44 protein-coding genes and 3 pseudogenes are annotated in these 53,222 nt (G+C 56.9%); 35 read left to right on the top strand and 12 right to left on the bottom strand.

Going from position 1 to position 53,222, the window contains the following annotated elements:
• Window positions 1-238 precede the first annotated feature (238 nt).
• The gene (locus JO226_RS03790; protein WP_293493478.1) at window positions 239-661 is read right to left on the bottom strand and encodes a DoxX family protein; all 423 of its coding nucleotides are present in this window, start codon (window positions 659-661) and stop codon (window positions 239-241) included.
• A gap of 267 nt (window positions 662-928) precedes the next feature.
• Here JO226_RS03790 and JO226_RS03785 point away from each other — a divergent pair, with 267 nt between their 5' ends.
• On the top strand, window positions 929-1,423 hold the full coding sequence (locus JO226_RS03785; protein ID WP_293493475.1) for a DUF2569 domain-containing protein: 495 nt from the start codon (window positions 929-931) through the stop codon (window positions 1,421-1,423).
• A gap of 42 nt (window positions 1,424-1,465) precedes the next feature.
• On the opposite strand, the gene JO226_RS03780 is transcribed toward JO226_RS03785, so the two are convergent.
• The 7 genes from JO226_RS03780 to JO226_RS03750 all read right to left on the bottom strand — a co-directional run bounded on the left by JO226_RS03780 (window position 1,466) and on the right by JO226_RS03750 (window position 9,773).
• Entirely contained in the window at window positions 1,466-2,068 is a 603-nt protein-coding gene (locus JO226_RS03780; RefSeq protein WP_293493472.1) for an SIS domain-containing protein, read from the bottom strand.
• Complete coding sequence (locus tag JO226_RS03775) at window positions 2,065-3,702, bottom strand: FGGY-family carbohydrate kinase (protein ID WP_293493484.1); 1,638 nt, start codon at window positions 3,700-3,702, stop codon at window positions 2,065-2,067. The genes JO226_RS03780 and JO226_RS03775 overlap by 4 nt, the downstream gene beginning before the upstream one ends.
• Before the next feature lie 16 nt (window positions 3,703-3,718).
• Window positions 3,719-4,672, bottom strand: coding sequence for an ABC transporter permease (locus tag JO226_RS03770; RefSeq protein ID WP_293493469.1), 954 nt, complete (start codon window positions 4,670-4,672; stop codon window positions 3,719-3,721).
• Window position 4,673: 1 nt separating this feature from the next.
• Window positions 4,674-5,663, bottom strand: coding sequence for an ABC transporter permease (locus tag JO226_RS03765; protein ID WP_293493466.1), 990 nt, complete (start codon window positions 5,661-5,663; stop codon window positions 4,674-4,676).
• Window positions 5,656-7,155, bottom strand: coding sequence for a sugar ABC transporter ATP-binding protein (locus JO226_RS03760; protein ID WP_293493463.1), 1,500 nt, complete (start codon window positions 7,153-7,155; stop codon window positions 5,656-5,658). Before JO226_RS03760 ends, JO226_RS03765 begins: the two co-directional genes overlap by 8 nt.
• 105 nt (window positions 7,156-7,260) lie before the next feature.
• Entirely contained in the window at window positions 7,261-8,244 is a 984-nt protein-coding gene (locus tag JO226_RS03755) for an autoinducer 2 ABC transporter substrate-binding protein (RefSeq protein WP_293493460.1), read from the bottom strand.
• A gap of 335 nt (window positions 8,245-8,579) precedes the next feature.
• Window positions 8,580-9,773, bottom strand: coding sequence for an ROK family protein (locus tag JO226_RS03750; protein ID WP_293493457.1), 1,194 nt, complete (start codon window positions 9,771-9,773; stop codon window positions 8,580-8,582).
• Between the two features lie 116 nt (window positions 9,774-9,889).
• On the opposite strand from JO226_RS03750, the gene JO226_RS03745 reads away from it, so the two are divergent.
• The 9 genes and pseudogenes from JO226_RS03745 to JO226_RS03705 all read left to right on the top strand — a co-directional run bounded on the left by JO226_RS03745 (window position 9,890) and on the right by JO226_RS03705 (window position 21,914).
• Window positions 9,890-13,171, top strand: coding sequence for a DUF5107 domain-containing protein (locus tag JO226_RS03745; RefSeq protein ID WP_293493454.1), 3,282 nt, complete (start codon window positions 9,890-9,892; stop codon window positions 13,169-13,171).
• 142 nt (window positions 13,172-13,313) lie between these two features.
• Window positions 13,314-14,297, top strand: coding sequence for a substrate-binding domain-containing protein (locus JO226_RS03740; RefSeq protein WP_293493451.1), 984 nt, complete (start codon window positions 13,314-13,316; stop codon window positions 14,295-14,297).
• A 27-nt stretch (window positions 14,298-14,324) separates the two neighbouring features.
• A complete protein-coding gene (locus JO226_RS03735) occupies window positions 14,325-15,842 on the top strand; it encodes a sugar ABC transporter ATP-binding protein (RefSeq protein WP_293493448.1) in 1,518 nt (505 codons plus the stop codon).
• Window positions 15,843-15,868: 26 nt separating this feature from the next.
• Entirely contained in the window at window positions 15,869-16,867 is a 999-nt protein-coding gene (locus tag JO226_RS03730; protein WP_293493446.1) for an ABC transporter permease, read from the top strand.
• A gap of 67 nt (window positions 16,868-16,934) precedes the next feature.
• Window positions 16,935-17,996, top strand: coding sequence for a zinc-binding dehydrogenase (locus JO226_RS03725; protein ID WP_293493443.1), 1,062 nt, complete (start codon window positions 16,935-16,937; stop codon window positions 17,994-17,996).
• 11 nt (window positions 17,997-18,007) lie between these two features.
• A complete protein-coding gene (locus tag JO226_RS03720) occupies window positions 18,008-18,874 on the top strand; it encodes an aldose 1-epimerase (RefSeq protein ID WP_293493441.1) in 867 nt (288 codons plus the stop codon).
• 116 nt (window positions 18,875-18,990) lie between these two features.
• The gene (locus tag JO226_RS03715; RefSeq protein ID WP_293493438.1) at window positions 18,991-20,436 is read left to right on the top strand and encodes a sugar porter family MFS transporter; all 1,446 of its coding nucleotides are present in this window, start codon (window positions 18,991-18,993) and stop codon (window positions 20,434-20,436) included.
• Window positions 20,412-20,690 (top strand): annotated as a pseudogene (locus tag JO226_RS03710) (aldose 1-epimerase); the annotation flags it as partial. The gene JO226_RS03715 and the pseudogene JO226_RS03710, both read left to right, overlap by 25 nt.
• A gap of 72 nt (window positions 20,691-20,762) precedes the next feature.
• A complete protein-coding gene (locus JO226_RS03705; RefSeq protein ID WP_293493436.1) occupies window positions 20,763-21,914 on the top strand; it encodes a 3-phenylpropionate MFS transporter in 1,152 nt (383 codons plus the stop codon).
• Here JO226_RS03705 and csiE read toward each other — a convergent pair.
• Window positions 21,893-23,173, bottom strand: a complete 1,281-nt coding sequence (gene csiE / locus JO226_RS03700) for a stationary phase inducible protein CsiE (protein WP_293493434.1) — start codon at window positions 23,171-23,173, stop codon at window positions 21,893-21,895. The genes JO226_RS03705 and csiE overlap by 22 nt on opposite strands.
• Window positions 23,174-23,296: 123 nt before the next feature.
• On the opposite strand from csiE, the gene JO226_RS03695 reads away from it, so the two are divergent.
• Both JO226_RS03695 and JO226_RS03690 read left to right on the top strand, forming a co-directional pair.
• On the top strand, window positions 23,297-23,935 hold the full coding sequence (locus JO226_RS03695; RefSeq protein WP_293493433.1) for a DUF1007 family protein: 639 nt from the start codon (window positions 23,297-23,299) through the stop codon (window positions 23,933-23,935).
• Window positions 23,926-24,906, top strand: coding sequence for a nickel/cobalt transporter (locus JO226_RS03690; protein ID WP_293493431.1), 981 nt, complete (start codon window positions 23,926-23,928; stop codon window positions 24,904-24,906). The genes JO226_RS03695 and JO226_RS03690 overlap by 10 nt, the downstream gene beginning before the upstream one ends.
• Before the next feature lie 46 nt (window positions 24,907-24,952).
• Here the strand turns inward: JO226_RS03690 and suhB are convergent, their stop codons facing one another.
• On the bottom strand, window positions 24,953-25,756 hold the full coding sequence (suhB, locus tag JO226_RS03685; RefSeq protein WP_293493428.1) for an inositol-1-monophosphatase: 804 nt from the start codon (window positions 25,754-25,756) through the stop codon (window positions 24,953-24,955).
• Between the two features lie 118 nt (window positions 25,757-25,874).
• Between suhB and trmJ the strand changes: the two genes are divergently transcribed.
• The 11 genes from trmJ to sseB all read left to right on the top strand — a co-directional run bounded on the left by trmJ (window position 25,875) and on the right by sseB (window position 34,522).
• Window positions 25,875-26,606, top strand: coding sequence for a tRNA (cytosine(32)/uridine(32)-2'-O)-methyltransferase TrmJ (gene trmJ, locus JO226_RS03680; RefSeq protein ID WP_293493425.1), 732 nt, complete (start codon window positions 25,875-25,877; stop codon window positions 26,604-26,606).
• A gap of 161 nt (window positions 26,607-26,767) precedes the next feature.
• Window positions 26,768-27,259: a Fe-S cluster assembly transcriptional regulator IscR gene (iscR, locus tag JO226_RS03675; RefSeq protein WP_293493422.1), complete on the top strand. Its 492-nt coding sequence runs from the start codon at window positions 26,768-26,770 to the stop codon at window positions 27,257-27,259.
• 115 nt (window positions 27,260-27,374) lie between these two features.
• Window positions 27,375-28,589: an IscS subfamily cysteine desulfurase gene (locus tag JO226_RS03670; protein WP_293493420.1), complete on the top strand. Its 1,215-nt coding sequence runs from the start codon at window positions 27,375-27,377 to the stop codon at window positions 28,587-28,589.
• A 26-nt stretch (window positions 28,590-28,615) separates the two neighbouring features.
• Complete coding sequence (gene iscU / locus JO226_RS03665; RefSeq protein ID WP_013365234.1) at window positions 28,616-29,002, top strand: Fe-S cluster assembly scaffold IscU; 387 nt, start codon at window positions 28,616-28,618, stop codon at window positions 29,000-29,002.
• A 16-nt stretch (window positions 29,003-29,018) separates the two neighbouring features.
• Complete coding sequence (gene iscA, locus JO226_RS03660; protein ID WP_293493414.1) at window positions 29,019-29,342, top strand: iron-sulfur cluster assembly protein IscA; 324 nt, start codon at window positions 29,019-29,021, stop codon at window positions 29,340-29,342.
• Window positions 29,343-29,420: 78 nt separating this feature from the next.
• On the top strand, window positions 29,421-29,936 hold the full coding sequence (gene hscB, locus JO226_RS03655; protein WP_293493412.1) for a co-chaperone HscB: 516 nt from the start codon (window positions 29,421-29,423) through the stop codon (window positions 29,934-29,936).
• A gap of 14 nt (window positions 29,937-29,950) precedes the next feature.
• Window positions 29,951-31,801 (top strand): Fe-S protein assembly chaperone HscA, encoded by a 1,851-nt coding sequence (hscA, locus tag JO226_RS03650; protein WP_293493410.1) that lies wholly within the window; start codon window positions 29,951-29,953, stop codon window positions 31,799-31,801.
• Between the two features lies 1 nt (window position 31,802).
• Window positions 31,803-32,138, top strand: coding sequence for an ISC system 2Fe-2S type ferredoxin (gene fdx / locus JO226_RS03645; RefSeq protein WP_293493408.1), 336 nt, complete (start codon window positions 31,803-31,805; stop codon window positions 32,136-32,138).
• Between the two features lie 11 nt (window positions 32,139-32,149).
• A complete protein-coding gene (iscX, locus tag JO226_RS03640; protein ID WP_293493406.1) occupies window positions 32,150-32,350 on the top strand; it encodes a Fe-S cluster assembly protein IscX in 201 nt (66 codons plus the stop codon).
• A gap of 53 nt (window positions 32,351-32,403) precedes the next feature.
• Complete coding sequence (gene pepB, locus JO226_RS03635) at window positions 32,404-33,690, top strand: aminopeptidase PepB (protein ID WP_293493404.1); 1,287 nt, start codon at window positions 32,404-32,406, stop codon at window positions 33,688-33,690.
• Window positions 33,691-33,745: 55 nt separating this feature from the next.
• On the top strand, window positions 33,746-34,522 hold the full coding sequence (gene sseB, locus JO226_RS03630) for an enhanced serine sensitivity protein SseB (RefSeq protein WP_293493401.1): 777 nt from the start codon (window positions 33,746-33,748) through the stop codon (window positions 34,520-34,522).
• 35 nt (window positions 34,523-34,557) lie between these two features.
• Here the strand turns inward: sseB and sseA are convergent, their stop codons facing one another.
• Window positions 34,558-35,403 (bottom strand): 3-mercaptopyruvate sulfurtransferase, encoded by an 846-nt coding sequence (gene sseA / locus JO226_RS03625; RefSeq protein ID WP_293493398.1) that lies wholly within the window; start codon window positions 35,401-35,403, stop codon window positions 34,558-34,560.
• Window positions 35,404-35,583: 180 nt separating this feature from the next.
• Between sseA and JO226_RS03620 the strand changes: the two genes are divergently transcribed.
• From JO226_RS03620 to der, 10 genes are all read left to right on the top strand, one after another.
• On the top strand, window positions 35,584-40,536 hold the full coding sequence (locus JO226_RS03620) for an alpha-2-macroglobulin (protein ID WP_293493395.1): 4,953 nt from the start codon (window positions 35,584-35,586) through the stop codon (window positions 40,534-40,536).
• A complete protein-coding gene (gene pbpC / locus JO226_RS03615; protein WP_293493392.1) occupies window positions 40,537-42,861 on the top strand; it encodes a peptidoglycan glycosyltransferase PbpC in 2,325 nt (774 codons plus the stop codon).
• A 160-nt stretch (window positions 42,862-43,021) separates the two neighbouring features.
• On the top strand, window positions 43,022-43,453 hold the full coding sequence (gene ndk, locus JO226_RS03610; RefSeq protein ID WP_293493389.1) for a nucleoside-diphosphate kinase: 432 nt from the start codon (window positions 43,022-43,024) through the stop codon (window positions 43,451-43,453).
• Window positions 43,454-43,630: 177 nt separating this feature from the next.
• On the top strand, window positions 43,631-44,797 hold the full coding sequence (locus JO226_RS03605) for a bifunctional tRNA (adenosine(37)-C2)-methyltransferase TrmG/ribosomal RNA large subunit methyltransferase RlmN (RefSeq protein ID WP_293493387.1): 1,167 nt from the start codon (window positions 43,631-43,633) through the stop codon (window positions 44,795-44,797).
• 267 nt (window positions 44,798-45,064) lie between these two features.
• Window positions 45,065-46,090 (top strand): cytoskeleton protein RodZ, encoded by a 1,026-nt coding sequence (rodZ, locus tag JO226_RS03600; RefSeq protein ID WP_293493385.1) that lies wholly within the window; start codon window positions 45,065-45,067, stop codon window positions 46,088-46,090.
• 26 nt (window positions 46,091-46,116) lie between these two features.
• Window positions 46,117-47,238 (top strand): flavodoxin-dependent (E)-4-hydroxy-3-methylbut-2-enyl-diphosphate synthase, encoded by a 1,122-nt coding sequence (ispG, locus tag JO226_RS03595; RefSeq protein WP_293493383.1) that lies wholly within the window; start codon window positions 46,117-46,119, stop codon window positions 47,236-47,238.
• 94 nt (window positions 47,239-47,332) lie between these two features.
• Window positions 47,333-48,607 carry a histidine--tRNA ligase gene (hisS, locus tag JO226_RS03590; RefSeq protein WP_293493381.1) on the top strand — a complete coding sequence of 425 codons (1,275 nt, stop codon included), beginning with the start codon at window positions 47,333-47,335 and terminating at the stop codon, window positions 48,605-48,607.
• Between the two features lie 33 nt (window positions 48,608-48,640).
• Entirely contained in the window at window positions 48,641-49,261 is a 621-nt protein-coding gene (locus tag JO226_RS03585) for a YfgM family protein (protein WP_293493379.1), read from the top strand.
• Window positions 49,262-49,271: 10 nt separating this feature from the next.
• Complete coding sequence (gene bamB / locus JO226_RS03580) at window positions 49,272-50,450, top strand: outer membrane protein assembly factor BamB (protein ID WP_293493377.1); 1,179 nt, start codon at window positions 49,272-49,274, stop codon at window positions 50,448-50,450.
• An 85-nt stretch (window positions 50,451-50,535) separates the two neighbouring features.
• A complete protein-coding gene (gene der / locus JO226_RS03575; protein ID WP_293493375.1) occupies window positions 50,536-52,014 on the top strand; it encodes a ribosome biogenesis GTPase Der in 1,479 nt (492 codons plus the stop codon).
• Window positions 52,015-52,282: 268 nt separating this feature from the next.
• Here the strand turns inward: der and JO226_RS03570 are convergent.
• Window positions 52,283-52,581 (bottom strand): annotated as a pseudogene (locus JO226_RS03570) (integrase core domain-containing protein); the annotation flags it as partial.
• Between the two features lie 78 nt (window positions 52,582-52,659).
• Here JO226_RS03570 and JO226_RS03565 point away from each other — a divergent pair.
• Both JO226_RS03565 and JO226_RS03560 read left to right on the top strand, forming a co-directional pair.
• Window positions 52,660-53,120 (top strand): annotated as a pseudogene (locus JO226_RS03565) (transposase); the annotation flags it as partial.
• A 12-nt stretch (window positions 53,121-53,132) separates the two neighbouring features.
• A partial coding sequence (locus tag JO226_RS03560) for a hypothetical protein (RefSeq protein WP_367273504.1) occupies window positions 53,133-53,222 on the top strand: 90 nt, incomplete at its 3' end.

The raw sequence follows: 53,222 nt of genomic DNA, 5'->3' as shown, positions 1-53,222 counted from the left end.
CAACACCCGCGCCCCGTTCAGGCGAAGAAGAAGCCGGAGGAGCCGGGATTGTTAAGGGCGCGGCGGCGAGCGCCCTTAACACGTTCACCGCAGAGAAATGGACAGGAAGCGGAGGAGTAAAGTGAACGGAACGGTTCCACCCTTTTTTCAAAGGGGGCGCTTTAAAGCAAAATAATGAATAAAGATTCATTATTTTGCTTAACTGAGTTGCATTACGCGGAAGCGGCCTTTTTTATCGTTACCGTCGGTCGAGAGATATTGCACCGGGACCGGTCACCGCCAGCAGTATGAACCCGCCCGCAATACTGATGTTTTTGTAGAAGTTAATCATATTCGGGATCACGTCATTCCCGCTTAAGTGCCAGAACGCGTGGCCGATGAAGGCCGTCCCTAGGGTGTAGAACACAAAAATGACCGCCAGAGGGCGGGTAAAGAAACCGAGCACAATCAGGATAGCGACTGGCACCTCCATAATGACGGCGATGATCGCGGCGAGCATCGGCGCTGGCGCGCCAAGCGACGTCATATATTGCACTGTCCCGCTAAAGCCGGTTATTTTCGGAATCCCAAAAATAATAAACAGCACAACGATCGCAATACGCGCAATCAGCAGCATCAGATGGCGCGACTGCCCAAACTCGAAATAGCGGATAGCGTTCATAGCAGGCTCTTTTTGTGAGAAAGATAACCTAACGTTAATACACAATCCCCCGGCTCGCCATTTCTCTCCTCAACCGCGTATCAACAGTCTGAAGGCGCAGAAGTCTGCGTAAAAGATCACACGCAAAGATAAATTCTCTGTGGTTTATGCTGCTGGCGGCAGAGGCAACCTCCGGCGGCGAGAGAATATTTTTTTATTTCACGGCCCCCTGCATATGGAAGTGACGGTGTGTAAGATCGCTTCTTTTATATGGGCAAGGGAACAAATATGCAGTGTATTGATTGTCGGCAACAAGAGGCTAATAAAGAGTCCGGACTGTGCGACAGCTGTGAAACGCTCGATGAGCAGAAAATAAACGGTTTGCTCTATTTACCCGCGGCGGGGTTGATTATCAATATCCTCTGTACCCCGTACGGGTGTTATGCCTTCACTGGCGCCATTATTAACTACCTGCGGCAAACCGGGATGATTAGTGGGTATGCTATCGGCGGCGTCGCGGTCATGCTGATCGATGCGGCGATGACGCTGACCGCCAGTTGGTACTTCTTCCGGCGCAAGAAGGGCATTCGTAAGGTACTGGTCGCCTACTATCTGCTGGGCGTGGCCTATATGTTCTATTTTGCAGTGATTCCGGCGTGGTTGTATGGCGCATATTTCGATGGTAACGACATTCGCAACGCGTTGTTCCCGGTGATTGGCGCAGCAGTCTGGATCCCTTATTTCCTCTACTCCCGGCGAATTAATAAGGTATTTTGCCGTTAGATCAGGGCAATATAAAAAGGCTTTTGCAGAGAAGCCTTTTTATCATTCGGAGCGCGCTCGCAGCGTTAAGCCGACATCGCCGCCGGGATGCACCGACAGTAGGGTTTCTTTCGAATACCCGCTCTCGCTCATCAGACAGGCGCAGGCCGCATCAAAAATAGCCAGCGCCAGAATAATCGAGGTAGTCGCCAGCATGTTGAGCGGATCGGCTTCGCGCTGGACGCCAGTGGAGATGACAAGCCTCGACGCCTTCGCGATGGCTGAATCGGGGTTTTCGGTGACGCTGAGCAGCGCAACATTGCGCGCCGTCAGTCCCGGCAGCAGTCGGGTCAGCTCGTCCGAGTTGCCGCCGCGGGACAGCATAATCACCAGGTCGTCGGCGCGTAAGAAACCGAGATCGCCATGGGCGGCGTCGGTGGCGCTCAGGTAAATGGCCGGGCGTTCAACGCAGGCCAGCATATGGGCGATTTTGCGCGCCGCAATGCCGGAGGTACCCACGCCAGTGACCACTATCTTCCCCTTGCAGCCGCGCAGTTCCGCCATTAATGCCTGCCAGAGTGGCGCGTTCAGATGTCGCTCCAGACCGCTTAGCGCCTCGCTGTAAAGACGCCATGCACCGGTCGCCTGTTGCCAGCTGTCACTCATGCATCCTCCTGCATCAGTTGCCGGTACTTCATGTGATCCTGATACATTTCGTGGAACACCTGATATTTACGGTCATAGTACTGCTTGATGCGGTTGGTTTGCGGCGTCACCGTTTTACCGATGCGGCTCATCGCTGACATGGCTTCCGGGAAGGTGTCGAACACGCCCGCCGCGACGGTGCCCATCATCGCGCCGCCGAGCAGCATCGCCTCGCTCTCCTCCGGCAGTAGCATGGCGCAACCGGTGGCGTTGGCGTGCTCCTGGACAAAAATCGGGTTTTTGGTGCCGCCACCGCTCGCCATCACGGTATCGATGGTGTAGCCGCTCTGGTTCATGGTCTCAATAATATGCCGGGTGCCCAGCGCAATCGCCTGGATCGTCGTCAGATACTGCAGCGCCATATCTTCCGGGGTACGCGACAGCTTAAGGCCGGTTATCGCACCGGTCAGGGTCGGGTTAGCGCGCGGCGAACGGTTGCCGTGGAAGTAGGGGAGCATATGGATATCGCGGGTCAGGAAGGCGATATTCTCCGGCTCGCCGGCCATTTTGCGCAGCAGCGCGTTCAGCACTTCGTAGATGGTCTGTCCCTGGCTTTTCGCCTGCGTGAGCAGGGTTTCATAGCAGGGATGAGACTGAATGATATGGTCGATGAGCGCGCCGGTGGCCGACTGCCCGCCTTCGTTCAGCCAGTAGTCGGGCAGCACCGCCGAATAGTAGGGCCCCCAGACGCCACCGATAAAACGCGCCTGTTTTGAGATGGCCATATGCCCCGTCGAGGTGCCGCCGATGAGCGCGATGCGGCGGTCGAAATCCGCCACTTCGCCGGAGACGCCGCAGGCGCCCAGCGTGCCGAGGGTACCGGCATGGGCGTCGATAATCGATACGCTGACCGCGGTTCCCGGGATGAGCCCCATCTCGCTGGCGGCGCGCTGCGTCAGGCCGTGGCCGAGCGGTTCGCCCATGGTTTTAACATAGCGGCCGATTTTTTCCGCATCATGGTCGAGCAAATCCTCCAGCCCAATCTGGCGGAAGTAACTGGCATCCCATTTATCTTCGTGACCCATATAGGTCCACTTGCAGACGGTGGAACACAGCGAGCGGGTATCGTCGCCCGTGGCGCGCCAGGTAAGGAAATCCGGCAGGTCGAAATAGTAACCGGCGTTCGCCCAGGTGTTCGGCATGTGCTGTTTCAGCCACAGCAGTTTCGGTGTCTGCATTTCCGGGGAAATAATCCCGCCGACGTAGTCCAGCACCCGGTGGTGCAGGGCGTTGATGCGCTCGGCCTGCGTGATGGCGCGGTGATCCATCCACACAATGATGTTCTGCTCGCTGCGTCCGGACGGGCTGATGGTCAGCGGTTTACCCTCTTTATCCAGCACCACCAGCGAACAGGTGGCGTCAAAGCCCAATCCCTTCACCTGAATCGGGTTGATATCGGCCTGGTTGACCGCATCGCGTACGGCGTTACAAACCGCCTGCCAGATGTTGTCCGACGACTGCTCGACGAAATCGGCCTGCGGGCGGTAAATCTCAATCGCCCGGCTGGCCTGGCCGACCATTCTGCCGTTCAGATCAAACACGCCTGCTCGGGCGCTTCCGGTTCCTACATCCACACCAATGAAGTAACTCGCCATCATTTTTCTCCTGACATCAGGCTTTACGATTCTGTAATGCGATAAAAAGGAGCAGCACAGCGCCCCACAGCGCCATGGTCAAATAGCTGCTGATCCCCAGCAAATTAAAGCCGCTTTCCAGCATCTGCAGCACAATGAGCGCCAGCACCAGACCGATGATGCGCCCAAAGCCGCCGTCCGGGTTAATACCGCCGAGAACGGAGGCCAGAATGGTGACCAGCAGATACGACTCGCCGTATCCCGCTTTCGCCGAGTTGAATTTCGCCATCATCAGTATGGCCGCCACCCAGCCGAGCAGCGCGGAGATGACGTAGACGGAGATTTGCACCCGCACGGTATTGACGCCGCTGTAGCGGGTGGCCTGCTCATTCGAACCGACGAGATACAGGCTGCGCCCGAGTGTGGTGTGTTCAAGCAGCACCCACAGCAGTACCGCCACCAGCAAAAAAAGCAGCAGGGCGACCGGGATACCCGCTATCGTCGCGCTGCCGAGGTACTGAATCGCCGCCGGGAAACCGGAAATCACTGTGCCGTTAGAGAGCAAAATATTGAGGCCGGAAATCAGCGTCATGGTGCCGAGAGTGGCGAGGATCGGCGAGACGCCGACCCAGGCGATCAGCGCGCCGTTCAGCGTGCCGATAGCCACCGCCACCGCCGCGCCAGCCAACAGCGCCAGTAGCAAAAACAGCGGGTTCTCCGGATGGCTGACGATCACCGCCGCCATCACCAGCGAACAGGCGTTGGCGCCCGCGATAATCGACAGGTTAATGCCCCCGGTCAGCATGGTGATCCCCATGCCCAGCGCCAGCATGCCGAGGATTGGCAGCTGCGAACCGATGGACTGAACGTTGGCGACGCTGAAGAAACGGCTGCCCAGCAGCGCCGAAAAGACAACGGCCACCACGATAATCATCGCGCACTGCAGGCGGATGATGGCATCTCCGGGTAAGCGTTTTGTGAACGCGTTCATCTCAAAGCTCCCTTGCGAGTTTGCGTTTTTCGTTCCAGGCCGTGGCGCTGATGCTGACCAGGATAATGGCGCCGCTGAAGACGGTATGCCAGTAAGAGGAGACCCCGAGCAGCGTCAGGCCGTTTTGCAAAAAGGCCAGCAGCACAACGCCGAGCAGCGTGCCGATAAGCGTGCCGCGCCCGCCGCTCATACTGGTGCCGCCAAGCACCACCGCCGCCAGCACCGTCAGCTCAAAACCGAGCAGCGAGTTAGGGGCGACCGACTGGGTTATCTGTGCCTGCACCACGGCGGCGATACCGGCGAGAATGCCCATGTAGCCGTAGACGTAAAAATGCAGCTTCAGCAGGTTCAACCCCAGGCGCGATGCCGCATCGCGGTTGCCGCCCATGGCGTAAATCTGACGGCCAAGGCGGGTGCGGTTCATCAGTACGGCGGTAAAGAGGATGGTTCCCGCCAGGCACAGCAGAGGCAGGGTCAGGCCGTAATCGTAACCGTCGGCTGCGGTGAAGGAGAACCAGTTGATGCCGGTCATAAACCAGTCCGGAAAACCGTACAGCCAGGTGCCTTTGGTGGCGTACACCAGCAGCCCGTAGTAGACGTTGAGCGTGGCGATGGTGATGATAATTGCCGGTACGCGCAGCCAGTAAACCAGAAAACCGTTAAGCAGTCCGAGCAGCAGCCCGACGGCAATCGCGATAACCAGCGCCAGCGCGAAGTTGCCGCCGTGGGCGATGACCCAGCTCGCCATCACGTACTGGGCGATCGCCGTCATTGCCGGAAAGGAGATATCGATACCGCCGGAAATCAGCACCACAAACAGCCCGCAGGCGAGAATGCCGAGAATGGCATAGCTGGTGGCGACATCCGTCAGGTTGCCGAGCGAGAGAAATTCATTAGTTCCCACGCTCAGGCCAACCGCCAGCGCAACCACCAGCAGCCCCAGCCAGAATTCGTGTTGCCCGACTAACCGGGAGAGACGTTCGTTACTCATTGACCACCTCCGCAATCTCCGCTTCGCGACAGTGATGGGGAGTAAACTCCGCGACCAGCTCGCCGCGGCGCATCACCAGCACGCGGTGGCTGTTGTAATACGCCTCCGGGATTTCATCGCAGATCATCAGCACCGCCATTCCCTGTTCCGCGAGGCCGCGGGCTATCTGATAAATACCTTCTTTATTGGCGATATCGACGCCGACGGTGGGGGAGTCGAGAATGAGGATCCGCGGATGGGTTGCCACCCACTTGGCAATCGCAATACGTTGGGCGTTACCGCCGGACAGGGTTTTTACCGGTAGCTTGGGATCGGCGACCTTAATGTTCAGCTCGCGGATCAGCTCGTCGACCAGCGTTTGCGCTTTATTATGATCGAGCAGGCCGCTGCGGGTATGGAGCTTGTCGAACACCGTGACGATGGTGTTATCGTAAATGGACTGCTCCATGATAAGCCCCTGCGTCAGGCGATCTTCCGAGACGTAGCCGATGCCGTGCCGGATAGCGTCATGGTTATTGCGAAACGTAACCCGCTCGCCGCTAATGCGGATATCGCCGCTTTCCGGGCGCGTCATACCGAACAGGCTCAGGCACAGCTCGGTACGCCCGGCGCCCAGCAGACCGACGATTGAGACGATTTCTCCCCGACTAAGCGACAGGTTGATGTTGCGGTATTTTCCCCTGCGGCTGAGGTTACGCAGCTCCAGCAGCGGTGTGCTGTCGATTAGCGGTTTTTCGGGAAGCGGGCGGTAGTGAAAACGCTGCCCGGTCATCAGGAAGGCCAGCTCGTGGCTGTCGAGCGTCTGGGCCGGGTAGGTGCCGACTAATTTACCGTCGCGCATGACGCTGATGCGGTCCGCCACCTCCATCACCTCATCGAGGCGGTGGCTGACGAAGACAACGCAAATACCTGCGGCCTTCAGCTCGTTGACCACCCGTAGCAGGCCGTTCACCTCCTGGCGGGTCAGCGAGGCGGTCGGCTCATCCATAATCACCAGCCGGGCGTCCGCGGCGATAGCGCGGCAAATCGCGACCAGTTGGCGGTCGGCAATGGAGAGTTTTTCGACTTTTTTATCCGGATCGAGCGTCACGCCGATGCGCTTCATTGCTTTCAGCGACTGCTGCTTCATGGCGCCGCGGCGAACCCAGATATCCCCGCCCGGCAGATAGCGGTTGACGGCAATGTTTTCCGCCACGCTGAAGTTAGGAAATAGCGAGAGGTCCTGGTAGATAACCTGGATACCGTAATGGGCGCAGAGCGCTGGCGTCAGGTGGTGGAACAGTTTGCCATCGAGCTGAATCTGCGCCCCTTTTTCCGGCTGATAGACGCCGGAGATCACTTTGATAATGGTGCTTTTGCCGCAGCCGTTCTGCCCCGCCAGACAGTGAACTTCGCCTTTTTTTAACGTCAGGCTCACGTTATCCAGCGCCAGCACGCCCGGGAATTGCTTGCTGATATTCTCAAGAGTGATAAATGCGGTGGTGTCTGTCATGGACAATACCCCTGCGAGCGCCCCGAAGGGCGCGACTGTGCGTCTTTGCGATATTGCCGGCCAGACAGGCCGGCGTTGTGGTTCCCTGGTCGTTGGCTGAGGGCCTTAGAAACCGAGTGACTGTGCGTTATCTTTGGTGACTTCGAGGATCTTGTTAAAGCGGATCACTTTCTTATCCATGTCGACATCGGCTTTCCCTAAACCATCAATGGTCAGATCGGGCGTGACGGCTTTACCCTGCAGCAGTTGATCGGCGACCGTCACCAGCGCGTAGCCCGCATCTTTCGGATCCCACAGCAGCACTTTTTTGATATCGCCGCGCATCAGGTAAGGCGCTGACTGACCCGGCATGGCGATGCCGACGACGGCGACTTTATCTTTGGCGCGTTTTTTCTGTACCGCCTGGCCTGCGCCAATCGGGCCCAGAGAGCCGAAGCCGATGACCCCTTTCATTTGCGGATAGGTTTTCATCAGATCAAGCGTCGTTGCGTAGGACTTATCGATGCTTTCCGCCACCGGCAGACGCGAGGTGACTTCAAACATATCCGGGTACTTTTCTTTCTGGTATTTGATGGCGGCGTCAGCCCACGCGTTGTGCAGCGGCACGGTCAAGGAGCCGACATAAATGGCGTAGCCGCCTTTACCGCCCATTGCCTTCGCCAGCTCATCCACGTTGGCCTGCGCGTATTTTTCGCTATCGATGGTCTCGATATCCCACTGACCGATTTGCTGATCCGGGGATTCATGGGTCAGTACGACGATGCCTTTATCGCGCGCTTTTTTCAGCACCGGTTCCAGCACTTTCGCGTCGTTTGGCACCACGATAATCGCATTAACGTTCTTGGCGATCAGATCTTCGATAACTTTTACCTGCTGAGCAGGGTCTGGCGTGGAAGGACCCGTCTGGTAAGCGTTGACGTCGAGTTTTTTCGCCGCGTCGTTAACGCCAACTTCCATACGGTTGAACCAGGGAATACCGGTGACTTTCGCCACCACTGCGATTTCATACTTTTCCGCCGCAAAGGATGTACCGGACAACATGCATGCAGAAACCAGAGTTGCACTGAGTAATGCGAGTTTTAATTTCATCGTTGTACCTTTTGGGGAGACAGAGGCATGTCACGCAGGGGAGGTTATCAACGAAGGGAAGAGGGGAAGAATCGCAGTTTATCAAAATGTGATAAATGTCCGCTAGTGTAATAATTAGGATAACCATAAGTTAAATAACGGTTAATTTTTATTGTTGTTGTATTTTTTGTAAGGTCTTAAATGTTGCTAAATAAGAAATATGAAACCAAATATTAACATTTATGTATCATACTTCGGTTGCAGCGGCGGTATTTCTCGTCAATCAGGAACCCTTGCCGCTAAAAATGTTTCTATTTTGTGAACTGAATCGAGCAAGGCTAAATCGTTATCAGATGTCACAGGCTATTAAGTTGCGACTCGACATAGAGATAGCCAATACCCAGAATTTGCTGGGCGCGGCTGAGTTGTCCGAAGCCGATTTGTGTCGATTTAGCACTCGGTCCTTCGTCTCGGTCGAAGGGGTTAAAGCCAATTTGGCGAATAATGGTATTGAGCCACTTTTCACCGAAAGCGCAGCTGCGGCCATATAGCCATATCTGGTTTATATTGAGGATATTCAGGAAGTTGTACAGGCTTAGCCCAATGGCGTTTGCGGAGTTATCGACCCAGTTTTTTATCCACGGATCACCCATTTCCCAGGCATGAATAAGCTGCGTCGATGTTATTTTTTCCGGGTCCAGTACCGTAGAAGATGGTTGAGATTTTAGCCATATTCGCGCCTGTTTTTTCAATGCGCTCAGTGAGGCGATCGTTTCCAGGCAGCCATAGCGTCCACAGTCACAGGCTACCCCGTCCGGATTCACAATGGTATGGCCAATTTGCCCACTGCCGTACAGGCTGCCACGATAAATCTGGTCATTGATGACGAAAGAGGAGCCAATGCCATAATCAACGTTAATAACGCAGAAATCTCGACTCCGGCTATTGTTTTGCCATTTCTCAGCCAGAGCCAGCATGACACAGTCGTTATCTACCATGACGCGAATACCCAACTTCTCTTCCAGCAGATATTTTACTTCAACAGGGGCTTTCCACGGCGCTTGCGGCATTGTTTGCGATACACCGGTAATGGGGTCGACCTGGCCATGAATTGCCAGTGCCAGGTTTATTGTTCTCTCAGGCCATAATTTGCGATGACGATGCCAGCATTGTTCGATTTCTGCTAACAGTGCTTGTGGTGTAGGGACATTAATGGAAAAACGCTCGAACTCACCTTTTGGGCTAAGGCAGGTGTTTGCCAACTGGCACTCAATGCTGGTTGGTGTAACGTTAACACATAGCGTCCAGTCTCCCTCCGGCGCAATGAGCCAGACTCCGCTACTGTGACCTCGGGTCTGTTTTTCATCTTCAATATTTAGCACCCGCTTTTCGCTCTCCAGTTCTTCCAGAATATTGCTTACTGCTGGAATAGATATCTGTGCTAAGCGCGCCAGTGTCGATTTATTAGCGCGTTTTTCCCTGTACAGCAGCTCAAGGATGACGCCTTTGTTGTAGTGACGAATCTGTTGGTTATTAATGCAGGCTTTCATTTTACTAAACCAGGTTTACTTTATTGCGTGATTATCATACGAAAACATTGCCAGATTGTTCATTAGACTGCCATCAATCTTTTAATTCAGTATGTCTCGTTAATATTGAGGGCGATATGAACCCAGTAAAAGTTTGGCAAGAAAGTGTCAGTATCCCGACCTATGAGACCGGGCCGCAGGATATTCATCCTATGTTTTTGGAAAACCGCGTCTATCAGGGATCCTCTGGGGCGGTGTACCCCTACGGCGTAACGGACACGCTTAGTGAACAGAAGGTGTTAAAGCAGTGGCAGGCGGTATGGCTGGAAAATGACTACATCAAAGTCATGATCCTGCCGGAGTTGGGGGGGCGTGTACACCGGGCCTGGGATAAGGTGAAACATCGGGATTTTGTCTATCACAACGATGTGATTAAACCAGCCCTGGTAGGATTATTGGGACCGTGGATCTCTGGTGGCATTGAGTTCAACTGGCCACAACATCATCGTCCGACCACATTTATGCCGGTGGATTTTACGATTGAAGCGCATGACGATGGTGCGCAGACCGTGTGGGTCGGCGAAACCGAACCAATGCATGGTTTGCAGGTAATGACCGGATTTACCCTCAGTCCAGATCGCGCAGCGCTGGAAATTGGCAGTCGCGTCTATAACGGCAACGCCACCCCTCGGCATTTCCTGTGGTGGGCCAACCCGGCGGTGAAAGGCGGTGACGGTCATCAGAGCGTTTTCCCGCCGGATGTGACTGCCGTATTTGACCACGGTAAACGTGCAGTCTCCGCATTCCCTATAGCGACCGGAACCTACTACAAGGTGGATTATTCTGCGGGCGTAGATATCTCTCGCTATAAAAATGTACCGGTTCCAACCTCCTATATGGCGGAAAAATCGCAATATGATTTCGTCGGGGCATGGAACCATGATGAAGGCGGTGGTCTGCTACATGTGGCAAATCATCATATTGCGCCAGGGAAAAAGCAGTGGAGCTGGGGATATAGCGAGTTCGGCCAGGCGTGGGACAAGAATCTTACGGATGAAAACGGTCCTTACATTGAGCTGATGACAGGTATTTATGCCGATAACCAGCCAGATTTTACGTGGATTGACGCCTTCGAAGAGAAACGCTTTGAGCAGTATTTCCTGCCTTACCATACGTTGGGGATGGTACAGAATGCGTCCCGTGACGCCGTGCTAAAACTGCAACGTACAGAAGAGGGAGTCGAATGGGGTCTGTATGCTATCGCGCCGTTGGCAGGATATCGTCTGGCTGTTCGTGAAGCGGGTAAGCATGAAACGTTGCTGGATGAAGCAGTCTCGTTGACGCCAGCCTCAGTGATGCATGGGCTCCTGAAAGGCATTGAACCGGGCAGAATGACCATCGAGCTAACGGACAGCACCGGCAATCAAGTTCTTCACTATAAGGAGCATCAGCCTGAGGAAGTACCGCTGCCAGCAGTGGCAAAAGCGCCATTGGCCGCGCGTGAGATAACCAGCACTGACGATGCCTGGTTTATTGGTCAACATCTTGAGCAATATCATCACGCCAGTCGTTCTCCATTCGATTACTACCTGCAAGGGGTGGCGATCGATCCGCTTGACTATCGCTGCAACCTGTCGCTGGCGATGCTGGAGTATAACCGTGCCGATTACCTTCAGGCGGTAACTTACGCATCACAGGCGCTGAAACGCGCTCACGCGCTGAATAAAAACCCGCAGTGTGGCCAGGCTAGCCTGATCAGGGGAAACGCCAATGAGCGGCTGGCGAAATGGCCGGATGCCGAAGAGGACTTCTGGCGCGCAGTCTGGAGCGGTAACAGTAAGGCTGGTGGCTATTACGGTCTGGCGCGTCTTGCCGCTCGAAACGGTGAATATGAGGCCGGACTCGATTTTTGTCATCAGAGCTTGCGCGCTTGCCCGACCAACCAGGAGGTATTATGCCTGCAAAATCTGTTGATGCAGCTAAGCGGACGAGAGGAGAACGCTCGCCTGCAGCGCGAAAAATTGCTGCATGACTATCCGCTGAATCCGACTCTGTGGTGGCTCAACTGGTTTGCCGAACGCACCGAGGCCTGCCTGGCGCAATGGCGGGGAATGTGCCGTGGTCGTGACGTCAACGCGATGCTTACCGCAGGGCAACTTATCAACTGGGGGATGCCATCGCTGGCTTCTGACATGCTGGCAGCGCTTGGCTGTCAGCGCACGCTACCGCTTTACCTACAGGCCAGTTTGTTGCCACAGGCGGAGCGAGAGGGGCTGGTCGCGCGCGCGCGCGCCGTGTTCCCTGAATTTGTTCGCTTTCCCAATACCCTGGATGAGGTCGCCGCGCTGGAAAGTATCGACGAGTGCTGGTTCGCCCGTCATTTATTGGCTTGCTTCTTCTACAGCAAACGCAGTTATGGAAAGGCTACCGCCCTGTGGCAGCGCTGCGTAGAGATGGCGCCGGAGTTTGCTGATGGCTGGCGGGGACTGGCGATCCACGCATGGAACAAACGGCATGACGCCGAACTGGCCGCTTGCTGTCTGGATACCGCGTGTCGCTTGTCGCCGCAGGATGCTCGTCTACTGTTCGAGCGCGATCTGCTCGATAAGCTGAATGGCGCCGCACCGGCAAAACGGCTTGCCCGGATGGAGGCCAACCTTGAATGCGCGCTGAAACGCGACGACATGACCGCTGAGTTGCTAAACCTTTGGAATTTTATGGGGGAGACGCAGAAAGCGGCACAGTGTCTGGCGACGCGTAAATTCCACCCCTGGGAGGGAGGAGAGGGGAAAGTGACGGGACAGTTTATCCTCAATCATCTGCTGCGCGCCTGGCGGTCCATTGAGCAAAAGCAGCCGCAGGTAGCGGCAGAGCAGTTGCGGGCGGCGCTGCATTATCCCGAAAACCTCAGCGAAGGACGGCTACCGGGGCAGACGGATAATGATATCTGGTTCGGGCTTGCCATTTGTGCACGGGAGTCGGGAGATTCGGCAGAGGCGATGCGCTGTTTGCGCCTTGCCGCTTCAGGTGACCGCACCATCAACATTCACAGCTACTACAACGATCAGCCCGTGGATTATCTCTTCTGGCAGGGGATAGCGCTGAAAATGCTTGGCGAACAACAGGCATCCGCTCAGCTATTCACCCAGATGAAACAATGGGCGCAGCAGATGGCGACGAGCAGCATAGACGCAGATTTCTTCGCTGTTTCCCAACCGGATTTACTGTCGCTTTATGCCGACCTACAGCTTCAACACCAGGAGAAATGCCTGACCGTCGAGGCGCTTGCCGCAGCAGGGCTTGGCGATAGTCGTGCATACGATAGTGCCTGCGCCTTGCTGGATAATATTAACCCGGCATGGCCGAAAGCTGCACTGTTCCGTCAGGTAATGCCCTATGTCCTGACTTTCGTTCACTAAGGGTCGTTAACTGTATTCTTTGAGCGGCATGACCCGCCGCTCTGTTTCAGATGTTTAGAATATCTAGCAATTTGGTTTCTGAATAATCGGCTGAGCCCATTGCCGTTAATTAAAAAATGCCTTAACCCTACAGGAGGCACCTATGTGCGGAAACATCAAAACATCTTTTGCGCCATTTTTATTGTTAATACTATTTAGTTTGTCTTTTCCCTCTGTCTCCGCGGAGAAACAAGCCACTATTGGCGCTATCTATCTTGATACGCAAGGGTATTACGCTGGAGTGCGTCAGGGGATTCAGGACTCGGCAAAATCCTCTGGAGTCAAGGTTCAGCTTATTGAAACCAACGCCCAAGGGGATATTTCGAAAGAGAGTACCTTTGTCGATACTCTTGTGGCGAGAAATGTTGACGCCATTATCCTCTCTGCTGTATCTGAAAATGGCAGTAGCCGCACCGTTCGTCGCGCCAGTGAGGCCGGTATTCCAGTGATTTGCTACAACACCTGTATTAACCAAACAGGAGTTGATAAATATATTGCCGCTTATCTGGTAGGCGATCCGCTGGAATTTGGGAGAAAGCTGGGTAATGCTGCCGCCGATTATTTTGTTGCCAACAAAATAGATGAGCCGAAGATAGCAGTCATTAACTGTGAAGCATTCGAAGTTTGCGTCCAGCGCCGTAAAGGGTTCGAGGAGGCACTGAAAGCACGCCTGCCTGACGCGAAAATCGTGGCTAATCAGGAAGGAACTGTCTTAGATAAGGCAATTTCCGTCGGAGAAAAACTGATTATCTCTACACCTGGCCTGAACGCCATTATGGGCGAGTCGGGCGGTGCGACCTTGGGTGCGGTTAAGGCGGTACGTAATCAAAATCAGAGCGGGAAAATTGTCGTCTTTGGTTCTGATATGACGACAGAAATTGCCCAGGAGTTAGAAAGCAATCAGGTGCTGAAAGCGGTAGTCGATATTTCCGGTAAGAAAATGGGTAACGCTGTTTTTGCTCAGACGTTAAGTGTCATTGATAAAAAACCGCCAACGGAAAAGGTGATTCAGGTTCCTATCGATCTCTACACCAAAACGGAAGACGGTAAACAGTGGCTGGCAACGCATGTCGATGGTTTGCCTTAATCGCAGCAATAAATGGTTGAGGTTCCTATGTTGACGGCAATGCAAACAGAGGCTGTAGCAGTAGCAAAAGTGGTGGGTGGAAATAAACGTTATCCTGGTGTCGTTGCGTTGGATAACGTGAATTTCACGCTCAACAGAGGCGAAGTGCGCGCACTGCTTGGTAAAAACGGAGCGGGTAAATCAACGCTGATACGCCTGCTTACCGGAAGCGAACGTCCCGATGGCGGCGAGGTCTGGCTCGGTGATACCCGGTTGAATGGCGATGACGCCACGCTAACCCGTCGTGCAGCTGAACTTGGCGTGCGTGCGGTATATCAGGAATTAAGCCTGGTGGAAGGGTTATCGGTGGCGGAAAACCTTTGTCTTGGGCACTGGCCACGCCATGGCGGCATGATTGATTACCCGCAGATGTACAAAGAGGCACAGTTAAGCCTGCAGGCATTAGGGGTTGAGGTCGATCCTGACCAGTTGGTTTCCACCCTTAGTCCGGCACAAAAACAGCTGGTTGAGATCGCGAGGGTCATGAAAGGAGAGCCGAAAGTCGTGATCCTGGATGAACCGACCAGCTCGCTTGCCAGCGCAGAAGTGGAACTGGTGATTAGCGCAGTGAAGAAAATGTCCGCGCTGGGTGTAGCGGTCATTTATGTCAGCCATCGTATGGAAGAGATTCGCCGCATCGCCTCCTGCGCCACCATTATGCGTGATGGTCAGGTGGCGGGGGATGTGGCACTGGATAGTACCTCAACTCACCATATCGTTTCATTGATGCTTGGCCGCGTTCATGCGGATATTTCACCCGTCGAGAGCGTGGGGCTGCATGGCGAGCTGGTGCTCGAAGTCAGAGGACTGCAACAGGCACCAAAACTCAAGAATATCAGCTTTACCCTTCGGCGCGGGGAAGTGCTTGGTATTGCCGGTCTGCTTGGTGCAGGACGCAGCGAGCTATTGAAAGCCATTGTTGGGCTGGAGCCTTTCGATGGTGGGGAGATTGTACTTAACGGTGAGACCGTCAGACGTCCCGACTATGCCGATATGCTCAAACGCGGTATCGGTTATACCCCAGAAAATCGTAAAGAGGCTGGGATCATCCCCTGGCTTGGGGTTGATGAAAATACCGTGTTGACTAATCGCAGTAAGGTGAGTGTTCGGGGGATGTTGCAATGGGACACCATCCGGCGTGTAACGGAAGTGATGATGCAACGAATGACAGTGAAAGCCGCCAGTGCTGAAACGGCCATCGGTACACTCTCCGGCGGTAATCAGCAAAAAGTTGTGATTGGCCGCTGGGTTTATGCCGCCAGCCAAATTTTGCTGCTTGATGAACCGACGCGCGGCGTGGATATCGAAGCGAAACAGCAAATTTACCGCATCGTGCGTGAACTTGCTGCCGAAGGGAGGAGTGTGATGTTTATCTCCAGCGAGGTTGAGGAACTACCGCTGGTCTGTGACCGCATTCTGTTGCTTCAACACGGTACTTTCACCGGGGAATATCTTGCTCCCGTCAGTGTGGATGAGCTGATGTCCGCCATTCTGTCCGTGCACTGATGAAAATTTTACTGAGGAATTCGAAAATGTCCGCGTCGTCATTACCGTTGCCGCAAGGCAAGAACGTATCTCTCAAGCAATTTTTCAGTCGCCACATTAACGAGATTGGCCTGTTAGTGGTGATTGCTATCCTCTACCTGGTGTTTTCGCTAAATGCGCCAGGTTTTATCTCCCTGAATAACCAAATGAACGTGCTGCGCGATGCCGCCACTATCGGGATTGCCGCCTGGGCCATGACGCTGATTATTATCTCCGGTGAAATCGATGTCAGCGTTGGGCCCATGGTGGCCTTTGTTTCGGTATGTCTGGCGTTTTTACTGCAGTATCAGGTGCCGCTTAGCGTTGCCTGTTTACTGGTGCTGCTGCTCGGCGCGCTGATGGGCACGCTTGCTGGAGTGCTGCGGGGCGTATTTAACGTGCCCAGCTTTGTTGCCACGCTGGGGTTGTGGAGTGCGCTGCGTGGGATGGGGCTGTTTATGACCAATGCATTACCAGTACCGATTGATGAAAACGATGTACTGGACTGGTTGGGCGGTCAACTCCTCGGTATACCGGTGTCGGCGTTGATCATGATGATTCTGTTCGCTCTGTTTGTCTTTATCAGCCGCAAAACCGCTTTTGGTCGCTCGGTGTTCGCTGTGGGCGGTAATGCTACCGCAGCCCAGCTGTGCGGAATTAATGTCCGGCGCGTACGTATTCTGATCTTCACGTTGTCAGGAGTATTGGCAGCTGTCACCGGTATTTTGTTGGCTGCGCGTCTCGGCTCCGGCAATGCCGGAGCGGCGAATGGTCTGGAGTTTGATGTTATCGCCGCCGTTGTGGTGGGCGGGACGGCGCTTTCCGGTGGACGAGGATCGCTGTTCGGCACTTTACTGGGGGTGCTGGTCATTACGCTTATCGGCAACGGTTTGGTGCTGCTTGGCATCAACTCCTTTTTCCAGCAGGTGGTACGCGGCGTCATTATTGTGGCGGCGGTGCTGGCGAATATCATGCTGACGCAGCGCAGCGGTAAAGCAAAACACTGAATAATTCCATTACCCTGGCGCGGGCGCGGCAGGGATAAAGATTCATCGTATTGATAATGAGGGACTTATGAAAACTATGCTGGCTGCTTATTTACCGGGTAATTCCACCGTCGATCTGCGAGAAGTCTCGGTACCTACGCCGGGTATTAACCAGGTATTAATCAAAATGAAATCCTCTGGTATTTGTGGTAGCGACGTTCACTACATTTATCACCAGCACCGCGCAACGGCGGCGGCGCCGGATAAACCGCTGTATCAGGGGTTTATCAACGGCCATGAACCCTGCGGACAGATTGTGGCGTTAGGGCAGGGATGTCGCCACTTTAGCGAAGGTGACCGTGTGTTGGTTTATCACATTTCCGGTTGCGGTTTTTGTCCGAATTGCCGTCGTGGATTTCCCATTTCCTGTACTGGCAACGGAAAAGCGGCTTATGGCTGGCAGCGCGATGGTGGTCATGCGGAGTACCTGCTGGCAGAAGAAAAAGATCTGATTCTACTCCCTGATGCGCTCAGTTATGAGGACGGCGCATTCATCAGCTGTGGTGTCGGTACTGCCTATGAGGGGATTCTGCGTGGTGAGGTGTCCGGCAGCGATAATGTGCTGGTGGTTGGGCTTGGCCCCGTAGGAATGATGGCGATGATGTTGGCCCGTGGGCGTGGAGCTAAACGGGTCATCGGCGTTGATATGCTGCCGGAGCGACTGGCGATGGCAAAACAGTTAGGGGTGATGGATAACGGTTATCTCGCTACCACTGAGCGTCTGCCTGAACTGATCTCGGAAATTACTCATGGTGGTGCCGATGTGGCGCTTGACTGTTCAGGCAACGCGACAGGACGTTTGCTGGCACTTCAGTCGACTGCCGATTGGGGGCGTGTGGTTTATATCGGGGAAACCGGCAAGGTAGAGTTTGAAGTCAGCGCCGATCTCATGCATCACCAACGGCGGATCATTGGTTCCTGGGTTACCAGCCTTTTTCATATGGAAAAATGCGCTCACGACTTAACCGACTGGAAGCTTTGGCCGCGCAATGCCATCACGCATCGCTTTTCTCTGGAGCAGGCGGGAGAGGCTTATGCGCTGATGGCAAGTGGCAAATGCGGCAAAGTGGTGATTAACTTTCCGGATTAAGGAGATAAGGGATGACGTTATTTACCTTAACTAAAGGGGCATTACGGCTTGAGGTTTCTGACCGTGGCGGCGTAATTGAAGGATTCTGGCGGCAGGAAACACCGTTATTGCGCTCGGGTAAAAAAAATGGTGTCGCAACAGACTCATCCTGCTTTCCGCTGGTACCGTTCGGCAATCGCGTTAGCGGCAACCGTTTTGCCTGGCAGGGGAAGGAATACCATTTTGTACCAAACGTGACGTGGGATGAGCACTATTTACATGGAGATGGCTGGCTCGGCGAGTGGTGCTGCGAATCGCAGACAGACGATACGCTGCGGCTGGAGTATCGGCAGCGCACTGGGGTTTATCGCTACCGGGTGGCTCAGGTATTTCAGCTGGCAACAGACCGCCTGACAATGACGCTGTCGGTTGTCAATGAGGGTGCAGAGGCACTACCGTTTGGATTGGGTTGGCATCCGTTTTTTCCATTGGCACCCCAAACGACGGTACAGGCGAAAGCGAACGGGTACTGGCTGGAGCGGGAACAGTGGCTTGCCGGAGCGTTTAGCGAACAACTGCCGGGAGAGCTTGATTTTAATCTCCCATCGCCGTTGCCGCGGCATTGGCTCAACAACGGGTTTTCCGGTTGGGATGGTGTAGCGCAGATCTCGCAGCCGCAGGCGGGATACCAGCTTTTTATGGAAACCGAACCATCCGCGCCGTGTTACTTCATGTTCGTCTCCGACCCCGTTTTTAACCCAGGTTACGCGTTCGACTTTTTCTGTCTTGAACCGATGAGTCATGCACCGGATGATCATCATCGACCCCATGGAGGTGACCTTGTTGAGCTTACTCCTGGAGAGTCAATGTCGCTGCGTATGGTACTAAGAGTTGTATAAGGTATCATTTTTCACTGAACTTTCTTAAGTTTATAGCGTGCGAGTAACGTCTGTTTGCTCGCACGCTTCTATTTAGACTCATCCTCTCTTATGCAGCGACCAGAGGAACTGAGTGAATGAATAACGCGCAGACACATCTCAAAATGGGCTACGTCTGGACGATTTGTCTGGTAGCAGCCTGCGGCGGTTTATTGTTTGGTTACGACTGGGTGGTGATTGGCGGCGCGAAGCCGTTTTATGAAGCGTATTTCTCTATTACCGATCCGGCGCAATCCGGCTGGGCGATGAGCTCCGCACTGGCGGGCTGCGTGTTCGGCGCTCTGATTTCCGGCTGGTGCGCCGACCGATTAGGGCGCAAGCTGCCCTTGATCCTCTCCGCTATTTTATTCAGCGCCTCGGCATGGGGGACGGCGCTTGCCAGTAGTTTTGATCTGTTTGTGGTCTACCGCATTGTAGGCGGCGTGGGGATTGGTCTGGCATCGGCGTTAAGCCCGCTGTATATCGCGGAAGTGAGTCCGGCGGAAAAGCGCGGTCGCTTTGTTGCGGTAAACCAGCTGACTATCGTTATCGGCGTGCTGGCGGCGCAATTGGTTAACCTGATGATCGCCGACCCGGTGCCCGGCGGCGCGACGCAGCAGATGATTCTTGATACCTGGAACGGTCAAACGGGCTGGCGCTGGATGTTTGGCGCCGAACTGGTGCCTGCGCTGGCGTTCCTTGTACTGATGTTCTTTGTCCCGGAATCCCCTCGCTGGCTGATGAAGGCTGGAAAGCCAGAACGTGCCCGCGCGACGCTTGAACGGGTGGGTTCTACCACCTACGCGGAGCATACCCTACAGGAAATCGCCCAGACGCTGGAGAAAGACAACCATAAGGTGTCGTACTCCACGCTGCTGGCACCGCAGGTTAAACCGATTGTTATTATCGGCATGGTGCTGGCGGTGTTCCAGCAGTGGTGCGGGATCAACGTCATTTTCAACTATGCGCAGGAAATCTTCGCCTCTGCCGGGTTTGATATCAACGGGACGCTCAAATCCATCGTGGCGACCGGCATTATCAACCTGGTCTTTACGATTGCCGCACTGCCGCTGGTAGATAAACTGGGGCGTCGCAAGCTGATGCTGCTTGGCGCTTTTGGCCTGACGATTATCTATGTGCTGATCGCCGGAGCCTATGCGTTGGGTATCATGGGCTGGCCGGTACTGCTGCTGGTGCTGGCGGCTATCGCCATCTATGCGCTGACGCTGGCGCCGGTGACCTGGGTGCTGCTTTCTGAGATTTTCCCCAACCGGGTGCGCGGCCTGGCGATGTCGCTGGGAACGCTGGCGCTGTGGATCGCCTGTTTCCTGCTGACCTACACCTTCCCGCTGCTTAACGCCGGGCTGGGCGCGGCAGGGAGCTTCCTGCTGTATGGTGTTATCTGCGCGGCCGGGTATGTCTATATTCTGCGCAATGTCCCGGAAACCAAAGGCGTTACGCTGGAGGCGCTGGAAGCGCAGCTGGCGCAACAGCATACCGGGCCGCACGAAGCGCCGGGCAATACGGGCGCGACGAATGGCTGAACGTCTGTTACTCAGGGTGGAGTGGTCGCGCATGGGTACGAAATAATGAGATAGAAATCACACTTTTATCGCAAGCTCAGTGGTTAATGCTTTTCAGAATGTGCGGTCAGTCATTCCTGTGTCTGGAGCCGCAGAGTCACCCGGTAAACGCCCACCGTATGCCGGGGCAGCCGGGGCTGGTGTTGTTGCAGCAGGGGGAGGAAACGAGCCTGTCGATGTCGATTGTGGTCAATTCTGTAGCAAATCCGTGTTAATACCTTGTAAACAGGCCACTTGCGCCAGCCGGGGTTTGTCGCCAGACTATCGCCACCATTTGGGAGGATGTCATGGTCTTGTTCTCGACGCGCTGGCTGGCGCTCAGTTATTTCACTTATTTCTTTAGCTACGGCATTTTCTTGCCTTTCTGGAGCGTCTGGCTCAAAGGGCTCGGGCTGACGCCGGAGACGATCGGCATCCTGCTGGGGGCGGGGCTGGTGGCGCGTTTTCTGGGCAGCCTGCTGATTGCGCCGCGGGTCAGCGACCCTTCCCGGTTGATTAGCGCGCTGCGGGTGCTGGCGCTGTTGACGCTGCTGTTTATCCTCGCCTTCTGGGCCGGGACGTCGGTTGCCTGGCTGATGGTGGTGATGGTGGGTTTCAACCTGTTCTTCTCGCCGCTGGTGCCGTTGACCGATGCGCTGGCCAACACCTGGCAAAAACAAATCACCATGGACTATGGCCGGGTGCGGTTGTGGGGATCGATTGCCTTTGTGATCGGCTCCGCGCTGACGGGGAAACTGGTCAGCCTGTTTGATTATCACGTGATATTGCTTCTCCTGAGTCTCGGCGTGGCGTCGATGCTGCTCGGCATGTTGCTGCGTCCGTCAGTGATGCCGCAGGGAGAGTCCCGCCAGCAGGCGTCGACGGGCTGGCAGTCCTGGGCGACGCTGGTACGGCAAAGCTGGCGTTTTCTGGCCTGCGTCAGCCTGCTGCAGGGGGCGCATGCCGCCTATTATGGCTTCAGCGCTATTTACTGGCAGGGAGTGGGGTATTCGGCGTCGGCGGTAGGTTACCTGTGGTCGCTTGGCGTGGTGGCGGAAGTCATTATCTTTGCCGCCAGCAAAAAGGTGTTTCGTCGCTTCAGCGCCAGGGACCTGCTGCTGCTGTCCGCCGTCTGCGGCGTCGTTCGCTGGGGAATTATGGGGTGGACCACGGCGTTGCCGTGGCTTATCGTGGCGCAGATCCTGCACTGCGGCACCTTCACCGTCTGTCATCTGGCGGCAATGCGCTATATCGCCGCGCGCCAGGGCAGCGAGGTTATCCGCCTGCAGGCGGTGTACTCTGCGGTCGCCATGGGCGGCAGCATCGCGGTGATGACGGTGTTTGCCGGTTTCCTTTACCAGCACCTGGGGCACGGCGTGTTCTGGGTGATGGCGCTGGTGGCGCTGCCCGCGATGGTGCTGCGCCCGAAGGTGGCCGCTCAGCCCGCTTCCAGCATCTGACAAATGTGCTGACACTGGTTGTCGCTCAGTCGCTCCCCGGCGTGAATAATCGGCGGGGAGAACAGCGGCAGCGAGGTCGAGTAGGGCGTGACGACCAGCGATACGCCCTTCGGCGCGCCATTCTGTTGAAACTCGCGCAGCGTCTGGTATTTGATGCTAATCGGCAGTAGCGTCAGCTCACGCAACTGCTGCTCTATCTCCTGCTCATGAGCGGGGTCGTCTCCCGTAAGCAGCACCACCTGTTTCTCATGCAGGGAGTCTTCCTGCATCAGCCAGGCGCCGAAAATCACCGCAATGAGTCCTATCTCCTCCATCGAAAAACGCAGCGCATGGTCGACTTCGAACCCGGCTATCGCGTCCTGCGTGGTGCGCATTAACCGCGGGTACAGACGATGGATTTCATCCGGCAGGGTGTTGTCTATCCCGACGCCGTAAAGGCTGCGGTTCATGGCCTGCGCCAGGTGCACGTACAGCTGGTTGCGCAGACCCTGTCGGTCGGTGAACTGGCGGCCGGAAAGCAGCTGAAAGCGATCAATCAACTGGTTGATGGTGCGCGTCAGGCGAATATCCTGGGTATGCTGATCGCGATGCGGGTCCGGCACTTTTAGCATCATAAACAGCAGCGCAAGGAACAGATGCTCGTCCGGGTGCGGCGTTTGCAGCGTGCGTCGCTGCCAGTGGCGTACGATATCGGCCACCACCTGAAACTCGGCGCTGGCCTGCGCCCAGCGGCGCTGCAGTACTGTAAACTGAGGTGCGTTTTGCGGGGTCTGCTGCAACAGACAATATTGCAGATAGAGCCGCAGGAAGGCGACGTCCCGGCTGTCGAACTGCCGGTGAAGACTGCGCGCGCAGCGGTTAACGAGCGCATACAGGTTGGTGTCGTCATACAGTATCCGCGAAATGGAGGACTGTTTAAGCTGCGTTTTAAGCACCGGGGTAAACTGGTGCGCAATAAACTGTGGACACAGACGCAGGGCGCGACGCAGCCAGTGCAGCAGGCATAGACGCTTATCAAGTATTGTGCCTTCAATCCTGTAGCTGCCGTCTGTCTGCTTCACGATGTTGAGTCGGTGATAGCGCTGTACCTCGTGGCGTGTCTCGGCAATATCCATCTGGGCAATCTCATCATCGACGTGATTGACCCGAGCAATGTATTCTTGCGTCACGGACTGCCCTGGCAGAAACAGCATCAGCAGGATCTGACAGCGGCGCTGTGGACTGGAAAGCACAGATGGCGGTTCACTCAGGGTCATCATCTGTCAGAGTCCAGTGGCGTTTTTCGATAAGAATAGCCAAAGGTCGACGATGCGAAAGCGGGTGAGGTCACCTTTGCGTAAGGAATGCTGGAGAAGGTCACAGAATTTTTCACTGAGGAAGCGATGAAGAGAGTGAAACTGAGCGCGACGGCGGCTTTTTGCATGGTTTTATCGTGGAACGCGGCGGCGCATCCGCACAGTTTCATCACCCTGCAGAGCCAACTGGTGGCTGAAAACGGTAAGCTTACGGCCATCAATATGCGCTGGACGATGGATGAAATTACCTCGGCCGATCTGCTGTACGACGCCGGAAACGCAAAGCCAGGCGATGAGGTATGGAAGAAACTGGCGGCGGAAGTCATGGCGAACGTGCTTGGCCAGCACTACTTCACCGAATTCTGGCACGGCAAAGAGAAGGTCAAATTCGACAACCTGCCCCCTGCCTATGGGCTTTCCCGCGACGGTCATCAGGCGGTGTTGACCTTTACGCTGCCGCTGGCGACGCCGTTACCGCTGGCCGGGCAGCACTATCAGTTCGCGACCTTCGACCCGAGCTATTTTGTCGATATGCATTATGACAAGGATGCCGACGTTTCCCTCGCAAAGGGGATGCCCGCCGGGTGTCAGGTCAAGGTGCATACGCCGAAACCGAACCAGGATCTGACGGCCTACGCGCTGTCGCTGGATAAAGCCGATGCGCCGCCGGAGGATATGGATCTCGGAAAACAATTCGCACAACAGGTGACGTTGCAATGTCCTTAATGACCCCGGCGTCTCGCCGTTCGCCGCGCTGGGTTCACCTTTGGCCGCTGGCGCTGTTTTTGCTGGCCATGCTGACGGGCGGCGTGTGGCTGTGGCATCTGTGGCCGCAGGTGATGCTGAAAAGCATTCTCTGGCAGCGAGAGGTGAATCAGCAGATGAGCGGTCTGCTGCAGGCGGTGGCGGAAAACCCAACTAAAGCGGGTGGTTCTCTGCTTCTCTTTAGCTTCGTTTACGGCGTGTTGCACGCCTTAGGGCCGGGGCACGGCAAAGTGGTGATCGCCACCTGGCTTGCGACCCATCCCTCAAAACTTAAGGCAAGCATAGGGCTGACGCTTGCCGCCTCCTTGCTGCAAGGGCTGGTGGCTGTTGGCCTGACCGTCATCGTTCTGAGCCTGCTGGCATTGCCTGCGCGGGAACTGCATCTTAGCAGCTTCTGGCTGGAGAAAGGCAGCTATGCGCTGGTGGGCGTGCTGGGGTTGATGCTCTGCTGGCGGGCGTTGAAAAATTTGCGTCGCTTGCTGCGTAAGCCCGCCTTTACTGCTTTCACGCCTCATCATGTACACCATGCCAACTGCGGTTGCGGGCATCAGCATATGCCGGATCCTCAACAGATGGCGCAGGATGGCGACTGGCGCGCCAGGCTGATGATTATTCTGTCGATGGGGATGCGCCCGTGCTCCGGCGCCGTTATGGTGCTGCTGTTCAGTAAGGTGATCGGCGTTTTTGCCTGGGGCGTTGCGTCGGCGCTGGCGATGGCGGCAGGCACTTCCCTGACGATTTCATCGCTGGCGTTGCTGGTGCACAGTTTTCGTCAGATAGCGGTACGGATGAGCGGCAATAAAGCGCCGGTGCTGTGGCGGCAGATTGGCTGGACCACGCTGGCGATGGCTGGCGGTATTGTACTGTTGACGGCAGCGGTGGTGATGTGGGTGAGCGCGGTGCCGGTGGGAAGGGGATTGCGGCCATTTTAAGCGCAAGGGAAGAAACCCTCTCCCCGGTGGAGAGAGGGTAAAAACATTAACGCTTCAGCGCTTCGCTCAGTTCGTCACGCATGTTCGCCAGCATGGCTTTCACGACGCGCGGGTTACCGGCAACGAGGTTGCCCGTCATCATATAATTGTGACCGCCGGTGAAATCGCAGACCAGCGCGCCTGCTTCGCGGGCGATCAGCTCGCCTGCGGCGAAATCCCACGGCTTCAGGCCAATCTCAAAGTAACCGTCAACGCGGCCAGCGGCAACGTAGGCCAGATCCAGCGCAGCAGAGCCGGTGCGGCGGAAGTCAGCGCACTCGGTATACATTTTGCCGAGGATATTCATGTAGGAGGTGGCGTGCTGCTTGGCTTTGAACGGGAAGCCGGTCGCCAGAATGGTGCCGTCCAGATCGCGGGCATTGCTGCCGCGCAGACGGTAGCCGTTGAGCTGTGCGCCCTGACCGCGGGTTGCGGTGAACAGTTCGTTGCGCATGGGATCGTAAACCACAGCGACTTCAGTACGACCTTTAATGCGTACGGCGATGGATACGGAGAAGTGCGGCAGACGTTTTACGAAGTTGGTGGTGCCATCCAGTGGATCGATAACCCATTGAACATCCTGATCTTCACCTGCGTGTTCACCGCTTTCTTCGGTGATGATGGTGTGCTGCGGGTAAGATTTGCGAATGGTGTCGATAATAACGGCTTCTGCGGCTTTATCGACGTTGGTCACAAAATCATTGCTGCCTTTCTGGCTGGTTTCTACGGTGTCTGGCGTTTCGTAGTGCTTGGCAATTAAATTACCCGCCTTGCGCGCTGCGCGCACGGCGATGTTCAGCATCGGATGCATCGGTCTCTCTCACTGGATGTTAAAGAACGGGAAAACGGCGCAGAGTATAGCAGTGGGATCGGAATCTGTCTTCCGTTTATGGTAATATGGCCGAATATTCTTCAGACACAGAAAAACTATGCTGCAAAATATTCGAATCGTGCTGGTCGAAACTTCGCATACCGGCAATATGGGCTCTGTTGCCCGCGCAATGAAAACCATGGGCTTAACCAATCTGTGGCTGGTGAATCCGCTGGTGAAACCGGACTCGCAGGCTATCGCGCTCGCGGCAGGCGCCAGCGACGTTATCGGCAACGCGCGGATCGTCGACACCCTGGATGACGCGCTGGCGGGCTGTAGCCTGGTCGTTGGCACCAGCGCCCGTTCGCGCACCCTGCCGTGGCCAATGCTCGACCCGCGCGAGTGTGGGCTGAAAAGCGTCGCAGAAGCCGAACATGCCCCGGTGGCGCTGGTCTTTGGCCGCGAGCGCGTCGGCCTGACCAACGATGAGCTGCAAAAGTGCAACTATCACGTGGCGATTGCCGCAAACCCGGAGTACAGCTCGCTGAACCTGGCAATGGCGGTGCAGGTTATCGCCTATGAGGTGCGTATGGCGTGGCTGGCGGCGCAGGAGCGCGGCGAGAAAGTAGAACACGAAGAGACGCCGTATCCGCTGGTGGACGACCTCGAGCGTTTTTACGGCCATCTGGAGCAGACGCTGCTCGCCACTGGTTTTATCCGCGCCAACCATCCCGGTCAGGTGATGAACAAGCTGCGTCGTCTGTTCACCCGCGCCCGGCCGGAAAGCCAGGAGCTGAACATTCTGCGCGGTATTCTGGCGTCGATTGAGCAGAAGAATAAAGAAGAGTGATGCGTTTGATGATGAGCGCACAGAAGGTTAAATACCTGACTAAAACAGTCAAGTAAATAGTTGACCAATTTAGTCAGGAATGTCAGACTTGCCCCTGCTATGCAATACCCCCCATTTTAATAACAACCCCGGGCAGGGGCGAGTTTGAGGTTAAGTAAGACATGAGACTGACATCTAAAGGGCGTTATGCCGTGACCGCGATGCTGGACGTTGCGCTCAACTCCGAAGCGGGCCCGGTTCCGTTGGCAGATATTTCAGAACGTCAGGGGATTTCTCTTTCCTATCTGGAACAGCTGTTCTCTCGACTTCGCAAAAATGGCCTGGTTTCCAGCGTACGCGGCCCGGGCGGCGGCTACCTGCTGGGCAAAGATGCGGGCAGCATCGCCGTTGGCGAAGTCATCAGCGCGGTAGACGAATCCGTTGACGCCACCCGTTGTCAGGGTAAAGGCGGTTGTCAGGGCGGCGATAAGTGCCTGACGCATGCGCTGTGGCGCGATCTGAGCGACCGTCTGACCGGCTTTTTGAACAATATCACCCTGGGTGAACTGGTCAATAACCAGGAAGTGCTGGATGTCTCTGGTCGTCAGCACGCGCATGATTCGCATCGCAGCACCCGTTCGCAGGACGCCATCGACGTCAAACTGCGGGCGTAATAACGATAAAGATTTCAGAATCAGGCCGGGATGCTCCGATATCCCGTGACTCGGTCGTACATCAAGCCGGTTGCCTGATTCATTGCATTGAGTGATGTACGGAGTTTAAAGAGCAATGAAATTACCAGTCTATCTCGATTACTCCGCAACCACGCCGGTGGATCCGCGTGTTGCCGAGAAAATGATGCAGTGTCTGACCCTGGACGGAAATTTTGGTAACCCAGCTTCCCGTTCACACCGTTTTGGCTGGCATGCTGAAGAAGCGGTAGATATCGCTCGTAATCAGATTGCCGAGCTGGTCGGTGCCGATCCGCGCGAAATCGTCTTTACCTCTGGCGCGACCGAATCTGATAACCTGGCGATTAAAGGTGCCGCCAACTTTTATCAGAAAAAAGGCAAGCACATCATCACCTGTAAAACCGAACACAAAGCGGTGCTGGATACCTGCCGTCAACTGGAGCGCGAAGGGTATGAAGTGACCTACCTGGCGCCGCAGTCCAATGGCATTATCGATCTCAAAGAGCTCGAAGCGGCGATGCGTGACGACACCATCCTGGTTTCCATCATGCATGTGAACAACGAAATCGGCGTGGTGCAGGATATCGCGACCATCGGCGAAATGTGCCGTGCGCGCGGCATTATCTATCACGTTGACGCCACCCAGAGCGTGGGCAAACTGCCTATCGACCTGAGCCAACTGAAAGTGGATCTGATGTCCTTCTCCGGCCACAAAATTTATGGTCCGAAAGGGATCGGCGCGCTGTATGTGCGTCGTAAACCGCGTATCCGTATCGAAGCGCAGATGCACGGCGGCGGTCACGAGCGCGGCATGCGTTCCGGCACCCTGCCTGTGCACCAGATCGTCGGCATGGGCGAAGCCTACCGTATCGCTAAAGAAGAGATGGACACCGAGATGGCGCGTCTGCGCGCTCTGCGTAACCGTCTGTGGAACGGCGTGAAAGATATGGAAGAGGTGTACCTGAATGGCGACCTCGAGCAGGGCGCGCCGAACATCCTCAACGTCAGCTTTAACTATGTTGAAGGCGAATCGCTGATCATGGCGCTGAAAGACCTGGCCGTTTCTTCCGGTTCCGCCTGTACCTCTGCAAGCCTGGAGCCGTCTTACGTGCTGCGCGCGCTGGGGATGAATGACGAGCTGGCGCATAGCTCTATCCGTTTCTCTTTAGGTCGTTTTACTACCGAAGAAGAGATTGATTACACCATCGCACTGGTGCAGAAATCCATCGGTCGTCTGCGTGAACTCTCTCCGCTGTGGGACATGTTCAAGCAGGGCGTGGATCTGAACACCATCGAATGGTCACATCACTAATCGGTACCCAATAAGGAGAATTCACCATGGCATACAGCGAAAAAGTTATCGATCATTACGAGAATCCGCGCAACGTCGGTTCGTTTGACAACAGCGACGAAAACGTCGGCAGCGGAATGGTCGGTGCGCCGGCATGTGGCGACGTCATGAAGTTGCAGATTAAAGTCAACAATGAGGGTATCATTGAAGACGCGCGCTTTAAGACCTACGGCTGCGGTTCCGCTATCGCCTCCAGCTCCCTGGTCACTGAATGGGTGAAAGGTAAATCGCTGGACGAAGCGCAGGCTATCAAGAACACTGATATTGCTGAAGAACTCGAACTGCCGCCGGTGAAGATTCACTGCTCTATCCTGGCAGAAGACGCGATCAAAGCCGCCATTGCGGACTACAAAAGCAAACGTGAAGCAAAATAATTAAGTTGAGGTTGTTATGTCGATTACCCTTAGCGACAGCGCTGCCGCGCGAGTAAGCACCTTCCTGACCAACCGCGGTAAAGGTTTTGGTCTGCGTTTAGGCGTGCGTACCTCCGGCTGTTCTGGTATGGCCTACGTACTGGAGTTTGTTGACGAGCCGGCTGCCGAAGACACCGTGTTCGAAGACAAAGGCGTGAAGGTGGTGGTCGATGGCAAAAGCCTGCAGTTCCTCAACGGCACTCAGTTGGACTTCGTAAAAGAAGGCCTGAACGAAGGGTTCAAATTTACCAACCCGAACGTTAAAGATGAGTGCGGCTGCGGCGAAAGCTTCAACGTTTAATCGCGTATCACCTAAGAGACCCCACCGCAGATAAGCTGTGCGTGGGGTTTGCTTTAACAGGCTATCCCTGGAATTGTTATGGATTACTTCACCCTCTTTGGGTTACCTGCCCATTACCCGATTGATACCCAGGCTCTGGCGGCCCGTTTCCAGGATCTGCAACGGCAATTCCACCCGGACAGATTCGCCAGCGGCACGCAGGCGGAACAGCTGGCCGCGGTACAGCAATCAGCGACTATCAACCAAGCGTGGCAGACGTTGCGCCATCCGCTTACCCGCGCCGAATACTTACTGTCGCTGCATGGTTTTGACCTGGCAAGCGAGCAACACACAGTACGCGACACCGCATTTCTGATGGAACAGCTGGAGTTGCGTGAAGAGCTCGACGACATCGGCAAAGCGAAAGACGAGGCGCGTCTTACCGCCTTTATCCAACGCGTGAAAATGATGTTTGACGCGCGCCATCAACGGATGGTCGAACAATTGAATAACGAGACGTGGGACGTGGCGGCGGATACCGTGCGTAAACTGCGTTTTCTCGATAAACTGCGTAGCTCTGCAGAACAACTCGAAGAAAAGCTGCTCGATTTTTAATTTCGGAAGCAATTATGGCCTTATTACAAATTAGTGAGCCTGGCATGAGTGCCGCGCCGCATCAGCGCCGTCTGGCCGCAGGCATTGATTTAGGCACCACCAATTCTCTGGTCGCGACCGTGCGTAGCGGTCAGGCCGAAACGCTGCCTGATTATCAGGGGCGCCATCTGTTGCCATCCGTGGTTCATTATCAGCCCCAGGGCCACAGCGTGGGCTACGACGCGCGCGCCAACGCCGCGCAGGATCCGGTTAACACTATCAGCTCCGTGAAGCGGCTGATGGGCCGCTCGTTGGCGGATGTCACGGCGCGCTACCCGCATCTGCCGTACCAGCTGCAGGAAAGCGTTAACGGCCTGCCGATGCTGGCGACCGCCGCGGGTCTGCTTAACCCGGTACGCATCTCCGCCGATATCCTGAAAGCCCTGGCCGCCCGCGCGACCGAAGCGCTGGCGGGCGATCTCGACGGCGTGGTGATCACCGTTCCGGCCTATTTTGACGATGCTCAGCGTCAGGGCACTAAAGATGCGGCGCGTCTGGCGGGGCTGCACGTGTTGCGCCTGCTTAACGAGCCGACGGCGGCAGCGATTGCCTACGGCCTTGACTCCGGGCAGGAAGGCGTGATTGCCGTTTACGATCTCGGCGGCGGCACCTTCGATATCTCTATTTTGCGCCTCAGCCGCGGCGTGTTCGAGGTGTTGGCGACCGGCGGCGACTCCGCGCTCGGCGGCGATGATTTTGACCACCTGCTGGCGGATTATGTTCGCGAACAGGCAGGGATCACGGACCGCAGCGACGCGCGTTTGCAGCGTGAACTGCTCGATGCCGCCATCGCGGCGAAAATCGCGTTGAGCGATGCCGGGGCGGTGACGATGGATATCGCGGGCTGGCAAGGCGAGATTACCCGTCATCAGTTCGACGAACTTATTGCACCGTTGGTGAAACGCACGCTGCTCTCCTGTCGTCGCGCGCTGAAAGACGCGGGCGTTGAGGCCGACGAGGTGATCGACGTGGTGATGGTCGGCGGCTCCACGCGCGTACCGCTGGTACGCGAGCGCGTCGGCGAATTCTTTGGCCGTACGCCGCTGACCGCTATCGACCCGGACAAAGTGGTGGCTATCGGCGCGGCGATTCAGGCGGATATCCTGGTCGGTAACAAGCCGGACAGCGAAATGCTGCTGCTCGACGTTATCCCGCTCTCTCTGGGGCTGGAAACCATGGGCGGCCTGGTGGAGAAGGTCATTCCACGCAACACCACCATTCCGGTGGCGCGCGCGCAGGAGTTCACCACCTTTAAAGACGGTCAGACCGCAATGTCCATCCATGTGATGCAGGGCGAGCGCGAACTGGTGCAGGACTGCCGCTCGCTGGCGCGTTTTGCGCTGCGCGGTATTCCGGCGATGCCTGCGGGCGGGGCGCATATTCGCGTCACCTTCCAGGTGGATGCCGACGGTCTGCTGAGCGTGACGGCGATGGAAAAATCCACCGGCGTTGAAGCGTCGATTCAGGTGAAGCCATCCTATGGCCTGACCGATGGCGAAATCGCCAGCATGATTCAGGACTCGATGAGCTACGCCGAGCAGGACGTACAGGCGCGTATGCTGGCCGAGCAGAAAGTGGAAGCGGCGCGCGTGCTGGAAAGCCTGCACGGCGCGCTGGCGGCAGATGCTGCGCTCCTCAACGCCGACGAACGTCAGGCGATTGATGATGCGGCGGCACACCTGCAGGCTGTCGCCGCGGGGAATGACCCGGAAGCCATTAAAGAAGCGATTAAAAATATCGACACACAAACCCAGGACTTTGCCGCACGCCGAATGGACCAGTCCGTTCGTATGGCGCTGAAAGGCCAGTCCGTGGACGAGGTTTAATATGCCAAAGATTGTTTTTCTGCCTCATCAGGACCTGTGTCCGGATGGCGCTGTTCTGGACGCGAATACCGGTGAAACTATCCTCGACGTTGCGCTGCGTAACGGCATCGAGATAGAGCACGCCTGCGAGAAATCCTGCGCCTGCACCACCTGCCACTGCATCGTGCGCGAAGGGTTTGACTCTCTGGCGGAAAGCTCTGAAGACGAAGACGACATGCTGGACAAAGCGTGGGGTCTGGAACCGGAAAGTCGTTTGGGTTGCCAGGCGCGCGTGACCGACGAAGATCTGGTAGTCGAAATCCCGCGTTACACAATCAACCATGCACGCGAACATTAACAGAGGTTAGTATGGGACTGAAGTGGACTGACAGCAGGGAAATCGGCGAGGCGCTGTATGACGCTTTTCCGGATCTCGATCCTAAGACCGTGCGATTCACCGATATGCATCAGTGGATTTGCTCCCTCGAGGATTTTGAGGACGATCCAAACGCATCCAATGAAAAAATTCTGGAGGCGATTCTGTTAGTCTGGTTAGATGAAGCAGAGTAAATCACTTAGCGGGCTGCCTTCAGGCGGCCCGTTTGCTAATAAGGATAAATAAAATGACCGAAGCGATGAAGATTACGCTCTCTACCGAGCCTGCCGATGCGCGCTGGGGCGAAAAAGCTACCTGGAGCGTGAATACCGACGGCATCACCCTGCACCTGAACGGGAAAGACGACCTGGGGCTGATTCAGCGCGCTGCGCGCAAAGTCGACGGCCTGGGGATTAAGCATGTCTCTTTGAGCGGCGAAGGCTGGGATACCGATCGCAGTTGGGCGTTCTGGGCAGGCTACAAAGGCCCGAAAGGCACCCGTAAAGTCGACTGGGCTGACCTGGACGCGGCACAGCAAAAAGAGCTGGAAAACCGCCTTGCCATCATCGACTGGGTGCGCGACACCATCAACGCACCTGCCGAAGAACTGGGGCCGGAACAGCTGGCGCAGCGCGCGGTCGACCTGCTGTGCGGCGTCGCCTGCGACAATGTTCGTTACCGCATCACCAAAGGCGAAGACCTGCGCGAGCAGAACTATCTCGGCATTCACACCGTGGGCCGTGGTTCAGAACGTCCGCCAGTGCTGCTGGCGCTCGACTTCAACCCAACGGGCGATGATAATGCACCGGTATACGCCTGCCTGGTGGGCAAAGGCATCACCTTTGACTCCGGCGGTTACAGCCTCAAGCAGAGCGCGTTCATGGACTCCATGAAGTCCGACATGGGCGGCGCGGCGCTGGTGACCGGCGCGCTGGCGTTTGCCATTACCCGCGGCCTCAATAAACGCGTCAAGATGTACCTCTGCTGCGCCGACAACATGGTCAGCGGCAACGCCTTCAAGCTTGGCGACATCATCCGCTACCGTAACGGCAAGAACGTCGAGGTGATGAACACCGACGCGGAAGGCCGCCTGGTGTTGGCCGATGGCCTGATCGACGCCTCTGCGCAGAAACCGCAGTTCATCATCGATGCAGCAACCCTGACCGGTGCGGCGAAAACCGCGCTCGGCAACGACTACCACGCGCTGTTCAGTTTTGACGATGCGCTGGCGTCCCGCCTGATGGCGAGCGCGTCCGCGGAAAACGAGCCGTTCTGGCGTCTGCCGCTGGCTGAATTCCACCGTAACCAGCTGCCGTCGAATTTCGCTGAACTGAACAACACCGCCAGCGCCGCCTTCCCGGCAGGCGCCAGCACTGCGGCTGGGTTCCTTTCTCACTTCGTTGAGAACTATCAGGAAGGCTGGCTGCACATTGACTGCTCTGCGGCCTACCGCAAAGCGGCGGTTGAGCAGTGGGCCGCCGGTGCAACCGGGCTTGGCGTACGCACCATCGCTAACCTGCTGACCGCAGAGTAATCGTCTTTGCCCGGCGGCGCCGCGCCGCCGGGCTTTATGTTGAAGTAGACAAACTATGTCCGAAACCAAAAACGAATTAGAAACGCTGCTGGAAAAGGCTGCGACAGAACCCGCGCACCGTCCGGCATTTTTCCGCACGCTGCTGGAGTCTACCGTCTGGGTACCGGGAACCGCGGCTGAAGGCGAGCAGGTTGTCGACGACAGCGCGCTGGATCTACAGCACTGGGAAAAAGACGACGGCACCTCGGTTATCCCGTTTTTTACCTCGCTGGCGGCATTGCAGGAGGCGGTAGAAGACGAACAGGCGTTCGTGGTGATGCCGGTGCGTACCTTGTTTGAAATGACGCTGGGCGAGACGCTGTTCCTCAACGCCAAACTGCCGACGGGCAAAGAATTTACGCCGCGCGAAATCAGCCATCTGATTGGCGATGAAGGCAATCCGCTCAGTACGCAAGAGGTGCTGGAAGGCGGCGAGACGCTGCTGCTGTCTGAAGTGGCGCAACCGCCCGCGCAGATGATTGACTCTCTGACCACGCTTTTTAAAACCATCAAGCCGGTGAAACGCGCTTTCCTGTGCTCCATCAAAGAGAGCAAAGAGGAGACGCCGGTTCTGCTGATCGGCATTGAGGCGGACGGCGAGATTGAGGAGATAATCCAGGCGGCGGGCAGCGTTGCTACCGACACGTTGCCGGGCGATGAACCGATTGATATCTGCCGGGTCGTGAAGGGAGAGAAGGGCATCAGCCACTTTATTACCGAGCATATCACGCCGTTTTACGAGCGCCGCTGGGGCGGCTTCCTGCGCGATTTCAAAACTAACCGCATCATTTAAACAACAGGGGCGACAGAATGTCGCCCCTGTTCGCATCAGGCCGGTTCAATGGGGAGATCGCTGCGGGCGCCCCATTCGCTCCATGAGCCGTCGTACAGCGTCACATCCTCTGCGTCCAGCGTGGCAAGCGCCAGCGCCACGACCGACGCGGTCACTCCGGAACCGCAGCTGACGATAATCGGTTTATCCAGCGCCACGCCCTGCTGCTGGAAAATGGCCTCCAGCTCATCGGTGGTTTTTAGCTCGCCGTTAATGACCAGGTCGGTCCACGGGACGTTACGGGCGCCGGGAATATGGCCGCGTTTAAGCCCCGGACGCGGCTCGTCGGCTTCGGCGTTAAAACGCGCCGCCGGACGGGCATCGACCAGCTGCGCGCTGCCTTCGTGACTGACGACCAGCACGTCGGTCAGCCGCCGGATGGCGTCCGCGTTGAATTTCACCTCGAAATCCCCTTCAGCCAGAGTGACGTCCCCCTGCTGTAGCGGCAGCTCGTCGCGCTTCCAACCCGCCAGTCCGCCCGCCAGGATAGAGACGTTTTCCACGCCGAACGTGCGCAGCATCCACCAGGCGCGTGGGGCGGAGAACAGGTTGCCCTCGTCATACACCACCAGGTGCCGGTCATGGCTGATGCCGAGCTCGCGCATGGCGACGGCGAAGGCCTCCGGGCGCGGCATCATATGCGGCAACGGGGTGGTGTGATCGGATAAGGCCTCAATATCGAAAAATACCGCATCGGGAAGGTGCCCGTCGCGATATTCCGCGGCCATATTGCGAAGGTGCTCCTGCCCGGCTGGCGCCATACGTGCATCGATAATCTGAATTTCCGGGTCATCAAGATGTTCCGCCAGCCAGTCGGCGGCGACAAAATAAGCGGTGGTCATGGTTGCCTCCCTTTACCTGTTGTGAATCGGATTGTCGGCGTTTTTGCCTGAGGGGACAAGGTGTCCTCGTTCAGAGTTGCAATCAAAATCAGACTTTTAAGTATGTTGGTAAAATAAGACTTTCAGCATAATACTGTGTTGACGCAAATAGCAGGCTCACTGGGCCCAGGGGTTATAAGGATGAAACCGTTCCGTTTAGCGGCGCTGACGCTGGCGCTGGTCACCATATTCTCGCTCGTCGGCTGTGATAATAATGATAAACCACAGGTCGCCGGAGAGTCGGCTTCGGCCGCCTCTTCCCAAAGCGCCGCGCCAGCGAAGCCCGACAGCGCGCAACTGGAGAAGCTGGCGCAGCAAAGTCAGGGAAAAGCGCTGACGCTGCTGGACGCCTCTGAGGTGCAGCTTGACGGCGCGGCTACGCTGGTGCTCACCTTCTCCATTCCGCTTGACCCGAATCAGGACTTCTCGCGCCGCGTCCATCTGGTGGATAAACAGAGCGGCAAAGTCGATGGCGCCTGGGAGATTGCCCCGAACCTGAAAGAGCTACGCCTGCGCCACCTTGAACCGAAGCGTAACCTGGTGCTCACCGTCGACCCGGAGCTGGCGGCGCTGAATAAAGCCGTGTTCGGTCAGAGCGTTGAAAAGACCCTCACCACCCGTGATATTGCGCCAAGCGTTGGGTTTGCCAGCCGCGGCTCGCTGTTGCCGGGCAAAGTGGTGGCCGGGCTGCCGGTGATGGCCCTTAACGTCAACAATGTGGACGTCAACTTTTTCCGCATTAAGCCGGAATCCCTCGCGGCGTTCGTCAGCCAGTGGGAGTACCGTAACGCGCTGACTAACTGGGAGTCAGGCGAGCTGCTGAAAATGGCGGAGCTGGTCTATACCGGACGTTTCGATCTCAATCCGCAACGCAATACCCGCGAAAAGCTGCTGCTGCCGCTGAGCGATATCAAACCGTTGCAGCAGGCCGGGGTGTATGTGGCGGTCATGAATCAGGCCGGGCATTACAGCTATAGCAACGCTGCAACCCTGTTTACTCTCAGCGACATCGGCGTTTCGGCGCACCGCTACCATAACCGTCTTGACGTGTTCACCCAAAGCCTCGAAAACGGCGCCGCGCAGTCCGCTGTTGACGTACAGTTGCTGAATGACAAGGGGCAGGTGCTGGTGCAGGCGAACAGCGACGCCCAGGGGCACGTTACGCTGCAAACGGATAAAGAGGCGGCGCTGCTGCTGGCGCGTAAAGACGGACAGACGACGCTGCTTGACCTCAAGCTTCCGGCGCTGGATCTGGCGGAATTCGATATTGCGGGCGCGCCAGGCTACAGCAAGCAATTCTTTATGTTTGGCCCGCGCGACCTTTATCGCCCTGGCGAGACCGTTATCCTCAACGGCCTGCTGCGCGACAGCGACGGCAAACCCCTGGCCGACCAGCCGGTTAAGCTGGAGGTGGTTCAGCCTGATGGCCAGGTTATCCGCACTGTGATGAGCCAGGCGGTGAACGGTCTGTATGCGTTTACGTATCCGCTTGATAGCGGCGCGGCGACCGGCATGTGGCATATTCGCGCCAGCGCGGGCGATAGCCAGAAGCGTGAGTGGGATTTCCACGTCGAGGATTTTATGCCGGAGCGGATGGCGCTCAGCCTGACGCCGCAGACGCTGCCAGTGGCGCCGGATGCCGACGTCCGCTTTGACGTTGCGGGCTATTACCTGTACGGCGCGCCTGCGAACGGCAATCAGCTTCAGGGGAAACTGTTCCTGCGTCCGCTGCGTGACGCTGTTGCCGCGCTGCCGGGCTTCCAGTTTGGCGATATCGCCGAAGAGAATCTCTCCCGCACGCTGGATGAGGTGCAACTGACGCTCGACGACAAAGGTCGCGGGCAGGTAGAAACGAAAAGTCAGTGGCAGGAAACGCACTCGCCGCTACAGGTCATTTTGCAGGCCAGCCTGCTGGAGTCCGGCGGCCGCCCGGTGACCCGTCGCGCCGAACAGGCCATCTGGCCCGCTGATACGCTGCCGGGCATCCGTCCGGCGTTCGCCAGCAAAGCGGTGTATGACTACCGTACCGATACCACCGTGAACCAGCCGATGGTGGATGAAAACAGCAATGCGGGTTTCGACATCGTGTATGCCGATGCCAGCGGGCAGAAAAAAGCGGTTTCCGGGCTGCAGGTGCGCCTGATCCGCGAACGCCGCGACTACTACTGGAACTGGTCGGACAGCGACGGCTGGCAGTCTCAGTTCGATCAAAAGGATCTGGTGGAGGGCGAGCAGTCGCTGGATCTGAAAGCCGATGAAACCGGAAAAGTGAGCTTCCCGGTGGAGTGGGGCTCCTACCGTCTGGAAGTGAAAGCGCCGGATGAGACCCTCAGCAGCGTCCGCTTCTGGGCCGGGTACAGCTGGCAGGATAACAGCGACGGCAGCGGCGCGGCGCGCCCTGACCGCGTCACCATGAAGCTCGATAAACCGGCCTATAAACCTGGAGAGACCATCAACCTGCATATCGCCGCACCGGCGGCCGGTAAAGGTTACGCGATGGTGGAATCCAGCGAAGGGCCGCTGTGGTGGCAGGAGATAGATGTCCCCGCCGAAGGGATGGATCTCGCTATTCCGGTCGATAAAAGCTGGAACCGTCACGATCTATACCTCAGCACGCTGGTGATCCGCCCGGGCGATAAGTCCAAATCCGCGACGCCGAAGCGTGCGGTAGGGCTGCTGCATCTGCCGCTCGGCGATGAAAACCGTCGGCTGAACCTTACGCTCGATACGCCGGTGAAAATGCGCCCGAACCAGCCGCTGACCGTGAAGGTGAAAGCCAGCGCCAAAGAGGGGCCGGCGCCGAAGCAGGTTAATGTACTGGTTTCCGCTGTCGACAGCGGGGTGCTGAACATTACCGACTATGCTACGCCGGACCCGTGGAACGCGTTTTTCGGCCAGAAGCGCTACGGCGCGGATATTTATGATATCTACGGTCAGGTGATTGAGGGGCAGGGACGTCTGGCGAACCTGCGTTTCGGCGGCGATGGCGACGAGCTCAAGCGCGGCGGCAAACCACCGGTCAACCATGTGACGATTATCGCCGAACAGGCGCAGCCGGTTCAGCTTGATGGCAACGGCGAGGGGACGGTTACCCTGCCGATCGGCGATTTTAACGGCGAGCTGCGCGTGATGGCGCAGGCGTGGACGGCAGAGGATTTTGGCAGTAGCGACAGCAAAGTGGTGGTCGCCGCGCCGGTGGTTGTCGAGCTGAATATGCCGCGCTTTATCGCCAGCAGCGATACGACGCGCCTGACGCTGGATATTACCAACCTGACGGATAAACCGCAGACGCTGAATGTGAAGCTTGCCGCCAGCGGCCTGCTGTCGCTGGAAAGCGCACAGCCGCAGCCGGTGAACCTGGCGCCCGGCGCCCGCATGACGCTGTTCGTGCCGGTCAGCGCGGCGGAGGGTTTTGGCGACGGCATGGTGGACGCCACCATTGACGGCCTGACTCTGCCGGGTGAAACCTTCGCGCCATTCCATAAGCAGTGGAAGCTCGGCGTGCGACCGGCGTTCCCGGCGCAGACCGTGAGTTCCGGCGTAGCGTTGCAACCCGGTGAAAGCTGGACGGCGCCTGCTGAGCAGGTGGCGGGCTTCTCTGTGGCGACGCTGCAGGGGCAACTGCTGTTCAGCGGTAAACCGCCGCTGAACCTCTCGCGCTATATCCGTGAGCTGAAGGCCTACCCTTACGGCTGTCTTGAGCAGACGACCAGCGGGCTGTTCCCGTCGCTGTACACTAACGCCGCGCAGCTGAAAGCCCTGGGCATTGTTGGCGACAGCGACGACAAGCGCCGGGCGGCAGTCGATCTGGGTATCTCCCGTCTGCTGCAGATGCAGCGCGACGACGGCGGCTTTGCGCTGTGGGATAAAGAAGGGCCGGAAGAGTACTGGCTGACGGCCTACGTGATGGATTTCCTCGTCCGCGCCGGTGAGCAGGGCTACAGCGTACCGGCAGAGGCGTTGGCAAAAGGCAACAACCGTCTGCTGCGCTACCTGCAGGAGCCGGGGCTGATGACCATTCGTTACAGCGACGACGCGCAGGCCAGCCGCTTTGCCGTGCAGTCTTACGCCGCGCTGGTGCTGGCGCGCCAGCAGAAAGCGCCGCTTGGCGCGCTGCGCGAAATCTGGGATCGCCACGCGCAGGCTAAAGCCGGGCTGCCGCTGCTGCAGCTCGGTCTGGCGCTGAAGGCCATGGGCGATGCGCCGCGCAGCGCTCAGGCGCTGCAGCTGGCGTTGACCACTGCGCGCCAGGATAAAAACCAGTGGATGGCGGATTACGGCAGCCAGCTTCGCGATAACGCGTTGATGCTGAGCCTGCTTGAAGAAAATAAGCTGCTGCCGGAAGCGCAGAACGCGCTGCTGAATACGCTGTCGCAGCAGGCCTTTGGCGAGCGCTGGCTCTCCACCCAGGAGATGAACGCCCTGTTCCTTGCGGCAAAAGGGTTGCAGGATCTGCCGGGCGACTGGCAGGCGCAAACCTCGCTGGATGCGGCGGCGCTGCACGGCGATAAAGCGCAGTGGCGCGCGCTCGATGCCGATCAGCTGGCGTCGCTGAAGGTGACCAATACCGGCGCGCAGCCGCTGTGGCTGCGTCTGGACAGCAGCGGTTATCCGGAGTCAGCTCCGCAGCCTGCCAGCAATGTGCTGCAGATTGAGCGTCAGTTCCTTGGCGCTGACGGACAACCAAAATCGCTGTCATCGCTGCGCAGCGGCGAGCTGGTGCTGGTGTATCTGCAGGTCAAAGCGAACCAGAACGTACCGGATGCGCTGGTGGTCGATTTGCTGCCCGCCGGACTTGAGCTGGAAAACCAGAACCTGGCGAACAGCAGCGCCAGCCTGCAGGAAAACGGCAGCGAGGTGCAGAACCTGCTCAATCAGATGCAGCAGGCGGATATTCAGCACATTGAGTTCCGCGACGATCGCTTTGTCGCCGCCGTGGCCGTCAGTCCTTACCAGCCGGTGACGCTGGTGTATCTGGCGCGCGCGGTGACGCCGGGTACTTATCAGGTGCCGGTGCCGCAGGTGGAGTCCATGTATGTGCCGCAGTGGCGGGCGACAGGCGCGGCCAGCGGTCCGCTGATCGTCGTACCGTAAATGCGCTTTCGGCGTCTGAAAAACGCCCGCTGGCGGTGGCTGGCGGGCGCGCTCGTTTTACTCTGGCTGATGGTGCTGGCGGCTGACCGCCTGTGGCCGCTGCCGCTCAAAGAGGTTGCGCCTGCCCGGGTGGTGGTGGCGCAGGACGGCACCCCGCTGTGGCGGTTTGCCGATGCCGAAGGCATTTGGCGCTACCCGGTCGCTATCGATGACGTCTCGCCGCGCTACTTACAGGCGCTCATCCAGTATGAAGACCGCTGGTTCTGGGATCATCCCGGCGTTAACCCGCTGTCGGTGATGCGGGCCGCCTGGCAGGATCTGCGCGCCGGACGGGTTATCTCCGGCGGCAGCACCCTGACGATGCAGGTGGCGCGCCTGCTTGACCCCCATCCCCGTACTTTTGGCGGTAAGTTTCGCCAGCTGTGGCGCGCGCTACAGCTGGAGTGGCACCTCGATAAGCGTCAGATCCTGACGCTATACCTTAACCGGGCGCCGTTTGGCGGCACGTTGCAGGGGATCGGCGCGGCGAGCTGGGCGTACCTCGGCAAACCGCCAGCGCAGCTGAGTTATTCCGAAGCCGCGCTGCTGGCTGTACTGCCGCAGGCGCCGAGTCGTCTTCGCCCGGACCGCTGGCCGCAGCGGGCGCAGGCCGCCCGGGACAAAGTCCTGCGGCGGATGCAGACGCAGGGCATCTGGTCGACGCAGCAGGTCAATGAAGCGCGGCAGGAGCCGGTGTGGCTATTCCCACGGCAGATGCCGCAGCTGGCGCCGCTGTTTTCTCGCAGAATGCTGGCCAGCAGCCGGAACGAGAAGGTGGTGACGACCCTTGATGCCGCGTTGCAGCGCCAGCTGGAAGAGCTGGCGCTGAACTGGAAGACTCGGCTGCCGCCGCGCAGTTCGCTGGCGATGATCGTCGTCGATCACACCTCAATGAAGGTGCGCGGCTGGGTGGGATCGGTGGACATCGCCGACGACAGCCGGTTCGGCCATGTCGATATGGTCACCGCCGTGCGATCGCCGGGATCGGTGCTGAAGCCGTTTATCTATGGACTGGCGATGGATGACGGACTGATCCACCCGGCGTCACTGCTGCAGGATGTGCCGCGGCGTTTTAGCGACTACCGCCCGGGTAATTTCGACAGCGGTTTTCACGGCCCGGTGAGCATGAGCGATGCACTGGTGCGCTCGCTGAACTTACCGGCGGTACAGGTTCTGGAAGCCTATGGGCCAAAACAGTTCGCCGCCCGCCTGCGCAACGCCGGTCTGCCGCTGATATTGCCCAACGGCGCGGAACCCAATCTCTCGCTGATCCTCGGCGGCGCAGGGGCGCGTCTGGCGGATATCGCCGCCGCCTATAGCGCCTTCGCCCGTCAGGGGAAAGCCGGACGGTTGCGCATGCTGGCGAGCGATCCGCTGGTGGAGCGCCCGCTGCTGTCGCCCGGCAGCGCGTGGATCATCCGCCGTATTCTTGCTGGCGAAGAGCAGCCGCTACCGGACGCCTCGTTGCCGCAGACGGTGCCGCTGGCGTGGAAAACCGGCACCAGTTACGGCTATCGCGATGCCTGGGCCATCGGTGTTAACGCGCGCTATGTCATCGGCATCTGGACCGGCAGGCCCGACGGAACGCCAGTGGTGGGGCAGTTTGGTTTTATCAGCGCGATACCGTTGCTCAATCAGGTCAGTAATCTGCTGCTGGCGCGGTCGGCGAGCGTGAAAAATGGGCTGCCGACGGACCCGCGTCCCTCTTCGGTGAGCGCCGCCGCCATCTGTTGGCCGGGCGGTCAGGCGCTTCCCCAGGGCGACAGCAACTGTCGTCGCCGTTTATCGACATGGCTGCTGGACGACAGCCAGCCGCCGACGCTATTGTTACCGGGTCAGGAGGGGAGCCGGGGGATCCGCTTCCCTGTCTGGCTGGATGAAAAGGGCGCGCGCGTCGCTGCCGATTGTCCAGGGGCGAAAGCGTCAACGCTCGACGTCTGGCCGCTGCCGCTGGAGCCGTGGCTGCCCGTCAGCGAGCGTCGGACCTCCAGGCTGCCGCCAGCGTCGACAGCCTGCCCGCCGCTGCACCAGCAGGATCTTATTCCGCTGACGCTTTCCGGCGTGCGTGACGGTGCGGTCATTAAACGCCTGCCGGGCGAAAATCGCGCGTCTCTGGCATTGCAAACCACCGGAGGAGAAGGACGGCGCTGGTGGTTTGTCAACGGTGAACCGACGGAAAACACCGGGGCAGCCGTGACGTTATCGCTGGAGCGACCCGGTGAATATCAGCTGGTGGTGATGGATGACGCAGGGCAGGTGGCGACGGCCAGTTTTACCCTACAGTAAGACGTGGTTTAGCGAATGCGGGAAAATTGTTGCTAAAACTCATCTTATTTTAAAAAAATGTTATCTAAGTCCATAGGCAAATGGCGTGTGGGTCATTATAATCCGCGCCACAACCTAAACCGCGTAAGCGCTCTACACAGAACATCATACAGAGGTAAACATGGCTATCGAACGTACTTTTTCCATCATTAAACCAAACGCGGTGGCAAAAAACGTTATTGGCAGCATCTTTGCGCGTTTCGAAACCGCAGGGCTGAAAATCGTTGGCACCAAAATGCTGCATCTGACGTCTGAGAAAGCCGCTGGCTTCTACGCTGAGCACCAGGGCAAACCGTTCTTCGACGGTCTGGTGGGCTTCATGACCTCGGGTCCTATCGTGGTCACCGTTCTGGAAGGTGAAGATGCCGTTCGTCGTCATCGCGAAATCCTCGGTGCCACCAACCCGGCGAACGCGCTGGCAGGCACCCTGCGCGCTGATTATGCTGACAGCCTGACCGAAAACGGCACCCACGGTTCTGACTCTGTTGAGTCCGCCGAACGTGAAATCGCCTACTTCTTCGGCGAAGGCGAAGTGTGCCCGCGCACCCGCTAATCGCATGCAAGTGTAATTAGGTTTACACTTTATTTAGCAAATGCCGCGTGCAGACGTGGCATCTGTGCACCAGAATTTGTACAATGCCACGCCCCCGGACGAGCAGATGCTCACCGGGGCGTTTCTTTTTCAACCCTCCAGGGGCCATAACGTGTAATAACGAGGCCGGAATACATTATGTCTGAACAAATTGTCACGCCTGATAACGCCGCTCTGACGGTACCGAATAAAGATGCCAAAATTAACCTGCTGGATTTAAACCGTCAGCAGTTGCGCGAATTTTTCCATAATCTCGGCGAGAAGCCGTTTCGCGCCGATCAGGTAATGAAATGGATGTATCACTACTGCAGCGATAACTTTGATGAGATGACCGACATCAACAAAGTGCTGCGCGGCAAACTGAAAGAAGTTGCTGAAATTCGTGCGCCGGACGTCGTGGAAGAGCAGCGCTCCTCCGACGGCACCATCAAATGGGCGATCGCAGTAGGCGATCAGCGCGTTGAAACGGTATACATCCCGGAAGACGATCGCGCGACGCTGTGCGTTTCCTCCCAGGTGGGTTGTGCGCTGGAATGTAAATTCTGTTCGACCGCGCAGCAGGGCTTTAACCGCAACCTGCGCGTGTCGGAAATTATCGGCCAGGTGTGGCGCGCGGCGAAAATTATCGGCGCGGCCAAAGTCACCGGTCAGCGTCCTATCACCAACGTGGTGATGATGGGGATGGGCGAACCGCTGCTGAACCTGACGAACGTGGTTCCGGCGATGGAAATCATGCTTGATGATTTTGGTTTCGGTCTGTCCAAACGCCGCGTCACGCTCTCCACCTCCGGCGTCGTTCCGGCGCTGGATAAGCTTGGCGATATGATTGACGTCGCGCTGGCGATTTCTCTGCATGCGCCGAACGACGAGATTCGTGATGAAATTGTGCCGATCAACAAAAAGTACAATATCGAGACGTTCCTGGCGGCCGTGCGCCGTTATCTGGAGAAATCCAACGCCAACCAGGGACGCGTGACTATCGAATACGTCATGCTGGACCATGTGAACGACGGTACCGAGCACGCGCATCAATTGGCGGAACTGCTGAAAGATACGCCGTGTAAGATTAACCTGATTCCGTGGAACCCGTTCCCGGGCGCGCCGTATGGCCGCAGCTCCAACAGCCGTATCGACCGTTTCTCGAAGGTACTGATGAATTACGGTTTCACCACCATTGTGCGCAAAACGCGCGGTGACGATATTGACGCCGCCTGCGGTCAGTTGGCCGGTGACGTTATCGACCGTACCAAACGTACGATGCGTAAGCGTATGCAGGGTGAACCGATCGCCGTCAAGGCGGTCTGATAAACCGTAGTCCGTGCACCCGGGATGGCGTACGGCAGGTAATACGTTTAAGGATTAGGCGAAACGTACTGATGCGGTTAATAATTACGGTGCGTTTCCGCCACGATTAAGGCAGTATGTAGCGGGGTAAAAACAGGTTGGGCGCGGGATTTGTAATCGCTCACCTGGCAGTTTTATACTGTTTACCTTACGTTTACCGAGCAGATGTTTCGGGGTGCGGGTTTCCGACACCAAAACCTTAAATTTACGTACCAGCAGCTGTAGCGAATGAATACTGAAGCCACTCAAGACCCACAAGCAGCACAGACCACGGGGACGCGCCTGCGTAATGCCCGTGAACAACTCGGACTCAGCCAGCAAGCCGTCGCTGAACGCTTATGCCTGAAGGTTTCCACGGTTCGCGATATTGAAGACGATAAGGCCCCTGCCGACCTCGCTTCAACGTTCCTGCGTGGCTATATCCGCTCCTATGCGCGCCTTGTCCATATTCCGGAAGAAGAGCTGCTGCCGATGATGGCAAAACAGGCGCCGGTTAAGGCCGCCAAAGTTGCCCCGATGCAGACCTTCGCCTTAGGTAAACGTCGTAAAAAACGCGATGGCTGGTTGATGAGCTTTACCTGGCTGGTGCTGTTTGTCGTGATTGGCCTGACTGGCGCCTGGTGGTGGCAAAACCACAAAGCGCAGCAGGAAGAGATCTCCAGCATGGCCGATCAGTCCAGCGCTGAACTGAACACCAACGACAGCGGCAATAGTCAGAACGTTCCGCTGGATACCAGCGCCGCCCAAGGCCAGGCGCCGGATGCAAATACCGCTGTGGCGCAAGCAACCGCACCGGATGCGGCACCGGCGGCTACCGCGCAAACCAATGCGGCGCCTGCGCCGACGACGTCCGCGGCTAACGCGCAGACCAACGCCGTCGTCGCACCGTCTCAGGCGAATGTTGATGCGGCGACGACCGCACCAGCCGCCGCCGCGACCCATGGCGCACCGCTGCCAACCGGCCAGGCGGGTATCACCGCGCCGGTGGCTGACGCTAACGCGCTGGTGATGAACTTCAACGCCGACTGCTGGCTGGAAGTCTCCGATGCGACGGGCAAAAAGCTGTTCAGCGGTCTGCAGCGCAAAGACGGTACGCTTAACTTAACCGGCCAGACCCCTTATAAGCTTAAGATTGGCGCTCCGGCAGCGGTACAGATTCAGTTCCAGGGTAAACCGGTCGATCTGAGCCGTTTTATCAGAACTAACCAGGTTGCACGTTTTACGCTGAACGCCGAATCTTCTCCGGCACAGTGATAAACGCGTAACGCGGGAGATTTTTCATGCATAACCAGGCCCCCATTCAACGTAGAAAATCGACACGTATTTACGTTGGGAACGTGCCTGTTGGCGATGGGGCTCCCATTGCCGTACAGTCCATGACCAATACGCGCACCACCGATGTGGACGCGACCGTTAACCAAATTAAAGCGCTGGAGCGCGTCGGCGCGGATATCGTTCGTGTTTCCGTACCGACAATGGATGCCGCGGAAGCCTTTAAGCTTATCAAACAGCAGGTCAGCGTCCCGCTGGTGGCGGACATCCATTTCGACTACCGTATCGCCCTGAAAGTGGCGGAGTACGGCGTTGACTGCCTGCGCATCAACCCGGGCAATATCGGCAACGAAGAGCGAATTCGTCAGGTTGTCGACTGCGCGCGCGACAAAAATATTCCGATCCGCATCGGCGTAAACGCCGGGTCGCTGGAAAAAGATCTGCAGGAAAAATACGGTGAACCGACGCCACAGGCGCTGCTCGAATCCGCTATGCGTCATGTCGATCATCTCGATCGTCTGAACTTCAGTCAATTCAAAGTCAGCGTGAAGGCCTCCGACGTTTTTCTGGCGGTTGAATCCTACCGCCTGCTGGCGCGCCAGATCGATCAACCGCTGCACCTTGGGATCACCGAGGCTGGCGGCGCCCGTGCGGGCGCGGTGAAATCGGCAATCGGCCTTGGTCTGCTGCTGTCCGAAGGGATCGGCGATACGCTGCGTATTTCGCTGGCGGCCGATCCGGTTGAAGAGATCAAAGTCGGCTTCGATATTCTGAAGTCGCTGCGTATTCGTTCTCGCGGCATCAACTTCATCGCCTGTCCGACCTGCTCGCGCCAGGAATTCGATGTTATCGGCACCGTGAACGCGCTGGAACAGCGTCTGGAAGACATTATCACGCCGATGGATGTATCCATTATCGGCTGCGTGGTGAACGGTCCTGGCGAAGCGCTGGTATCGACGCTGGGCGTGACGGGCGGCAATAAGAAAAGCGGCCTGTATGAAGACGGCGTGCGTAAAGACCGGCTGGATAACGACGATATGATTAGCCAGCTGGAAGCCCGTATCCGCGCGAAAGCAAGCATGCTTGATGACGCGCGTCGGATAGACGTTCAGCAGGTTGACGCTAAATAACGTGTTGGGAAGCGATACGCTTCCCGTGTATGATTGAACCCGCGACGCTACCTAAGCGTCTGGGTTCATTTTTGTATATATAAAGAGAATAAACGTGGCAAAAAACATTCAAGCCATTCGCGGCATGAACGATTATCTGCCGGGCGAAACCGCTCTCTGGCAGCGCATTGAAGGCACACTGAAAGAGGTGCTCGGCAGCTACGGTTACAGCGAAATCCGTTTGCCGATTGTAGAGCAGACCCCGTTATTCAAACGCGCGATCGGTGAAGTGACCGACGTAGTTGAAAAAGAGATGTATACCTTTGAGGACCGCAACGGCGACAGCCTGACGCTGCGTCCGGAAGGGACTGCGGGTTGCGTACGCGCCGGCATTGAGCATGGTCTTCTGTACAATCAGGAACAACGTCTGTGGTACATCGGCCCGATGTTCCGCCACGAGCGTCCGCAGAAAGGGCGCTATCGCCAGTTCCATCAGTTGGGTTGCGAAGTGTTTGGTCTGCAGGGGCCGGATATCGACGCCGAGCTGATTATGCTGACCGCTCGCTGGTGGCGCGCGCTCGGCATCTCTGAACACGTCAGCCTTGAGCTGAACTCGATTGGCTCTCTGGAAGCCCGCGCGAACTACCGTGAAGCGCTGGTGGCATATCTTGAGCAGTACAAAGAGAAGCTCGACGAAGACTGCAAACGTCGCATGTACACCAACCCGCTGCGCGTGCTGGATTCCAAAAACCCGGACGTGCAGGCGCTGCTGGATAACGCACCGTCGCTGGGCGATTACCTGGACGACGATTCTCGCGAACATTTTTCCGGTCTGTGCGCGTTCCTTGACGCGGCGGGTATCACGTATACGGTCAACCAGCGCCTGGTGCGCGGCCTTGACTACTACAACCGCACCGTGTTCGAGTGGGTCACCAACAGCCTGGGCTCTCAGGGTACCGTCTGTGCGGGCGGTCGCTATGACGGTCTGGTGGAACAGTTGGGCGGCCGCGCGGCGCCAGCCGTCGGGTTTGCAATGGGTCTTGAGCGATTAGTTTTGCTGGTTCAGGCAGTTAACCCGGAATTTAAAGCCGAACCTGTTGTCGATATATACCTGGTTGCTGCCGGTAACGACACGCAGTCCGCCGCAATGCGTCTGGCGGAAGACGTGCGTGACCAACTGCCGGGCGTCAAACTGATGACCAACCACGGCGGCGGCAACTTTAAGAAGCAGTTCGCCCGTGCCGATAAGTGGGGCGCTCGCGTCGCGCTGGTGCTGGGTGAATCAGAAATTGCCGAGCGCAGCGTCGTGGTTAAAGATTTGCGCTCCGGCGAGCAGACGACGGTAGCGCAGGATAGCGTTGCCGCGCATTTGCGCACACTGCTGGGTTAATTGCCCGACTATCATATTCAGGAGAAGGATTGCGTGGAAATCTACAATAACGAAAACGATCAGGTCGATGCCATCAAGCGTTTCTTTTCGGAGAACGGCATAGCACTGGCGGTAGGTGTTATCCTGGGTGTTGGTGCGCTGGTGGGCTGGCGTTACTGGACGTCGCATCAGGAAAATAACGCCAGAGACGCCTCTTTGGCCTATGAGCAGTCGGTTTCTTCCCTGAACAGCGGCAAACCTGACGCGCTGAGCGCGGCGGAAAAATTCGCCGCCGATGAAAAAAATACCTACGGCGCGTTCGCGTCGCTGGAACTGGCACAGCAGTTTGTTGATAAGAACCAGCTGGAAAATGCCGGGAAACAACTGCAGCAGGGGCTGGCCGCCGCATCCGACGATAACCTTAAATCCGTTATCAATATGCGTCTTGCCCGCGTTCAGCTGCAGATGAAACAACCTGACGCCGCGCTGAAAACCCTCGAAGGCATTAAAGGGGAAGGCTGGACGGCGATCGTTGCAGATTTACGCGGCGAAATTCTGTTGAGTAAAGGCGATAAGCAGGGGGCTCGCGCCGCCTGGGAAGCGGGTGTGAAAAGCGATGCTTCGCCAGCACTCAGCGAAATGATGCGCATGAAAATGAATAATTTGTCCATCTGAGAGGGACCCGATGCAACTGCGTAAATTACTTTTGCCAGGACTGCTTTCTGTTACGTTATTGAGTGGTTGTTCACTGTTTAACAGCGAAGAAGATGTGGTCAAAATGTCTCCGCTGCCGAAGGTGGAAAACCAGTTTACCCCGTCTACCGCGTGGAGCACCTCCGTCGGTAGCGGTGTTGGCGATTTCTATTCCAACCTGCACCCGACGTTTGCCGATAGCGTGGTGTATGCCGCCGATCGCAAAGGCACCGTGAAGGCGTTAAATGCTGACAGCGGCAAAGAAGTCTGGTCTGTAAACCTGGCGGAAAAAGACGGCTGGTTCTCGCATCTTCCGGCGCTGCTGTCCGGCGGCCTGACGGTGTCTGGCGGTCACGTTTACGTTGGCTCTGAGAAGGCGCAGGTTTACGCGCTGAACACCAACGACGGCTCTGTCGCATGGCAGACTCGCGTCGCTGGCGAAGCGGTCTCTCGTCCGGTCGTCAGCGACGGTATGGTGCTGATCCATACCAGCAACGGACAACTGCAGGCGCTGAACGAAAGCGACGGCGCGGTAAAGTGGACGGTTAACCTGGATATGCCATCACTGTCCCTGCGCGGTGAGTCCGCTCCGGCGGTGGCCTATGGCGCGGCGATTGTGGGCGGCGACAACGGCCGCGTCAGCGCGGTGTTGATGCAACAGGGCCAGATTATTTGGCAGCAGCGTATCTCCCAGGCGACCGGCTCGACCGAAATCGATCGTCTGAGCGATGTCGATACGACGCCTGTGGTGGTTGACGGCGTGGTGTACGCGCTGGCCTATAACGGCAACCTGACGGCGCTGGATCTGCGCAGCGGCCAGATCATGTGGAAACGCGAGCTCGGTTCAGTAAATGATTTCATCATCGACGGCAATCGTATCTACCTGGTGGACCAAAATGACCGCCTGCTGGCGCTCTCTACTGAAGGCGGCGTAACGCTGTGGACGCAAAGCGATCTGCTGCACCGTCTGCTGACGTCTCCGGTGTTGTATAATGGAAGTCTGGTTGTCGGCGATAGCGAAGGCTATATGCACTGGATCAACCCGCAGGATGGCCGCTTTGTGGCCCAGCAGGAAGTGGACAGCTCCGGCTTCCAGACCGATCCGGTTGTGGCCGACGGTCGACTGTTGATTCAGGCGAAAGACGGCACGCTGTACTCAATGACGCGTTAATAACGGCGGTCGTGCATTAATTTAAACGGCTCCTGTCTGTTACAGGGGCCGTTTTCCTGTTTTACGTTTTTAAGAGGTTTTTATCATGGTACCTGTGGTCGCGCTTGTCGGGCGCCCAAACGTAGGAAAATCCACGCTGTTTAACCGTCTGACGCGCACCCGCGATGCGCTGGTCGCGGATTTTCCGGGTCTGACTCGTGACCGTAAGTACGGTCGTGCTGAAGTGGAAGGCCGCGAGTTTATCTGTATCGATACCGGCGGTATCGACGGCACCGAAGAGGGCGTGGAAACCCGTATGGCGGAACAGTCGCTGCTGGCGATTGAAGAAGCCGATGTGGTGCTGTTTATGGTCGATGCGCGCGCGGGCCTGATGCCGGCGGATGAGGCGATTGCCAAACATCTGCGCGCACGCGAAAAACCGACCTTCCTCGTGGCGAACAAAACAGACGGTATCGATCCGGACCAGGCGGTTGCCGATTTCTGGTCGCTGGGCTTAGGCGAGATTTACCCGATCGCCGCTTCCCATGGTCGTGGCGTCACCAGCCTGCTGGAACACGTTTTGCTGCCGTGGATGGAAGATGTCGACCCGGCGGAAGAGGTGGATGAGGACGCCGAATACTGGGCGCAGTTTGAAGCCGATGAAAACGGCGAAGAGGCTGAAGAGCCGGAAGACGATTTCAATCCGCAGGATTTACCGATCAAGCTGGCCATCGTCGGCCGTCCGAACGTAGGTAAGTCAACGCTAACTAACCGTATCCTCGGCGAGGACCGCGTGGTGGTGTACGACATGCCGGGTACGACGCGCGACAGCATCTACATTCCGATGGAGCGCGATGAACGTGAGTACGTACTTATCGACACCGCCGGGGTGCGTAAGCGCGGCAAAATCACCGACGTGGTGGAAAAATTCTCCGTAATCAAAACGCTGCAGGCCATTGAAGATGCCAACGTGGTGCTGCTGGTTATTGATGCCCGCGAAGGTATTTCCGACCAGGATCTCTCCCTGCTCGGCTTTATTCTTAACAGCGGCCGCTCGCTGGTGATTGTGGTCAACAAGTGGGACGGTCTGAGCCAGGAAGTGAAAGAACAGGTCAAAGAGACCCTCGACTACCGTCTGGGCTTTATTGATTTCGCCCGCGTGCACTTCATTTCGGCGCTGCACGGCAGCGGCGTAGGCAACCTGTTCGAATCCGTTCGCGAAGCCTATGACAGCTCCACCCGCCGCGTCAGCACCGCGATGCTGACCCGCATCATGAACATGGCGGCAGAAGATCATCAGCCGCCGCTGGTGCGCGGTCGTCGCGTGAAGCTGAAATATGCCCACGCCGGGGGCTACAACCCGCCTATCGTGGTTATTCACGGGAATCAGGTAAAAGACCTGCCGGATTCTTACAAGCGCTACCTGATGAACTACTTCCGCAAATCGCTGGACGTCATGGGTACGCCGATCCGCATTCAGTTCAAGGAAGGGGATAACCCGTTCGCCAACAAGCGCAACACCCTGACGCCGAATCAGATGCGTAAGCGTAAGCGCTTGATTAAACACATTAAGAAAAGCAAATAAGATATCGCGGGAAATTAACCGCTATCGAAAAAACACTAAGCCCGCATTGCGTCGGGCTTTTTTGTTATCAGGGGCTATCATAGGAACACAAGAAAGCGCCTGATTAGCGTGTACACATGGGTGTGCCTAATTTGAAATGTCGTGATTTTATGTACAAACCAAACCGATTTTGTGTACTCATAGCATGAAAATTATGTACACAAGAGTCGAAATCGTGAGTGACAGCTATGCCTAAATTAACCGATATGCAGATCAAGGCTTGTAGTGGTCAACAAAAATTGGCCACGGCGTTAGAGTTTTTCCAGTATCGGTTTTCCGATTCGTTTGGTGGTAACCCACCGTTATATTCATGTGGCCTGAGCGCGCTGTAATATCCAACGATATAGTCCGTTATTGCGTGAGCTGCATCATTGAAGCTCATGTAACCCGTCACAGGCACCCATTCGTTCTTCAGGCTCCTGAAGAGCGCTCCATTGGACTGTTATCCCAGCAGTTTCCACGCCGGCTCATACTTTGCCGGATACGGTATCGCCACAGTAACTGCCGGAACTTTCTGCTCGTATAATTGTAAGTATCCCGGCAAAACGAACCATTCACTTTTAGAGATCTTCCGACATACTGATGATGTCCCCTGAGGAGATTGCTATGCGTAAGATCCGATTCACCGAACATCAGGTCATCGCCGTGCTGAAGTCCGTCGAAGCCGGACGAACCGTCAAATATGTGTGTCGTGAGGCCGCTATTTCTGAAGCCAGTTATTACAACTGGAAGGCAAAGTATGGCGGGATGGGAGCGGCTGATATTAAAAAAATCAAAGACCTTGAGGATGAGAACCGACGTCTGAAACAGATGTTTGCCGACCTGAGTCTGGAAAATCGCGCGTTAAAAGACGTCATCGAAAAAAAGCTTTAAAACCAGCGGTAAAGCGTGAGCTCGTCAGCTATCTGAAAGAGATGTTCTCAATGAGCGTACGCCAGGCCTGCAGGACATTATCGCTGAGCAGGACGGTGTATTTTTATCGCCCGGATAGCGGGCGCGATGAACCGGTGATCCTGGCGCTGACTGAGGCCGCTGAGCATTATCCCCGCTATGGGTTTAAGAAACTGGTCACTAACGCAGTGGTACTGTGGAACACGCTTTATATGCAGGAAGCACTGAGCTGGATGCGCGGTAATGGAGAAGAAACCGGGGATGAATATATCGCCCGG

This window comes from Pluralibacter sp., from assembly GCF_019237635.1.
In the GTDB taxonomy this organism is placed as follows: Bacteria; Pseudomonadota; Gammaproteobacteria; order Enterobacterales; family Enterobacteriaceae; genus Enterobacter_B.
The sequence above is the reverse complement of the archived record's forward strand: the minus strand, read 5'-3'. Positions and strand labels throughout refer to the sequence as shown.

Excerpts from the sequence above, each read along its gene's own strand:
- JO226_RS03740 (WP_293493451.1), top strand. The coding sequence starts at position 13,314 with ATGTGCGGAAACATCAAAACATCTTTTGCGCCATTTTTATTGTTAATA.
- ndk (WP_293493389.1), top strand. The coding sequence starts at position 43,022 with ATGGCTATCGAACGTACTTTTTCCATCATTAAACCAAACGCGGTGGCA.
- JO226_RS03720 (WP_293493441.1), top strand. The coding sequence starts at position 18,008 with ATGACGTTATTTACCTTAACTAAAGGGGCATTACGGCTTGAGGTTTCT.
- rodZ (WP_293493385.1), top strand. The coding sequence starts at position 45,065 with ATGAATACTGAAGCCACTCAAGACCCACAAGCAGCACAGACCACGGGG.
- JO226_RS03730 (WP_293493446.1), top strand. The coding sequence starts at position 15,869 with ATGTCCGCGTCGTCATTACCGTTGCCGCAAGGCAAGAACGTATCTCTC.
- JO226_RS03735 (WP_293493448.1), top strand. The coding sequence starts at position 14,325 with ATGTTGACGGCAATGCAAACAGAGGCTGTAGCAGTAGCAAAAGTGGTG.
- JO226_RS03770 (WP_293493469.1), bottom strand. The coding sequence starts at position 4,672 with ATGAACGCGTTCACAAAACGCTTACCCGGAGATGCCATCATCCGCCTG.
- iscX (WP_293493406.1), top strand. The coding sequence starts at position 32,150 with ATGGGACTGAAGTGGACTGACAGCAGGGAAATCGGCGAGGCGCTGTAT.
- fdx (WP_293493408.1), top strand. The coding sequence starts at position 31,803 with ATGCCAAAGATTGTTTTTCTGCCTCATCAGGACCTGTGTCCGGATGGC.
- JO226_RS03670 (WP_293493420.1), top strand. The coding sequence starts at position 27,375 with ATGAAATTACCAGTCTATCTCGATTACTCCGCAACCACGCCGGTGGAT.
- suhB (WP_293493428.1), bottom strand. The coding sequence starts at position 25,756 with ATGCATCCGATGCTGAACATCGCCGTGCGCGCAGCGCGCAAGGCGGGT.
- JO226_RS03705 (WP_293493436.1), top strand. The coding sequence starts at position 20,763 with ATGGTCTTGTTCTCGACGCGCTGGCTGGCGCTCAGTTATTTCACTTAT.
- ispG (WP_293493383.1), top strand. The coding sequence starts at position 46,117 with ATGCATAACCAGGCCCCCATTCAACGTAGAAAATCGACACGTATTTAC.
- hscA (WP_293493410.1), top strand. The coding sequence starts at position 29,951 with ATGGCCTTATTACAAATTAGTGAGCCTGGCATGAGTGCCGCGCCGCAT.
- pepB (WP_293493404.1), top strand. The coding sequence starts at position 32,404 with ATGACCGAAGCGATGAAGATTACGCTCTCTACCGAGCCTGCCGATGCG.
- bamB (WP_293493377.1), top strand. The coding sequence starts at position 49,272 with ATGCAACTGCGTAAATTACTTTTGCCAGGACTGCTTTCTGTTACGTTA.
- JO226_RS03745 (WP_293493454.1), top strand. The coding sequence starts at position 9,890 with ATGAACCCAGTAAAAGTTTGGCAAGAAAGTGTCAGTATCCCGACCTAT.
- iscU (WP_013365234.1), top strand. The coding sequence starts at position 28,616 with ATGGCATACAGCGAAAAAGTTATCGATCATTACGAGAATCCGCGCAAC.
- JO226_RS03790 (WP_293493478.1), bottom strand. The coding sequence starts at position 661 with ATGAACGCTATCCGCTATTTCGAGTTTGGGCAGTCGCGCCATCTGATG.
- JO226_RS03760 (WP_293493463.1), bottom strand. The coding sequence starts at position 7,155 with ATGACAGACACCACCGCATTTATCACTCTTGAGAATATCAGCAAGCAA.
- pbpC (WP_293493392.1), top strand. The coding sequence starts at position 40,537 with ATGCGCTTTCGGCGTCTGAAAAACGCCCGCTGGCGGTGGCTGGCGGGC.
- JO226_RS03725 (WP_293493443.1), top strand. The coding sequence starts at position 16,935 with ATGAAAACTATGCTGGCTGCTTATTTACCGGGTAATTCCACCGTCGAT.
- JO226_RS03620 (WP_293493395.1), top strand. The coding sequence starts at position 35,584 with ATGAAACCGTTCCGTTTAGCGGCGCTGACGCTGGCGCTGGTCACCATA.
- iscR (WP_293493422.1), top strand. The coding sequence starts at position 26,768 with ATGAGACTGACATCTAAAGGGCGTTATGCCGTGACCGCGATGCTGGAC.
- csiE (WP_293493434.1), bottom strand. The coding sequence starts at position 23,173 with ATGATGACCCTGAGTGAACCGCCATCTGTGCTTTCCAGTCCACAGCGC.
- sseB (WP_293493401.1), top strand. The coding sequence starts at position 33,746 with ATGTCCGAAACCAAAAACGAATTAGAAACGCTGCTGGAAAAGGCTGCG.
- JO226_RS03785 (WP_293493475.1), top strand. The coding sequence starts at position 929 with ATGCAGTGTATTGATTGTCGGCAACAAGAGGCTAATAAAGAGTCCGGA.
- iscA (WP_293493414.1), top strand. The coding sequence starts at position 29,019 with ATGTCGATTACCCTTAGCGACAGCGCTGCCGCGCGAGTAAGCACCTTC.
- JO226_RS03690 (WP_293493431.1), top strand. The coding sequence starts at position 23,926 with ATGTCCTTAATGACCCCGGCGTCTCGCCGTTCGCCGCGCTGGGTTCAC.
- trmJ (WP_293493425.1), top strand. The coding sequence starts at position 25,875 with ATGCTGCAAAATATTCGAATCGTGCTGGTCGAAACTTCGCATACCGGC.
- JO226_RS03765 (WP_293493466.1), bottom strand. The coding sequence starts at position 5,663 with ATGAGTAACGAACGTCTCTCCCGGTTAGTCGGGCAACACGAATTCTGG.
- JO226_RS03605 (WP_293493387.1), top strand. The coding sequence starts at position 43,631 with ATGTCTGAACAAATTGTCACGCCTGATAACGCCGCTCTGACGGTACCG.
- der (WP_293493375.1), top strand. The coding sequence starts at position 50,536 with ATGGTACCTGTGGTCGCGCTTGTCGGGCGCCCAAACGTAGGAAAATCC.
- sseA (WP_293493398.1), bottom strand. The coding sequence starts at position 35,403 with ATGACCACCGCTTATTTTGTCGCCGCCGACTGGCTGGCGGAACATCTT.
- JO226_RS03695 (WP_293493433.1), top strand. The coding sequence starts at position 23,297 with ATGAAGAGAGTGAAACTGAGCGCGACGGCGGCTTTTTGCATGGTTTTA.
- JO226_RS03780 (WP_293493472.1), bottom strand. The coding sequence starts at position 2,068 with ATGAGTGACAGCTGGCAACAGGCGACCGGTGCATGGCGTCTTTACAGC.
- JO226_RS03715 (WP_293493438.1), top strand. The coding sequence starts at position 18,991 with ATGAATAACGCGCAGACACATCTCAAAATGGGCTACGTCTGGACGATT.
- JO226_RS03775 (WP_293493484.1), bottom strand. The coding sequence starts at position 3,702 with ATGGCGAGTTACTTCATTGGTGTGGATGTAGGAACCGGAAGCGCCCGA.
- JO226_RS03755 (WP_293493460.1), bottom strand. The coding sequence starts at position 8,244 with ATGAAATTAAAACTCGCATTACTCAGTGCAACTCTGGTTTCTGCATGC.
- hscB (WP_293493412.1), top strand. The coding sequence starts at position 29,421 with ATGGATTACTTCACCCTCTTTGGGTTACCTGCCCATTACCCGATTGAT.
- JO226_RS03750 (WP_293493457.1), bottom strand. The coding sequence starts at position 9,773 with ATGAAAGCCTGCATTAATAACCAACAGATTCGTCACTACAACAAAGGC.